58 protein-coding genes (2 of these 58 cut by a window edge) are annotated in these 55,103 nt (G+C 66.2%); 33 read left to right on the top strand and 25 right to left on the bottom strand.

Annotated features, from left to right (window positions below; all coding sequences use genetic code 11):
• From GCT19_RS14370 to GCT19_RS14390, 5 genes are all read right to left on the bottom strand, one after another.
• Positions 1–445 carry the 5' portion of a formylmethanofuran dehydrogenase subunit C gene (locus GCT19_RS14370; RefSeq protein WP_152852321.1) on the bottom strand. The gene continues 392 nt to the left of window position 1, outside the view, so only the first 445 of its 837 coding nucleotides appear in the window; it begins with the start codon at positions 443–445; its stop codon lies beyond the left edge, outside the window.
• Entirely contained in the window at positions 442–1,413 is a 972-nt protein-coding gene (gene fhcD / locus GCT19_RS14375; protein ID WP_152852322.1) for a formylmethanofuran--tetrahydromethanopterin N-formyltransferase, read from the bottom strand. Before fhcD ends, GCT19_RS14370 begins: the two co-directional genes overlap by 4 nt.
• A gap of 10 nt (positions 1,414–1,423) precedes the next feature.
• Positions 1,424–3,133, bottom strand: coding sequence for a formylmethanofuran dehydrogenase subunit A (locus GCT19_RS14380; RefSeq protein WP_152852323.1), 1,710 nt, complete (start codon positions 3,131–3,133; stop codon positions 1,424–1,426).
• Entirely contained in the window at positions 3,130–4,509 is a 1,380-nt protein-coding gene (locus tag GCT19_RS14385; protein WP_152852393.1) for a molybdopterin-binding domain-containing protein, read from the bottom strand. Before GCT19_RS14385 ends, GCT19_RS14380 begins: the two co-directional genes overlap by 4 nt.
• Positions 4,510–4,805: 296 nt before the next feature.
• The gene (locus tag GCT19_RS14390; RefSeq protein ID WP_152852324.1) at positions 4,806–5,555 is read right to left on the bottom strand and encodes a HisA/HisF-related TIM barrel protein; all 750 of its coding nucleotides are present in this window, start codon (positions 5,553–5,555) and stop codon (positions 4,806–4,808) included.
• A gap of 16 nt (positions 5,556–5,571) precedes the next feature.
• Here GCT19_RS14390 and GCT19_RS14395 point away from each other — a divergent pair, with 16 nt between their 5' ends.
• From GCT19_RS14395 to GCT19_RS14405, 3 genes are all read left to right on the top strand, one after another.
• Complete coding sequence (locus GCT19_RS14395) at positions 5,572–6,615, top strand: ATP-grasp domain-containing protein (protein WP_152852325.1); 1,044 nt, start codon at positions 5,572–5,574, stop codon at positions 6,613–6,615.
• Positions 6,612–7,721, top strand: a complete 1,110-nt coding sequence (locus GCT19_RS14400; RefSeq protein ID WP_152852326.1) for a hydantoinase/oxoprolinase family protein — start codon at positions 6,612–6,614, stop codon at positions 7,719–7,721. The genes GCT19_RS14395 and GCT19_RS14400 overlap by 4 nt, the downstream gene beginning before the upstream one ends.
• A 144-nt stretch (positions 7,722–7,865) precedes the next feature.
• Positions 7,866–8,456, top strand: coding sequence for an amino acid kinase family protein (locus tag GCT19_RS14405; RefSeq protein WP_013091052.1), 591 nt, complete (start codon positions 7,866–7,868; stop codon positions 8,454–8,456).
• Positions 8,457–8,463: 7 nt separating this feature from the next.
• Here the strand turns inward: GCT19_RS14405 and GCT19_RS14410 are convergent, their stop codons facing one another.
• The 3 genes from GCT19_RS14410 to pqqA all read right to left on the bottom strand — a co-directional run bounded on the left by GCT19_RS14410 (position 8,464) and on the right by pqqA (position 10,079).
• On the bottom strand, positions 8,464–9,207 hold the full coding sequence (locus GCT19_RS14410; RefSeq protein WP_152852327.1) for a (5-formylfuran-3-yl)methyl phosphate synthase: 744 nt from the start codon (positions 9,205–9,207) through the stop codon (positions 8,464–8,466).
• 23 nt (positions 9,208–9,230) lie between these two features.
• A complete protein-coding gene (locus GCT19_RS14415; protein ID WP_018437349.1) occupies positions 9,231–9,830 on the bottom strand; it encodes a DUF447 domain-containing protein in 600 nt (199 codons plus the stop codon).
• A gap of 105 nt (positions 9,831–9,935) precedes the next feature.
• A complete protein-coding gene (gene pqqA, locus GCT19_RS44805; RefSeq protein WP_018437348.1) occupies positions 9,936–10,079 on the bottom strand; it encodes a pyrroloquinoline quinone precursor peptide PqqA in 144 nt (47 codons plus the stop codon).
• 420 nt (positions 10,080–10,499) lie between these two features.
• Here pqqA and GCT19_RS14425 point away from each other — a divergent pair, with 420 nt between their 5' ends.
• The 8 genes from GCT19_RS14425 (at position 10,500) to rpe (ending at position 19,582) form a co-directional block, all read left to right on the top strand.
• Positions 10,500–11,999 carry a form I ribulose bisphosphate carboxylase large subunit gene (locus GCT19_RS14425; RefSeq protein ID WP_018437347.1) on the top strand — a complete coding sequence of 500 codons (1,500 nt, stop codon included), beginning with the start codon at positions 10,500–10,502 and terminating at the stop codon, positions 11,997–11,999.
• A gap of 116 nt (positions 12,000–12,115) precedes the next feature.
• Positions 12,116–12,544, top strand: a complete 429-nt coding sequence (locus GCT19_RS14430; protein ID WP_152852328.1) for a ribulose bisphosphate carboxylase small subunit — start codon at positions 12,116–12,118, stop codon at positions 12,542–12,544.
• A 62-nt stretch (positions 12,545–12,606) separates the two neighbouring features.
• Positions 12,607–13,602: a CbbX protein gene (cbbX, locus tag GCT19_RS14435; RefSeq protein WP_152852329.1), complete on the top strand. Its 996-nt coding sequence runs from the start codon at positions 12,607–12,609 to the stop codon at positions 13,600–13,602.
• Positions 13,603–13,629: 27 nt separating this feature from the next.
• Positions 13,630–14,733 (top strand): class 1 fructose-bisphosphatase, encoded by a 1,104-nt coding sequence (locus GCT19_RS14440; protein ID WP_152852330.1) that lies wholly within the window; start codon positions 13,630–13,632, stop codon positions 14,731–14,733.
• A gap of 66 nt (positions 14,734–14,799) precedes the next feature.
• Positions 14,800–15,672: a phosphoribulokinase gene (locus GCT19_RS14445; protein WP_013091059.1), complete on the top strand. Its 873-nt coding sequence runs from the start codon at positions 14,800–14,802 to the stop codon at positions 15,670–15,672.
• A gap of 46 nt (positions 15,673–15,718) precedes the next feature.
• Positions 15,719–17,770, top strand: coding sequence for a transketolase (tkt, locus tag GCT19_RS14450; protein ID WP_152852331.1), 2,052 nt, complete (start codon positions 15,719–15,721; stop codon positions 17,768–17,770).
• A 44-nt stretch (positions 17,771–17,814) separates the two neighbouring features.
• On the top strand, positions 17,815–18,852 hold the full coding sequence (fba, locus tag GCT19_RS14455) for a class II fructose-bisphosphate aldolase (RefSeq protein ID WP_152852332.1): 1,038 nt from the start codon (positions 17,815–17,817) through the stop codon (positions 18,850–18,852).
• Between the two features lie 22 nt (positions 18,853–18,874).
• Entirely contained in the window at positions 18,875–19,582 is a 708-nt protein-coding gene (rpe, locus tag GCT19_RS14460; RefSeq protein ID WP_018437342.1) for a ribulose-phosphate 3-epimerase, read from the top strand.
• Between the two features lie 13 nt (positions 19,583–19,595).
• Here the strand turns inward: rpe and GCT19_RS14465 are convergent, their stop codons facing one another.
• From GCT19_RS14465 to GCT19_RS14475, 3 genes are read right to left on the bottom strand one after another with little or no spacing between them, the layout of a single operon-like run.
• Entirely contained in the window at positions 19,596–20,978 is a 1,383-nt protein-coding gene (locus tag GCT19_RS14465) for a DUF6513 domain-containing protein (protein WP_018437341.1), read from the bottom strand.
• Complete coding sequence (locus tag GCT19_RS14470; RefSeq protein WP_018437340.1) at positions 20,957–21,577, bottom strand: flavoprotein; 621 nt, start codon at positions 21,575–21,577, stop codon at positions 20,957–20,959. The genes GCT19_RS14465 and GCT19_RS14470 overlap by 22 nt, the downstream gene beginning before the upstream one ends.
• Positions 21,574–23,637 (bottom strand): sigma-54-dependent Fis family transcriptional regulator, encoded by a 2,064-nt coding sequence (locus GCT19_RS14475; RefSeq protein WP_018437339.1) that lies wholly within the window; start codon positions 23,635–23,637, stop codon positions 21,574–21,576. Before GCT19_RS14475 ends, GCT19_RS14470 begins: the two co-directional genes overlap by 4 nt.
• A 385-nt stretch (positions 23,638–24,022) precedes the next feature.
• Here GCT19_RS14475 and GCT19_RS14480 point away from each other — a divergent pair, with 385 nt between their 5' ends.
• Positions 24,023–24,529 carry a dihydroneopterin aldolase gene (locus GCT19_RS14480; RefSeq protein WP_018437338.1) on the top strand — a complete coding sequence of 169 codons (507 nt, stop codon included), beginning with the start codon at positions 24,023–24,025 and terminating at the stop codon, positions 24,527–24,529.
• A 47-nt stretch (positions 24,530–24,576) separates the two neighbouring features.
• Here GCT19_RS14480 and GCT19_RS14485 read toward each other — a convergent pair whose 3' ends face one another.
• The 9 genes from GCT19_RS14485 to GCT19_RS14525 form a co-directional block, all read right to left on the bottom strand.
• Positions 24,577–24,954, bottom strand: a complete 378-nt coding sequence (locus tag GCT19_RS14485) for a hypothetical protein (protein WP_026229051.1) — start codon at positions 24,952–24,954, stop codon at positions 24,577–24,579.
• Positions 24,955–25,091: 137 nt separating this feature from the next.
• Positions 25,092–25,601: a formaldehyde-activating enzyme gene (gene fae / locus GCT19_RS14490; RefSeq protein WP_013091068.1), complete on the bottom strand. Its 510-nt coding sequence runs from the start codon at positions 25,599–25,601 to the stop codon at positions 25,092–25,094.
• 185 nt (positions 25,602–25,786) lie between these two features.
• Positions 25,787–26,689 carry a triphosphoribosyl-dephospho-CoA synthase gene (locus tag GCT19_RS14495; RefSeq protein WP_152852333.1) on the bottom strand — a complete coding sequence of 301 codons (903 nt, stop codon included), beginning with the start codon at positions 26,687–26,689 and terminating at the stop codon, positions 25,787–25,789.
• Between the two features lie 5 nt (positions 26,690–26,694).
• Positions 26,695–27,693, bottom strand: a complete 999-nt coding sequence (locus tag GCT19_RS14500; protein ID WP_152852334.1) for an ATP-grasp domain-containing protein — start codon at positions 27,691–27,693, stop codon at positions 26,695–26,697.
• Entirely contained in the window at positions 27,690–28,727 is a 1,038-nt protein-coding gene (mch, locus tag GCT19_RS14505) for a methenyltetrahydromethanopterin cyclohydrolase (protein ID WP_227749260.1), read from the bottom strand. The genes GCT19_RS14500 and mch overlap by 4 nt, the downstream gene beginning before the upstream one ends.
• Complete coding sequence (locus GCT19_RS14510; protein WP_152852335.1) at positions 28,693–29,913, bottom strand: ATP-grasp domain-containing protein; 1,221 nt, start codon at positions 29,911–29,913, stop codon at positions 28,693–28,695. Before GCT19_RS14510 ends, mch begins: the two co-directional genes overlap by 35 nt.
• A gap of 11 nt (positions 29,914–29,924) precedes the next feature.
• Positions 29,925–30,851, bottom strand: a complete 927-nt coding sequence (locus GCT19_RS14515; RefSeq protein ID WP_018437332.1) for an NAD(P)-dependent methylenetetrahydromethanopterin dehydrogenase — start codon at positions 30,849–30,851, stop codon at positions 29,925–29,927.
• Between the two features lie 103 nt (positions 30,852–30,954).
• Entirely contained in the window at positions 30,955–31,980 is a 1,026-nt protein-coding gene (locus GCT19_RS14520) for a beta-ribofuranosylaminobenzene 5'-phosphate synthase family protein (RefSeq protein ID WP_018437331.1), read from the bottom strand.
• Positions 31,981–32,260: 280 nt separating this feature from the next.
• Complete coding sequence (locus tag GCT19_RS14525) at positions 32,261–32,659, bottom strand: 4a-hydroxytetrahydrobiopterin dehydratase (protein WP_018437330.1); 399 nt, start codon at positions 32,657–32,659, stop codon at positions 32,261–32,263.
• A 417-nt stretch (positions 32,660–33,076) separates the two neighbouring features.
• Between GCT19_RS14525 and GCT19_RS14530 the strand changes: the two genes are divergently transcribed.
• The 13 genes from GCT19_RS14530 to GCT19_RS14590 all read left to right on the top strand — a co-directional run bounded on the left by GCT19_RS14530 (position 33,077) and on the right by GCT19_RS14590 (position 45,212).
• On the top strand, positions 33,077–34,894 hold the full coding sequence (locus GCT19_RS14530; protein WP_018437329.1) for a methanol/ethanol family PQQ-dependent dehydrogenase: 1,818 nt from the start codon (positions 33,077–33,079) through the stop codon (positions 34,892–34,894).
• A gap of 163 nt (positions 34,895–35,057) precedes the next feature.
• A complete protein-coding gene (locus tag GCT19_RS14535) occupies positions 35,058–35,477 on the top strand; it encodes a c-type cytochrome (protein ID WP_013091077.1) in 420 nt (139 codons plus the stop codon).
• Between the two features lie 31 nt (positions 35,478–35,508).
• The gene (locus GCT19_RS14540; RefSeq protein WP_013091078.1) at positions 35,509–36,420 is read left to right on the top strand and encodes a substrate-binding domain-containing protein; all 912 of its coding nucleotides are present in this window, start codon (positions 35,509–35,511) and stop codon (positions 36,418–36,420) included.
• Positions 36,417–37,193 carry a hypothetical protein gene (locus GCT19_RS14545; protein WP_152852336.1) on the top strand — a complete coding sequence of 259 codons (777 nt, stop codon included), beginning with the start codon at positions 36,417–36,419 and terminating at the stop codon, positions 37,191–37,193. Before GCT19_RS14540 ends, GCT19_RS14545 begins: the two co-directional genes overlap by 4 nt.
• 7 nt (positions 37,194–37,200) lie before the next feature.
• Complete coding sequence (locus GCT19_RS14550) at positions 37,201–38,205, top strand: LysR family transcriptional regulator (RefSeq protein WP_018437326.1); 1,005 nt, start codon at positions 37,201–37,203, stop codon at positions 38,203–38,205.
• A 4-nt stretch (positions 38,206–38,209) separates the two neighbouring features.
• Complete coding sequence (locus GCT19_RS14555) at positions 38,210–38,773, top strand: DUF3280 domain-containing protein (protein WP_152852337.1); 564 nt, start codon at positions 38,210–38,212, stop codon at positions 38,771–38,773.
• Between the two features lie 195 nt (positions 38,774–38,968).
• Positions 38,969–39,991, top strand: coding sequence for an AAA family ATPase (locus GCT19_RS14560; RefSeq protein ID WP_152852338.1), 1,023 nt, complete (start codon positions 38,969–38,971; stop codon positions 39,989–39,991).
• A 20-nt stretch (positions 39,992–40,011) separates the two neighbouring features.
• Positions 40,012–40,923, top strand: a complete 912-nt coding sequence (locus GCT19_RS14565) for a DUF58 domain-containing protein (RefSeq protein WP_152852339.1) — start codon at positions 40,012–40,014, stop codon at positions 40,921–40,923.
• Positions 40,920–41,843 carry a calcium incorporation protein MxaA gene (locus tag GCT19_RS14570; RefSeq protein ID WP_152852340.1) on the top strand — a complete coding sequence of 308 codons (924 nt, stop codon included), beginning with the start codon at positions 40,920–40,922 and terminating at the stop codon, positions 41,841–41,843. Before GCT19_RS14565 ends, GCT19_RS14570 begins: the two co-directional genes overlap by 4 nt.
• Positions 41,840–42,826 carry a vWA domain-containing protein gene (locus tag GCT19_RS14575; RefSeq protein ID WP_152852341.1) on the top strand — a complete coding sequence of 329 codons (987 nt, stop codon included), beginning with the start codon at positions 41,840–41,842 and terminating at the stop codon, positions 42,824–42,826. The genes GCT19_RS14570 and GCT19_RS14575 overlap by 4 nt, the downstream gene beginning before the upstream one ends.
• The gene (locus tag GCT19_RS14580; protein ID WP_018437320.1) at positions 42,823–43,368 is read left to right on the top strand and encodes a hypothetical protein; all 546 of its coding nucleotides are present in this window, start codon (positions 42,823–42,825) and stop codon (positions 43,366–43,368) included. Before GCT19_RS14575 ends, GCT19_RS14580 begins: the two co-directional genes overlap by 4 nt.
• Positions 43,365–44,360: a vWA domain-containing protein gene (locus GCT19_RS14585; protein ID WP_152852342.1), complete on the top strand. Its 996-nt coding sequence runs from the start codon at positions 43,365–43,367 to the stop codon at positions 44,358–44,360. The genes GCT19_RS14580 and GCT19_RS14585 overlap by 4 nt, the downstream gene beginning before the upstream one ends.
• Positions 44,361–44,681: 321 nt before the next feature.
• Entirely contained in the window at positions 44,682–45,212 is a 531-nt protein-coding gene (locus GCT19_RS14590; RefSeq protein WP_311542905.1) for a hypothetical protein, read from the top strand.
• Positions 45,213–45,244: 32 nt separating this feature from the next.
• Here the strand turns inward: GCT19_RS14590 and GCT19_RS14595 are convergent, their stop codons facing one another.
• Positions 45,245–46,219 carry a GlxA family transcriptional regulator gene (locus GCT19_RS14595; RefSeq protein WP_152852344.1) on the bottom strand — a complete coding sequence of 325 codons (975 nt, stop codon included), beginning with the start codon at positions 46,217–46,219 and terminating at the stop codon, positions 45,245–45,247.
• Positions 46,220–46,724: 505 nt separating this feature from the next.
• Here GCT19_RS14595 and GCT19_RS14600 point away from each other — a divergent pair.
• The 3 genes from GCT19_RS14600 to GCT19_RS14610 are packed head-to-tail and all read left to right on the top strand — an operon-like array spanning position 46,725 to position 48,389.
• Positions 46,725–47,159: a hypothetical protein gene (locus GCT19_RS14600; protein ID WP_152852345.1), complete on the top strand. Its 435-nt coding sequence runs from the start codon at positions 46,725–46,727 to the stop codon at positions 47,157–47,159.
• Complete coding sequence (locus GCT19_RS14605) at positions 47,144–47,914, top strand: M35 family metallo-endopeptidase (protein WP_227749261.1); 771 nt, start codon at positions 47,144–47,146, stop codon at positions 47,912–47,914. Before GCT19_RS14600 ends, GCT19_RS14605 begins: the two co-directional genes overlap by 16 nt.
• A gap of 4 nt (positions 47,915–47,918) precedes the next feature.
• Complete coding sequence (locus GCT19_RS14610; protein ID WP_018437314.1) at positions 47,919–48,389, top strand: OmpA family protein; 471 nt, start codon at positions 47,919–47,921, stop codon at positions 48,387–48,389.
• Here GCT19_RS14610 and GCT19_RS14615 read toward each other — a convergent pair.
• Positions 48,382–48,564 (bottom strand): hypothetical protein, encoded by a 183-nt coding sequence (locus GCT19_RS14615; protein WP_152852346.1) that lies wholly within the window; start codon positions 48,562–48,564, stop codon positions 48,382–48,384. The two genes, GCT19_RS14610 and GCT19_RS14615, sit on opposite strands and share 8 nt — an antisense overlap.
• Positions 48,565–48,635: 71 nt before the next feature.
• Between GCT19_RS14615 and GCT19_RS14620 the strand changes: the two genes are divergently transcribed.
• Complete coding sequence (locus tag GCT19_RS14620; RefSeq protein WP_018437313.1) at positions 48,636–49,313, top strand: DJ-1/PfpI family protein; 678 nt, start codon at positions 48,636–48,638, stop codon at positions 49,311–49,313.
• 107 nt (positions 49,314–49,420) lie between these two features.
• Positions 49,421–49,861 carry a zinc-finger-containing protein gene (locus GCT19_RS14625; protein WP_018437312.1) on the top strand — a complete coding sequence of 147 codons (441 nt, stop codon included), beginning with the start codon at positions 49,421–49,423 and terminating at the stop codon, positions 49,859–49,861.
• Positions 49,862–49,880: 19 nt separating this feature from the next.
• Here the strand turns inward: GCT19_RS14625 and GCT19_RS14630 are convergent, their stop codons facing one another.
• The 3 genes from GCT19_RS14630 to GCT19_RS14640 are packed head-to-tail and all read right to left on the bottom strand — an operon-like array spanning position 49,881 to position 52,580.
• Positions 49,881–50,618, bottom strand: a complete 738-nt coding sequence (locus GCT19_RS14630) for an ABC transporter ATP-binding protein (protein ID WP_018437311.1) — start codon at positions 50,616–50,618, stop codon at positions 49,881–49,883.
• Positions 50,615–51,481, bottom strand: a complete 867-nt coding sequence (locus GCT19_RS14635) for an ABC transporter permease (protein WP_018437310.1) — start codon at positions 51,479–51,481, stop codon at positions 50,615–50,617. Before GCT19_RS14635 ends, GCT19_RS14630 begins: the two co-directional genes overlap by 4 nt.
• A 28-nt stretch (positions 51,482–51,509) precedes the next feature.
• Positions 51,510–52,580: an aliphatic sulfonate ABC transporter substrate-binding protein gene (locus tag GCT19_RS14640; RefSeq protein ID WP_018437309.1), complete on the bottom strand. Its 1,071-nt coding sequence runs from the start codon at positions 52,578–52,580 to the stop codon at positions 51,510–51,512.
• 234 nt (positions 52,581–52,814) lie between these two features.
• Here GCT19_RS14640 and tauA point away from each other — a divergent pair, with 234 nt between their 5' ends.
• The 3 genes in view from tauA to GCT19_RS14655 are tightly spaced (each overlapping or abutting the next) and all read left to right on the top strand, a layout consistent with a single transcriptional unit that may run on beyond the window.
• Positions 52,815–53,864 (top strand): taurine ABC transporter substrate-binding protein, encoded by a 1,050-nt coding sequence (gene tauA / locus GCT19_RS14645; RefSeq protein WP_018437308.1) that lies wholly within the window; start codon positions 52,815–52,817, stop codon positions 53,862–53,864.
• A complete protein-coding gene (locus tag GCT19_RS14650; protein WP_018437307.1) occupies positions 53,861–54,640 on the top strand; it encodes a taurine ABC transporter ATP-binding protein in 780 nt (259 codons plus the stop codon). The genes tauA and GCT19_RS14650 overlap by 4 nt, the downstream gene beginning before the upstream one ends.
• Positions 54,640–55,103, top strand: partial view of an ABC transporter permease subunit gene (locus GCT19_RS14655; RefSeq protein WP_018437306.1) — the 5' portion only. It continues 421 nt past the right edge of the window; only the first 464 of its 885 coding nucleotides appear in the window; it begins with the start codon at positions 54,640–54,642; its stop codon lies off the right edge, out of view. Before GCT19_RS14650 ends, GCT19_RS14655 begins: the two co-directional genes overlap by 1 nt.

Below are 55,103 nucleotides of genomic sequence, written 5' to 3' on the forward strand. Positions count from 1 at the left end.
TGCCTTCCATGTCGCCCGTCAGTGCGCCGGCGGCGAAGTCGCCGCTGTCGCCGCGCACCGTCACGCGTCCGCCGCGCATTTCGCAACCTGTGAAGTGCCCCGCGTCGCCGTCGATTTCAAGCAAGCCGCCGCTCATCCTGAAGCCGCTGTAGTCGCCGACCGCGCCGCGCGCGACGAGCCGTCCGCCGTCCATCTGCGCGCCGAGCCGGTCCAGCCACCGCGCGGCGCCGTCGATCAGCAGCGTGGCCATGTCGTCGCCGGACGCAGGCGCGTCGTCGCGCGATACCTCGAAAACGTCGCCGACCACGCAGCGCTCGTTGCCGGCCGGCAGCACGATGCGCTCGATCTCGGCCACGCTCATGCTGGCCAGCGCCGCCGGCGACAGCGCGGCCGCATCGACGCGAAAGCCAGGCGGTGTCTTCGCGCGCAACGTGGTCGTGCTCATGCGCGTCCCCCGTTGAGTCCCGCGGCCAGTTCGTGCAGATGAAAGTGGTACGGTCCGAGCTTGCCGCCGTAGTTGCCCGCCGAAATGCGCAGCACGCCGGCCGCGCGCCCGAGTCCGGTCGCCGCGCCGATACCGGCCGTCATCGCCGCGCCGACGTCGGCGTCGGTCAGACCGTCGATGACGATCTCCAGCACGCAGCCAACGTCCGCGCTCAACTCGGTGCGCGATGCGAGGCCGATCAGGCTCGGACAGAACGCGTCGTTGGTCGATGCGGTTGCGCCCGCGTATTTCGAGCCGATCTTCGAGCCCGACCGCACGATGCCGCCGGGAAACGGCATGATCACGTTCGGTAGCCGGCGCATCGCGGCGACCGCGGCTTCCGCGGCGGCGAGCGCGGCGCCCTGGTCGCGCGCGAGCAGCAGCAGGTTGCCGCCGCCGACGGCCTTGACCGTCGCCGCCGTGTCTTCGCAGACGAACTCGCCGTCCATCACCGGCACGCGCCAGTAACGCGTGGGGCCGTTTCCTGTGTCGATCATCTTCGCGATCTGCCAGCCGTCGCCGAAAAAGCGCAGCCCGCTGCCGAGCGGCGCCGGGTCCGACAGCGGCGCGCGGCTCGTGGCCGGATCGATGCCGCTGTAGACGGCCGTGCTCGGACAGGTGAGCACGCACTGTCCGACGCGCCGCCCGATCTGCTTCGCCAGTTCCTTCGTCGACACCGCGAACAGCAGCACCGCGACGCCGGGCCGGCCGTCGGGCGTTGCCTCGGGCGCGAGCGTCCGTTCGACGCCCGCCTCGCAGCCGCAGCCGATCACCGAGGTCGCGAAGCCCGACAGCGAGTTTGCCGCGTGCATCGCCCACATCGGCGTGTGCGCGGTGATCACGAGCCGGGTCGCTTTCATCGGGAACGCTTCGGCGAAGGTCGCGTCGATCGCGGTGCCGTTGATTTCGAGCGGGGCGGGAGCGTTCATCGTGGCCGCGTCAGGTTAGACATTCGACGGGCAACAGCCGCCCGCCGCGGCAGCAGCGGCAGGCTTCGTCATCGCTGATCGCGGCGTGCGCGAAGTTGCTCGCGAGATTCGCGTCGCTATACGCGCGCAGCGTTTTCTCGATACCGCGATCGAACTCCGGCGCGACGAAATGAATGCCGCCTGTCGGCGTCGCGACCAGCGTGCCGTCGCGCGCGACCAGTTCGCCGTCCTTGAACACATAGGCGGGTGACGTGAACATCCGCTCGCGGTCCGGCTCGTCGCGATAGACGGCGATGTCCGCCGCCGCGCCCGCGCCGAGATGGCCGCGATCGCGCAGACCGAGCAGCCGCGCCGGACCGGCGCGCGTGATGATCGCGATCTCGTAAAGCGAAAATTCGCGCTTGAGTTCCGGCAGCGCGCTGGCGACCTGCGCTTCCGGATGCAGCTTCGCAAGCTGCTCATCGCGAAACGTTTTGTCCATCAGCAGGCGGATCAGATGCGGATAGCTGGTGAACGGTCCGCCGTTCGGATGATCGGTGGTCATCGCGACGCGCCACGGGTCGTCGACGAGCAGGAAGATTTCGAGGCCGATGATCCATTGCAGCGCGTTCACGTAGCTCTGTTCGCGATAGCGGAACGGCAGGACGCCGCAACCCGCGTCGCACTCGATATCGCCGACCACCCACTTGTGCGGCCGCGCGAGCGGCGCGTTGCGGAACTGCATCATCGTGTCACCGGAGGCCGTGACGGTCTGTCCGAAGATGATCTGACCGACGTCGATCGACACGTTCGGCCGCGCGTTCACGGCCTCGGCGATCTGCCGCGCGCCCGACGAAAACTTGCGCGAGCCCTCGGTACCGTAGCTGTGAAACTGGATATGCGTCAGATGGATCGGCAGGCCGTCGGCGGCGTCCATCGTCGCGATCGTCGATGCGAGGTTGCCGGGCACGCCGAGGTTGCTCGTATGCACGTGTAGCGGATGCGGCACGCGCAGCTCGGTCAGCGCGCGCGTCAGCGTGCGCAGCACGTCGCGTGGCGTGATGCCGTAGTGCGCGTGCGGTTCGTCGACGTCGAGCGAGCGCTGGTTGAACTTGAACGCCGAGATGCCGCCAGGGTTCACCACCTTGACGCCGAGCGCCTTGCTCGCGGTGATGGTCCAGCCGACGTAGTCGCGCAGTCGCTCGAAGTCATCGCGTGCGGCGAGCATTTGCAGGAACAGTTCGTCGTTGCCGAGCATCACGTACGCGCCGTGATCGATGATCGGCGTGTCGCCCATTTCGAGGTGCGTGTGGCGCGCGTTCGACGGCATCATCGCCGGTTCGAACGCGGCCGTGTAGCCCATTTCCGCGTAGCGGTAGCCGGTCGCGAGCGTGCCCGGCGTGCAGACGCCGCACGAAGGCAGACGCAGATAGCGGCCGTTGTCGTCGCGCGCGGCTTCGTAGGCGGCCTCGCGCGGCGCGACGGCGCCCGGCGCATCGGCGCGATGGTCCTCGGGCAGCAGCAGGCGCGACAGATTGGTCTTGCCGCCGCCGATATGCGAATGCAGATCGATGCCGCCCGCCATCACGATCATGCCGGTCGCGTCGTATTCGCGATCGACGGGTGTGGTGGCCGGCACGTCGACGATGCGGCCGTCGCGGAACGTCAGGTCGCGGCGCTCGCCGTTGACTTTGTTGATCGGGTCGAACAGCGTGCCGCCTTTGAGCCGGACGAGAGTCATGGCTGATCCTCGCGCGGATTCAATCGTTCACTCAGTCGTTCGTTCAACTGCGCGGCAAGCGACGCCACCGTCTCCAGCGCAGCACCACGCGCGGCGGCAAGCGGCATCACGGCCGTACCGTCGACGCGAAACAGATGCCCGCCGCTGTCGATGCCCGGTGTCGCGACCGGCACGAACACGGTGTTGGCACCGCGTGCCTTGGCGGCATCAGCGAGCGCAGGATGACCGAGCACGATCAGCGGAAGCGCGGGATCGAGCGACGCGGGCCATGCGTGCGGCGCGAAGCTTGCGATCCACAGCAGCACATCGACTTCGCGTTCGGCGAGCAGCCGCGCCGTCCGATAGCGATACGGATCGTGATCGAGCGGCGCGGCGCCGGTGACGCGCGCCGGCATCGACACGCGCGTGCGCAGCGGCAAGCCGGACAGCCACGTGACGGTCTGATTGACCGTCAAAGCGCCGTCGTCGCCGCCGAGCGCGAGACATGCCGCGCGCGTCGTGCGATTCACGGCTTTGACGATCCGGTTCAGCACTTCGATCAGCAGCGCCGCGTGCGGCGCGGGCAACGCGGCCGGTTCGTAGATGACCACCGTGTAGCGCGCGCTGGCGATGCGTGCTTGCAGCGACGCGAGGGCGGTTGCCACGTTGGCCTGACTGCCAGCGCCGTGACTTAGCGCGGCCGCGTCGCGTCCTTCCGCGAGCGCCGACCACAGCGCGAGCGTGTCATAGGGATCGGCGTCGCGCAGCAGCGAGTCGATGCGCGTTTGCGGCAAGCCGGCCGCCGCCGGGTCCGCGTCGCAGCCGACGAAGACCAGCTCGCGCGCGAGTTCGGTGCCGCCCAACGCGCGCGTGTAGAAGCGCGGGTAGCGCCGCGACGGCTGAAAGCCGAAGAACACCAGCAGGTCGGCGCGCGCGCGCACTTCGGAGAGCGTCGTGAAGAACGCGCCGCGATCCTGCAACGCGAGCGTCGCGGGTGTCAGCGCATCGCCGTGCAGATGATCGAGGATCGCGCCGCAGGCGGCGGCGAGCGGATACAGCGCGCGGGTGCCGGCGACGTCGGTCGCGAGGCCGCCGAACAGCGGACGGCGCGCGTTCGCGAGCCACTGTGCGGCGCTGGTCAGCGCGGCATCGTGGTCCGCTTCGCTGCCGTCGACCACGCATCCGCATTGCGCATCCGCCGCGCCGTACTGCGCGAGCGCGTGAGCGAGCCGCGAGCATTCGGTGTCCGGTACTTCGAGCGTGCCGTCGTCGTGGGAAGCGGCGACCAGGTCGTCGCACAGCAATGGACAGAACGGACAGATCCAGTCGCGTGTGAGCGCCGCGGCGCGCGTTGCGCTCGAGCTTGGGGTCGATGGATCGATGGCGGAGCTATGCATGGGCCAGGTTTTAGCAAGCTCCATGCCGATCTTTCGACGACGCTTCGGCGAGCAAGCGTCCCACGGAAGCACCCCGCGCTTACGGTCGTACAGCTTTGCATTCGGCGGATCGACATGCGCGACGCGCTGGCGACAAGCGTGCCCGACCGTGCGTCGGCGCGTGGGTTCAGAGACCCGCTGCGCCATACAAAATGTGTGCCGTTCTGGAGCAGAGTGTCACACGCAAACTGTCCGGCTTGTGTTGCGTTTACAGACAGCGCTGTCAGAACGCGTGGCATGGAAATTGTATGGAAGGCCTACGCTGAATCGGAAGGCGCGCAGTCGATCTGCCGATCGTGCAGCGCGGACGCCACCAACCAGGCGCTGGCGCCGGTGCCGGCCGCAGCGGCCAGATCGGCGCGATTGCGGATGCCGCCCGCGCCGATCAGCGTGGTATGCGCGGCGGCTTGCGCGTGCAGGCGCTCGAACGTCGCGAGATCGGGGCCGGCGTAGCTGCCGACCTGGTCGAGCGTCATCGCGATCACGCGCGACGGCCACCATGCCGACGAGCGATCGAGCGCGGTCGCGGTGAGCAGTTCGCCGGCGCGATGATCGAGCGACAGGATCGGCGCGAGGCCGGCGCGCTGCGCCGCGTGCAGGGCATGGATTTCGCGAAGCGTCTCCGAGCCGAAGACCGGCACGAGGGTCGCCAGGTTTGAATTGGCAGCAGGGCGGTCGAGTTGATCGACAGCAGCGTCGATGCGCTCGAACAGCGCGCGCATCGATGCGTAGTCCGCGAAGCCCGCGTCGAGCCACAGTTCGATGCCGGGCAGCGCGGCGCGCAACGCGGCGAGCGTCGAAGCATGCGCGCCGCGCTGCAGGATGGCGCCGAGATCGGCGATATAGAGCGTGCGCGCGCCGCTGGCTTCGAGTAGCGCGCGGGCGGTAGCAAGTGGGTCGCTCGTCGCGACGAGGCGGGACTGGATGGGCCGATAGGCGCTCCGCTCGCCGCGCACCGCGCGGACGACCTGGCCGTCGAGCAGATCGAGAACAGGTATTACCTGCATAGAGGGGCGCTTTCCTTTGACCAAGATCTTTGTTTATGAGTATCTCACCGGCGGCGGCATCGACCCCGAGTTCGCCGGCGCGGGCAGTCTCGCCGATTTGAGCGCGCTGATCGTCGAAGGACGCGTGATGCGCGACGCGCTGGTCGCCGCTTTGCGTGAACTGGACGGCGTGCAGGTCAGGTTCGCGACCTCGCGCTTCGAAACACCAGCGGCGGGCGACGCTCATTGTATGGCCGCGCCCGGCGAATCGATGACGGCGTTCGTCGCGCGCGCGGCGCGAGAGCATGACTACGCGTGGGTGGTCGCACCGGAATGCGACGGCCTGCTGCTGCGCTTTCACGATGCGGTCGGCACTGCCCGGTGGCTCGGCTGCGCGAAGGAAGCGATCCGCGTCGCGTCGAGCAAGAGCGCGACCGCGGCGTGTCTTGCCGCGCATGGCATTGCGACGACGCCCGCGCTCGAACCCGGCGACCCGGCCGCGCAGCACGACGGCCGCTGGGTCGTCAAACCGGACGACGGCGCGGGCGGCCTCGACACGATCGTCTACGCGCGCTTCGCAGATGCTTGCGCCGACTACGACGCGCGCGCGGCGGCCGGACGCAATCCGGTGCTGCAGGCGTGGGTCGACGGCGAGCCGTTGAGCCTGTCGCTGATCTGCCGCGGCGACGCGACCAAGCTGCTCAGCATCAACCGTCAGCAGATCGGGCTGAGCGGCGGCGACGCGTCGGGCGAGGTTGCGCGGATCGTCGAGTTCGACGGCGTGCTGGTCGATCAGATCGACCAGCACAGCGACATGGGCCGCGCGCTGGACACGCTCGCGCATCGCGTCGCGCGGGCCATCCCGGGTTTGCGCGGCTTCGTCGGCATCGATGTCGTATGGCACCCACAGCGAGGGCCGGTCGTGATCGAGGTGAATCCGCGTTTGACGGTCGCCTATGCGGGGCTGTCGGCGGTGCGCGGCAGCGGCCTGACACGCGCGCTGCTGGCCGCGCATGGCGTGCGACTCGAGCGCTGCGGCGCGGCGCGCGCCAATCCGCTCACATCCGAGGTGCGCCCTTGAGCCCCGCCCGCGCGAAGCCGGCGGTGCGGTTCGGCTGGGACGTCGGCGGCGCGCACGTGAAGGTGTCGCTCGTCGACGGCAGCGACGCCGTGCTCGACGTCGTGCAATGGCCGTGTCCGCTGTGGCAGGGCATCGACCATCTGCACCGCACGATCGACCTCGTTTTCGAGCGCTGGCCGCAGGCGCGCACGGACGTCGCGCAGCATGCGGTGACGATGACCGGCGAGATGGTCGACCTGTTCGCGGACCGCGCCGAAGGCGTGCGCGCGATCGTGGCCGCGCTCGCGCAGCGGCTCGGTTCGTCACTGCGCTTTTACGCCGGCGACGCCGGCTGGCTCGCCGCCGGCGACTGCTCGGCCGGCTGGCGCCACGTCGCGTCGGCCAACTGGCTCGCGACCGCGAGCTGGGTCGCTACCCGCATGCCGAACGCGCTGCTGATCGACATCGGCAGCACCACCACCGACATCATTCCGATCGTCGACGGCCGCGTCGTCGCGCGTGCCGCGACCGATGCGGGCCGGCTCGCGAGCGGCGAACTCGTGTATCACGGCGTCGTGCGCACGCCGTTGTGCGGCGTCGCGCATCGGATCGAATTCGGCGGCGCGATGCGGAACGTGATGAACGAATGGTTCGCGACCACCGCCGACGTCTACCGGCTGACGGGCGAACTGGACCCGCTGCACGACGTACAGCCGAGCGCCGACCAGGGGCCGAAGACGCAGGCGGCGAGTCGCGCGCGGCTCGCACGCATGATCGGGCACGACGCGCACGACGCGTCGGACCTCGAATGGCTGCACTTTGCGCGGCGCTGGCGCGCGCTGCAAGTGCGCGAAATCGGCGCAAACCTGATGCGCGTGATTGCCGCGCAGCCGGCGCTCGCGGCCGCGCCGCTGGTGGGCGCGGGTTGCGGCCGCTTCCTCGTCGCCGCATTGGCGCGCGACGAAGCGCGCGGCTATATCGACTTCGGCGCATTGGCGGGCGTGCCCGAGGCTAGCGCGGCGTGGGCGGCGACCTGCGCGCCGAGCGTGGCGGTCGCGCTGCTCGCGGCGCGCGAACCGCGAGCGCAGCGGCGAAGCGCGCGTGGCGTGGCCGCGCGCGCGGCATGAGCTGACCGGCGCGGCGCCGGCGCACGAGTAGCGCAAAGAAGGACAGTGGGGACGATTGGGCGAGCGGGACAAGTTCGGTGATGAACGAGGCTGCGAAACGACGCGACTCGGCCGGGCACTCAACTGGACGCGAGGACAACAGTCATGTGGGTGGTCAAGATCGGAGGCAGTCTCAGTCACGACCCGGCACTGCGCCACTGGCTCAGCGAGCTATGCGAAGTCGGCGGCGGACGCGTGGTGATCGTGCCCGGCGGCGGCGATTTCGCGGACAAGGTGCGCCAGTACCAGGGCGAGTGGAACTTCGACGATCTGGCCGCGCACAACATGTGTCTGCTCGCGATGACGCAATACGCGCTGCTGATGCAGGGCGTGTCGCCCGAACTGGTGATCGCGTCGAGCGAGGCGAAAATCCGGCGCACGTTGCGCGACGGCCACGTCGCCGTGTGGGTGCCGACCGCGCTGATGCGCGACACGCCCGACACGATGAGCAACTGGGACACGACCTCCGACAGCCTCGCCGCCTGGCTATCGACGATGCTCAACGCGGAGCGGCTGATCGTCGTCAAATCCTGTCCGATCGCCGCCGACGATCCGCTCGAAACCCTGGCCGCGTCGGGCGTAGTCGACCGCAAGTTCGTCGACTACGTGACGGATGCGAACTATGTGGTCGAACTGCTCGACAAGAGCAACGTCGCGCTGATGCGCGACCGTTTGCTGAATATTCCAGTGATGTGAGCGGCGGCTATAGACGCGTCGCGCCCGTCGAACCCGGCAGCGGCGCGCCGCCATCGACGCGTATTTCCCCAGTCGGCCGATGCAACGCGCTCGCCCATTGCGCGACGCGCTCGGGGTCGAGCCGCGAGCGGCGCCCGTCGGCGCACAGCGCGGTGCGAAAACCGGCCACGTCGGGCGCCAGCGCACGGATCTGCGGCAACTGCGCCCAGCCGAGCGCACCGGCGATGCCCACCATCGCGCCGCGTTGACGCGCGAGCCGCAACCAGCGCGCGAGCGAGTCGACATCGACGTGATCGAACAGCGTGCCGCCGTCCTTGCTCGCGGTATCGAACATCAGGCCGGCAAAGCCGAGCGCCGCGGTGTGGCTGACCAGTTCGTCGTCCATGCCGCCGTCGCACAGCAGCACCGGCACGACGGTGGCCGGCAGATTCGCGAGCTGCTCGATGCAGCGGCGCGCGGCCGGTCCGCGCGCGACCCCGACCTTCACGTAGTCGACGCCGGCGTCGCTGACGTCGATCACGCGCGCGGCGATCTCGTCGAACGCGTCGGCCGGCACGTCGCCGATCGCTGCGCTGATCGGCTTGACCGGATAGCGGGCGCGCAGCTGTCGCGCGATGCTCGTAATGGCGCCGATCGACAGGCCGCCGAGCGCGCCGTCGTCAGGTTCTTTCAGGTCGATCAGCTCGGCGCCGGCGCGTGCGGCGTCGAATGCTTCCTCATCCGAGCGGACGCTCGCAAGCAATGCGGTCATCAGGGTTCTCCCGGCAAACGGGTTTAGTGATGGGCGGACGTGGCGGCGTGATTGGCCGTCTCTTCCAGATTCGCGCGGTATCGCGCGACCGCGGCGACGAGCCAGCCCCAGGCGGTGCGCTCGTTGTCGCCGGCGGTTTTGTCGATCGCGATCTGCAGATAGGCCATTTCGCGATCGACCTTGTCGGCCGGCAGCATGAAGAGCCGGCTTACCAGAATCGCGCCTTCCACGACCGCCGACTGCGCGCGATTGAAGCCCGCGAACGGCGCGTGGTTTTCGCGGTGCACGCATTTCATCACCAGCACCGGGCGCTCTTTGTCGTCGCGCAGTTCGTCGAGTTCGAGCTCGGCGTGGGCCAGCGATTCGGTCAGACGCACGCTCGCGACACGGCTTGCGGCCACGGTCGGCCAATCGGTCGCGCAGTGCGTGACGCAGCCCGCGAAGATGCGTACGTCGGTGGTGAAATTCAGCACGGCAGAGCGCGTCGCGACGATATTGTCGAGCGTGACCGACGGCCGGAAAGGCGAAAGGATGATGCGCTCACCCTCGTAGCGCGCGCCCATCGGCGCGATATGAGGACGGCCATCGCACGCTGCCGTGGTGACGATCGTTTCGTGGATCATGGTTGGGAACGTTTGTCCCGACAGCGCTGGAAGGCCGGCCGTCAGCAGAGGTCAAACACACACGGGAACCGCAAAGGGGCCGCGGCGTGCGGCCCGGTTGCGGGCTTAACGCGTAGCGACATACATCACGATTTCAAAACCGAGGCGTACGTCGGTGTAGCTCGGAGTCGTCCATTGCATACGTGCTTCCTCCTTCGGTTGAAACTGCGGTTGGAACTGCGTTACGCCGCCGGCACGGCGAAATTTCATGCCCGATGTCGGCGGCAGCCGGCATCACGCAATCTCCATGCCCGTGCGTGTACCGGCCGGCCAGGCGGGCGTGCATTCGAGGGCTAATACAGCGCTCAGCGAATTGCGCCACGCCATGGCGCGCGCGCGGGTTGCCAGACGCAAGCGTCCGCGCGGTGTGGCGAAAACGAAGCAAAGTGTTCCATCGCGATTCGCTAATCCGATTGCGCTGTCACGCCGTGCCCGGGTCGCACACTAGCCAATTCTGCTCCGATTGCCGTTTCATGGCGTGAAAAAGAAACTAACGATGTGATAGCGATAATCGATCCATTAAGTCTGCCAAATAAAATCGTGAATTCCCCTTGGGCGTGTCCGTGCCTACAGTGCAACTCAAGCGCTTCGTTCTTCCGGCAGTGCGCTTGCCACTTTCGAGGACACGTCATGAACGATTTCAGTCAACCGCCGATCCAGCCCGAACATCAAGCGCGCGATCCGCACAATCCGCGCGAGCGGTACGCGGCAGGCGTGATGAAATACCGCGAGATGGGTTACTGGCAACCGGACTACGAACCGAAAGAGACCGACGTGATCGCGCTCTTTCGCATCACGCCGCAGCCCGGTGTCGAACCCGAGGAAGCCGCGGCCGCGGTGGCTGGCGAATCGTCGACCGCGACGTGGACGGTGGTGTGGACCGACCGGCTGACCGCCTGCGACATGTATCGCGCGAAGGCGTATCGCGTCGAGCCGGTGCCGGTGTCGCGCGCCGACGAGCCGCAGTACTTCGCGTACATCGCGTACGAACTCGATCTGTTCGAAGAGGGCTCGGTCGCGAACCTGACCGCGTCGATCATCGGCAACGTGTTCGGCTTCAAGCCGCTGAAGGCGTTGCGGCTCGAAGACATGCGCATTCCAGTCGCGTATCTGAAGACGTTTCAGGGACCGCCGACCGGCATCGTCGTCGAGCGCGAACGGCTCGACAAGTATGGGCGGCCGTTGCTCGGCGCCACGGTCAAGCCGAAGCTCGGCCTGTCGGGCAAGAACTATGGACGGGTGGTCTATGAGGGCCTGCGCGGCGGCCTCGATTTCCTGAAAGACGACGAGAACATCAACTCGCAGGCCTTCATGCATTGGCGCGACCGTTTCCTGTTCGCGATGGAAGCGGTGAGCCGCGCGCAGGCGGAGACCGGCGAGGTCAAAGGCCACTACATGAACGTGACGGCCGGCACGATGGAGGACATGTACGAACGCGCCGAATTCGCGAAGGAGCTCGGCTCGTGCATCGTGATGATCGATCTGGTGATCGGCTGGACCGCGATCCAGTCGATGTCGCGCTGGGCCCGCAAGCACGACATGATCCTGCACCTGCATCGCGCGGGGCATGGCACCTACACGCGGCAACGCAACCACGGCATCTCGTTTCGCGTGATCGCCAAATGGCTGCGCATGGCGGGCGTCGATCATGCGCATGCGGGCACCGCGGTCGGCAAGCTCGAAGGCGATCCGCTGTCGGTGCAGGGCTACTACAACGTGTGCCGCGACGCGCACAACGCGGTCGATCTGTCGCGCGGCCTCTTCTTCGATCAACCGTGGGCCGGCTTGCGCAAGGTGATGCCGGTCGCCTCGGGCGGGATTCACGCGGGGCAAATGCATCAACTGCTCGACCTGTTCGGCGACGACGCGATCCTGCAGTTCGGCGGCGGCACGATCGGCCATCCGGCCGGCATCCAGGCCGGCGCGACCGCGAACCGCGTCGCGCTCGAAGCAATGGTCAAGGCGCGCAACGAGGGCCGCGACATTCTGCGGGAAGGGCCCGACGTGCTCGAAGCCGCCGCGCGCTGGTGCACGCCGCTCAAGCAGGCGCTCGATACGTGGCGCGACGTGACCTTCAACTACGCGTCGACCGATACGCCCGATTTCGCCGCCACGCCGACTGCGGCTTAAGAGAGCCGACTTTACCCGCGAGCGCTTCACGAGCGCATCCGCAACGCGGTGCAACGGCACCGCGCGGGGCACCGTTGACGCCGTTCTGAACGCGACATTCATCAACGAGGTTCGTCATGCGTATTACTCAAGGAACGTTCTCTTTTCTGCCCGAGCTGACCGACGAAGAAATCGGCCTGCAAATCGACTATGCGCTGCGCCAGGGCTGGGCCTGTTCGGTCGAATTCACCGACAACCCGCATCCGCGCAACACGTACTGGGAAATGTGGGGCCTGCCAATGTTCGACCTGCACGACGCGGCAGGCGTCTTGCAAGAGGTCCGGGCCTGTCGCGAGGCGCGGCCGCAGCACTACATCAAGGTCAACGCATTCGATTCGGTGCGCACCTTCGAGACGATGCGCCTGTCGTTCATCGTCAACCGGCCGGACGTGGAGCCGGGCTTCCGGCTGCTGCGCCAGGACGCGCAGGGGCGCACGCAGCGCTACAGCATGGCGGGCTATGCGTGCGATCGGCCAGCGGGCGAGCGTTATGGCGCGACGGGCTGAGCCGCTGAGCGCGCGTGAGGGTGCAAGCCAGGCGCACGACAACCCGCAGCAAAGGAGGAGCAATGACTGACGCCGCCATCGTGGACGCACTGCCCGCGTCCACCGCGCACAGCGACGACGCCACGCCCCACATCGACCTCGCGGCGCTGTACCGCGACTCGGGCATCGGCGACGTGCTCGGCGAACTCGATCGCGATCTGGTCGGGCTCGCACCCGTGAAGACGCGTATTCGCGAGGTCGCCGCGCATCTGCTGGTCGAACGCGCGCGGGCGTCGCTGGGTCTCGCGGGCGGCGCGCCGACCTTGCACATGTGCTTCTCCGGCAATCCCGGCACCGGCAAGACGACGGTCGCGCTGCGCATGGCCGAGGTGCTGCACCGGCTCGGCTACATCCGCCGCAATCATCTGGTGTCGGTCACGCGCGACGATCTGGTCGGCCAGTACATCGGTCACACCGCGCCGAAAACGCGCGATGTGCTGAAGCGCGCGATGGGCGGCGTGCTGTTCATCGACGAAGCGTATTACCTGTATCGCCCGGAGAACGAGCGCGACTACGGGCAGGAAGCGATCGAAATCCTGCTGCAGACGATGGAGAACCAGCGCAGCGACCTGGTCGTGATTCTGGCCGGCTACGCGTCGCGGATGGAAGTGTTTTTCGAGAGCAATCCGGGTTTCCGCTCGCGCATCGCGCATCACATTACCTTTCCCGATTACGAGGAAACCGAACTGCTCGAAATCGCCGAGCGGATGCTCGACACCATGCATTACCGCTTCGATGCCGCGTCGCGCCGCGCGTTCGCCGACTATCTGGCACGCCGCATCCGTCAACCGAATTTTGCCAACGCGCGCTCGGTGCGCAATGCGCTCGACCGCGCGCGGCTGCGTCAGGCGAACCGCCTGTTCGCGAGCGCGTTGCAAGGCGGCGAGCCGATCGACGCCGCCACGCTGACGCTGATCGACGCCGCCGACGTGCGCGCGAGCCGCGTATTCGACGAGCCCATGCAGCCGTCCTCGCCACCGCCTTCCACCGCGCGCGCCGTCACGCCGCCGCCGGGCTGAATCACGACACCATCGAAGGAGAACGCCATGCAGGACGGACGCACGACACTTTCGAAGTTCCTGATCGACACGCTCGATCGCCCGCCGTGTACGGACAACACGCGGGACACGGCGGGACTCTCCGCGCTCCTGATCGACGTGGCGGCCGCCATCAAATCGATCTCCGCGATGCTGACCAAGGGCGCGCTGGGCGGCAACTACGGTTCCGCGCAAACGCTGAACACGCACGGCGAGGAGCAGAAGAAGCTCGACGTCTCGACCAACGACATCTTCGTGCAGCAATGCGAGTGGGACGGTTTGCTGGCGGCGATGGTGTCCGAGGAAATGGAGCACGTGTACCCGATTCCGCCCGAGTATCCGCGTGGCGAGTATCTGCTGGCGTTCGATCCGCTCGACGGCTCGTCGAATATCGACATCAACGGCGTGGTCGGCTCGATCTTCTCGGTGCTGCGCACCCGCGACCCGGCGGAGGATGCCAGCAGCGAAGCCGCGTTCCTGCGGCCGGGCTGCGAACAGGTCGCGGCCGGCTACGCCGTGTACGGACCGTCGACGATGCTGGTGCTGTCGGTCGGCAACGGCACGCATGGCTTCACGCTGGAGCGCGACATCGGCAACTTCGTGCTCACGCATTCGAACATCCGGATTCCGGAAGAAACCGCCGAGTTCGCGATCAACGCATCGAACGAGCGCTTCTGGGAGCCGCCCGTGCGCCGCTACGTGCAGGAATGCAAGGACGGCCGCAGCGGCTGCCGCGCGCGCGACTTCAACATGCGCTGGATCGCGTCGATGGTCGCGGAAGTGCATCGCATCCTGATGCGCGGCGGCGTGTTCATGTATCCGCGCGACTCGAAAACGCCGGCGATGGAAGGGCGGCTGCGCCTGCTCTACGAAGCGAACCCGATGAGCTTTCTGGTCGAGCAGGCGGGCGGCCTCGCGATCACCGGACGCGAACGCATTCTCGACGTCGCGCCGCGCGCGCTGCATGGCCGCGTGCCGGTGATTCTCGGCTCGAAGAACGAGGTCGAGCGCATTGCGCGCTATCACGGCGAATACGACCGCGGCGAGGACAAGCCGTTCTCGTCCCCGCTGTTCGGCACGCGCTCGCTGTTCCTGCCGGATTTCACGGCGTGATCGGCGACCGAGCGCAGGTGCGTACAGCGCACGGCACCAGAAATACAGTCATCCGGAGACAAACGCATGTCAGTCAAACATCCGATCATCGCGGTGACCGGCTCGAGCGGCGCGGGCACCACCACCGTCATGAAGAGCTTCATGCATATCTTCAGACGCGAGCACATCAATGCGCAGATCGTCGAAGGCGATGCGTTCCATCGCTACGACCGCAACGGCATGCGCGCGGCGATGCAGGAGCGCGAGCGCGACGGTGTGCCGAATTTCAGCCACTTCGGACCGGAAGCGAATCTGCTCGAAGAACTCGAAACGCTGTTCACGCGTTACGGCGAAAACGGCAGCGGGCAGTTTCGCCACTACGTGCATGACGCGGCCGAAGAGTTGCTCTACAAGCAGGACGGCGGCACCTTCACGCCGTGGGAGGACGTCGCGGCCAATACCGACCTGATGTTCTATGAAGGTCTGCATGGCGCGGCCGTGACCGACAAGGTCAACATCGCGCGGCATGCGGATCTGCTGATCGGCGTCGTGCCGATCATCAACCTCGAATGGATTCAGAAGCTGCACCGCGACCAGACGATGCGCGGCTACACGCACGAAGCGGTGGTCGACACGATCCTGCGGCGCATGCCCGACTACGTGAACTACATCTGCCCGCAGTTCTCGCGCACGCATGTGAACTTCCAGCGCGTGCCGACCGTGGACACATCGAATCCGTTCACCGCCCGCGAGATTCCGCAGCCCGACGAGAGCTTCGTGGTGATCCGCTTCGCGCGGCCGAAGGGCATCGACTTCCAGTATCTGCTGACGATGCTGCACGACTCGTTCATGTCGCGCCCGAACGTGATCGTCGTGCCGGGCGGCAAGATGGGACTCGCGATGCAGCTGATCTTCACGCCGATGATCCTGCAACTGATCGACCGACGCTCGCGCGCTTGAGCGGTACGCGGCCCCTGCAGACGTTCATTTCGCAAGGAGAGTTTCGATGAGTGCAGTCGCGCAACCGCTTGACGCACCCGCCACGCGCCCGATGGCCGACGCACTGCGCATGCTCGCGATCGACGCGGTGGAAGCCGCGAAGTCGGGACACCCCGGCATGCCGCTGGGCATGGCCGAGATCGCGGTGGCATTGTGGGACCGGCATCTGAAGCACAGCCCACGCAATCCCGCGTGGCCCGACCGCGACCGGTTCGTCTTGTCGAACGGACATGGTTCGATGCTGCTGTATGGACTGCTGCATCTGACCGGCTATGACCTGCCGATCGACGAACTGAAACGCTTTCGCCAGTTGCACAGCAAAACGCCGGGGCATCCCGAGGTGGGCGTCACACCCGGCGTCGAGACGACCACCGGGCCGCTCGGCCAAGGGCTCGCGAACGGCGTCGGTATGGCACTCGCCGAGGCGTTGCTCGCGCGCGAGTTCAACCGGCCCGGGCATCGGATCGTCGATCACCGCACCTACGTGTTCGCCGGCGACGGCTGCCTGATGGAGGGCATCTCGCACGAAGCGGCGTCGCTCGCGGGCACGCTGAAGCTCGACAAGCTGACGGTGCTGTACGACGACAACGGCATCTCGATCGACGGCCACGTCGCGCAATGGTTCGCCGACGACACGCCCGCGCGCTTCGCCGCCTACGGCTGGCATGTGGTGCGTGAGGTGGACGGCCACGACGTCGATGCGGTCGATCGCGCATTGCACGCGGCGCGCGCGACCGGCCGGCCAACGCTGATCTGCTGCCGCACGGTGATCGGCCAGGGCGCGCCGTCGAAGGCTGGCACGCACGACGTGCATGGCGCGCCGCTCGGCGCCGACGAGGTGGAACGCACACGCCGCGCGCTCGGCTGGCCGCATCCGCCATTCGAGATTCCCGACGAGATTCGCGCGAACTTCGACGCGAGCGCGCGCGGTGCCGCTGCGGAAGCCGAATGGCGCGCGCGTTTCGATGCGTATCGCCAGCACTATCCGGTGGAGGCCGCCGAATTCGAGCGACGTGTGCAGGGCCGCTTGCCCGCGCATTGGTACGACACGGTTCGCGCGCTGCTGCGCGATGCGGATTGCGCGGCTGAATCGATCGCGACACGCAAGGCTTCGCAAAAGGCGATCGGCGCGCTCGCGCGCAGCCTGCCGGAACTGCTCGGCGGCTCGGCCGACCTGACCGGTTCGAACCTGACGGACTGGCCGGGCGCGGTCGACGTGCGCAGCGACGAAAACGGCTTACGCGGCGGCAACTACGTGCACTACGGCGTGCGCGAGTTCGGCATGAGCGCGGTGATGAACGGCATCGCGCTACATCGCGGCTATCTGCCGTTCGGCGGCACGTTCCTGACCTTCTCCGACTACGCGCGCAATGCTTTGCGAATGGCCGCACTAATGAAGACGCGCTCGATCTTCGTGTTCACGCACGACTCGATCGGCCTCGGCGAAGACGGACCCACACATCAGGCGGTCGAACACGCGGCGAGCCTCCGGCTGATTCCGGGGCTCGACGTGTGGCGTCCGTGCGATACCGTCGAGACCGCGCAGGCGTGGGTCAGCGCAGTGGAGCGTGAGGGACCGTCGTGTCTGTTGCTGAGCCGGCAGAACCTGCGCTTCGTCACGCGCTCCGCCGTGCAGATCGCCGCGATTGCGCGGGGCGGATACGTGTTGCGCGACTGGCCCGATGAAGAAGGGCAACAGCAACCGGCGCGTGTCGTTCTGATCGCCACCGGCTCGGAAGTGTCGCTCGCGCTCGACGCGATCGCGCCCCTCGCGGCCGCCGGCATCGCCACGCGCGTCGTATCGATGCCATCGACCACCGCGTTCGACCGGCAACCGCGCGCCTGGCGCGACGCGGTGCTGCCGCCGGGTGTGCCGCGTGTGGCGATCGAGGCAGGCGTGCGCGCGTTCTGGCGGCAATACGTCGGACTCGACGGCGGCGTGGTCGGCATCGATACGTTCGGCGAGTCGGCCCCGGCCGCCGCATTGTTCGAGCACTTCGGACTGAACGCGCAGGCGGTGATCGACGCAGCGCGGCGCGTCGCGGACCGCGCACGTTGAGCACGCCGCTCGACAAGATTTCATTTCATATCGAGGAGCACGCAATGGCCTTTATCACCCTGCGGCAACTGCTGGATCACGCGGCCGAACACGACTACGGCGTGCCCGCGTTCAACGTCAACAACATGGAGCAGATTCACGCGATCATGCGCGCGGCCGAGGCCACCGATAGCCCGGTGATCCTGCAGGCGTCGGCCGGCGCGCGCAAGTACGCGGGCGAGCCGTATCTGCGCCATCTGGTGCTCGCCGCGCTAGAAGCGCACCCGGACATTCCGCTGGTGCTGCATCAGGATCACGGCGCGAGCCCCGCGGTGTGTCAGCAGGCGATCCGCTCGGGCTTCACGTCGGTGATGATGGACGGCTCGCTGCTGCCCGACCAGAAAACGCCCGCCGCGTACGACTACAACGTTGACGTGAGCCGGCGCGTGGTGGACGCCGCGCATGCGGTCGGCGTGTCGGTGGAGGGCGAGCTGGGCTGTCTCGGCTCGCTGGAAACCGGCACGGCGGGCGAAGAGGACGGCGTCGGCGCGGAGGGCAAGCTGACGCGCGAGCACCTGCTGACCGACCCGGACGAAGCGCGGCGCTTCGTCGAAGCGACCGGCGTCGATGCGCTCGCGATCGCGATCGGTACTTCGCACGGCGCGTACAAGTTCAGCCGCGAGCCGACCGGTGACATCCTCGCGATCGACCGGATCGCCTCCATTCATTCGCGGATTCCCGACACGCATCTGGTGATGCATGGCTCGTCGTCGGTGCCGCAGGAGTGGCTCGCGGTGATCCGGGAGTACGGCGGCGAAATTCCGACCACCTACGGCGTGCCCGTCGACGAAATCCGCCGCGGTATCGCGCACGGCGTGCGCAAGGTCAATATCGACACCGACATCCGTCTCGCGATGAGCGGCGCGATGCGTAAATCGCTCGCCAATGCGCGCTCGGAGTTCGATCCGCGCGCGGCCCTGAAGGCCGCCACCGCCGCGGCTAGCGCGATCTGCATCGAGCGTTTCGAGGCGTTCGGTTGCGCGGGGCAGGCGGCGCGCATCAAGCCGTTGCCGCTCGACACGATGGCGAGCCGCTATCACTGACGCCACTGGTACGGAGAACGCAATGCGCGAATTCCTGATTGCTCCGTCGCTGCTGTCGGCGGATTTTGCCCGGCTCGCCGACGAGATACGCGACGTGACCGTGGCCGGCGCGGACTGGATTCATCTGGACGTGATGGACAACCACTACGTGCCGAACCTGACCGTAGGGCCACTCGTGTGCTCGGCGATCCGGCCGTACACGTCGCTGCCTTTCGACGTGCATCTGATGACCACGCCGGTCGATCCGCTGGTGTCGGCGTTTGCCGAGGCCGGCGCGAACCTGATCAGTTTTCATCCGGAGGCGACGCTGCATGTGCATCGGACCATCGAGCTGATCCGCTCGCATGGCGCACGCGCTGGGCTCGCGCTGAATCCGGCGACGCCGCTCACGGTCCTCGATCATGTGCTGGAGATGCTCGACGTCGTGCTGGTGATGTCGGTGAATCCGGGCTTCGGCGGCCAGGCGTTCATTACCGAAACGCTCGATAAGCTGCGGCTGCTGCGCGAGCGCGTCGATACGACGATGCAGCGCACCGGGCGGCCGTTGCTGATCGAGGTGGACGGCGGCGTGAAGGCGTCGAACATCGCGCGTGTCGCCACGGCGGGCGCGGATGTGTTCGTCGCGGGATCGGCCGTGTTCGGCGCGAGCGATCGCGCGCAGGCGATTCGCGGCATGCGCGGCGAACTGGCTACCGTCGACGAACATGCGGGTGTGGCCGCCATGCAGTGACGGCGCGGCGGGTTCAGCGCTTCTTCATCGTCTCGCCGGGTCCGCACCAGACGCTGAGATCTTCTTCAGGCCGGTCGACCGCGCAGCCCCAGTCGAGCGGCTGATCCTGATCGAAGCGCTTGCCGAGCCGCCACGCGATTTCCGCGCGGGCAAGTTGCACGCCCATATAGAACGCGTGGCCGCCGTCGGTTTCGAGGTTCAGCTGTGGGTACAGCGCGAACGGATCGTCGCCGCGTCGATGGCCGTCGCGGTTGTACACGTGAATGCCGTCGGCGCTGATCTGCACGCGGAAATTCGGATCACGCACGGCGCGCGCGAATTCGTCGATTTCTTCGGCGCTGTACGGAAACGGCCTTTTCGCATGGACCGTTGCAAGCTCGGTGCTGATGCCCTTGGGCAGCACTTGCGCATCGCGTGCGGCATGCATCACGCGGCGCGCGACATCGGCTTCGCGCAGCGCGCGCCGCGCGTGCAGGCTCACCGACGTCGTCAGCACCGCGCCAACGCGCAATTCCGCCGCCATGCCGAGCAGCACCGCATTGATGCCGCTCGTGTCGGCCTCGGTCAACTCGGTCACGTTGCCGATGCCCATCATGATCGCGATGTCGGGATAGCGCTCGCGCAAACGCACATAGCGCGCAATCGACGTGGCCAGCCCGAACGGAATCGGATCGAGAATCGGATCGGCGAAAAACGCGCGGCCGCGCGCGGAGAGCGCGTCGATCGCGACGTCGAGCGAGGCTGTGTCAGCGGGTTCACGCGCGACGAGGATCGGCGTCGACGGCACTTCGTCGGCGATCCATAGCGTGTCGACGTTCAGGCTCATCAGATAGTCGGCGCCGGCGCGGCCGCCGCGCAGCAGTTCGTCGTTACGCATCGAATCGACGCTGACGCGATAGCCTTCGGCCTTTAGCCGGCGCACCGCGTCTTCGAGATGCGGAAACGGCGTATCCGGCAGACAGCCGATGTCGATCACGTCCGCGCCCTGGGCCGCATACTCGCGCGCCCTTGCCGCGATGCCGTCGAGGTCGAGCCGCGGCGCATCGACGATCTCCGCGAAAATCTCCGTGTCGTAACGGCTCAGGTCGAACGGCTTCGCCTTGTGGCCGAAAAACTGCGGCAAATCCTTGACCTCCTCGGGACCGCGTTCGAACGGCACGCCGAAGTGCGCGCTCAGCGCGTCGAGATCGCCGCGGCAGCGGCCCGGCACGATCACGCGCTGCGCGGCGAGCGGCGTAGGCAAGCGGCGCTGGATCATGTCGGCGGTCATCAACGCGGCGACCTGCAGGCCGATTTCGCGCACCTCCCAACTGAACGGCGCCGGCGCCATGCCGTCGAGCACCCGCCGCAGGCTCGGTTCGGCAAGCCGGCCGGTCAGGAAGAGGATGTGGTCCATGCGAGATCGAGGGTCGCGAGGCGATGGGCGAGCGCCGCTTCGAGTTCGTCGAGCGAGCGCGCGAGCGTCGTGTATTCGAAGCGTGCCAGACGCTCGACGTTGTCGAGTTCGATCGCCCGTGGCCGCAGTTCGACCCATTCGTCCGGGCTATGCGTGATCACGCTCGGTTCGGTGTCGCACGCAAAGACGATGCCGGGGATGCATTGCTTGCCGGCCTGCGCGTACATGTTGGTCGGCAAGGTATCGGAGATGCCGTACGCGCATTTGGCGACCGTGTTGCTGGTGGCGGGCGCGATCACGACCGTGTGATAGACGCCGTGATACAGCATGCCCACCGGCACGCCGCTCGCGCTGTTGTCACGCAGCACGCGGAACTGTTCGCGCAGCTTGTCGAGCGACCAGCCGTACAGCGGCAGCACTTCCTCGGCCGCCGCCGACAGAAACAGATCGACGCGCGGCAAGCGCCGCGCGAGCGCGATCGACTCTTCGAGCATGTGACCGGAGCCGGTCACGCACCACGCGAAGCGCGCATCCGGCTTGAAGTCGGCGAGATCGCGGGCGGCCTTGGGCGCTGACTCGTTGGCTGACGACTGGGTCATGCGTCGAGATCGAGCGGCATGCCGTCCGGCGGCGAGCCTTCGTGCGACAGCCGGATATGCAGCCGGCGCATCTTGCGGTACAGCGTGTTGCGGCTGATGCCGAGCGCCTTCGCGACGTTGCTGACGTTCCAGCGATGCTCGTCGAGCAGCGACAACACCGTTTCGCGCTCGTTCAGCTGGATCGCGTTCAGCGAAGAAATGTCCGCTTCGTCGGCGAGCTGCCCGTCCATGTCCGCGTTCGCGAGGCGCAGCGCGGTCGGCAGGTCGACCGCCGACGTGCGTTGCGTGACCTCGGGCGGCAGATGCTCGCAGCGGATCGGCTCGCCGTCGGACAGCGCGATGGCCATCTGCAACACATGACGCAGCTGACGGATATTGCCGGGCCACGCGTAGGTCAGTAACGCGCGTTCGGCTTCCGGCGTCAGCTCGGGCGGATCGTCGGTTTCGTTGGCGAGCAGATGATGGATCAGCGGCAGTTTGTCGACGCGCTCGCGCAGCGCCGGCAGATTCAGCTCGACGCCCTTGAGCCGGTAGTACAGGTCCTCGCGGAACTGACCGCTCTGCACGAGTTCGAGCAGATTGCGGTGGCTCGCGCTGATCAGCTGGAAATTGACCTTGACGGTGGTCTCGGCGCCGAGCGGCGTGACCTCGTGTTCCTCGATCACGCGCAGCAGACGCGCCTGCAGCACGAGCGGCATGTCGCCGATCTCGTCGAGGAACAGCGTGCCGCCGTTGGCCTGCACGATCTTGCCGCGCCGTCCTTCGCGCTGCGCGCCGGTAAACGCGCCCGCGCGATAGCCGAACAGCTCGCTCTCGATCAGGTTCTCCGGCAGCGACGCGCAGTTCACCGGCACAAATGGACCGTCGGCGTGCGGGCTGATGCTGTGCAGCGCCTGCGCGAAGACTTCCTTGCCGGTGCCGGTCTGGCCGCGCAGCACGATCGGAATCTTGCGCTGGATCACGCGCGCGGCCAGCTGGATCTGCGAGGCCATGCGCGGGTCGCCGAATTCGAGGTGCGCGATTTCGTCGAGCTTCGGCACCGGTGCGTGTTTGTCGTGTTTATCGTGTTTTTCGGCGGTGCTGCTGCGGATCGCGGAGTCGGTGACGATCACGCGCGTCACGCGCCCGGTGCCGTTCTGCGGCGTCTGCGCGACGAGGAAAAAGCGGTTCGTCGCATTTGCGCTGTAGACGGTGACCGGATGGAACGAGCCGCGAATGCTGCGCGCGATCATGTCTTCGAGCGACGCGTTGAACGCTTCCTCGATGCGCCGGCCGCGCAGCTCGCTCAGCGAGCGGAAGCCGAGCTGGAACAGCGCGCTGCGGTTCGCGGCGAGCACGGTGCTGTCGTCGCCGACCGCCAGCTTGCCGCCGTGCAGCGTACCGACGAATTCCGGGCGGCTGTGGAAATGGATCATGTTGGCGTGCCGGTAGCGCGCATCGAGCAGACGGTTTTCGATCATCTGCCGCGACATGCCGACCAGCACCAGCGAATGCTGCTGCAGCAGCTTCGAGCGGCTCGTGACGTCGAGCACACCGGCGATTTCGCCGCCGTCGTCGAAGATCGGCGCGGCCGAGCAGGTCAGCGACGTATAGCGCGGATAGAAATGCTCGTGCTGACAGACGGCGATGCAGTCGCGCTCCGCGAGGCAGGTGCCCATGCCGTTGGTGCCGGCTTCGCGTTCGCTCCACAGCGCGCCGACGCGAAAGCCGTCGACGGCGACCGCCTCGGCGAACGGCACGGACGACACCTGATGCACGATCACGCCGCCCGAATCGACGAGCACGACCGCGAGCTCGGGATCGGCCAGTTGCTGATAGAGCGTCGTCATCTCGAGCTTCGAACACGCGATCAGATCGCCGAGCGCCTCACGGCGCGCGCTGAGTTCGTATTCGGTGAGCACCGGCGGCGGCACGAAACGCGCGGGGTCCAGCTGGAATTCGTTGATGCAGCGCGTCCACGACTGAGCTACGGGTTCGCTTGTCGGGCGCGTGGTCAACTGATGGTTGACCACGTTCAGAACTTCCCGGACGTGCGTACTGCTGTCAGCGAGCAACGACATGGGATTCGTCTCCGTTGCGTCATTTCGGAAGCGTGACTGCTTTGCACGCTGCGAATGGCGCTTTATCAAGCCTGTCTGCCCTTGGTGCGGCGGATTCTTGGTCCGTCTGCTCCCTCGCGACCGGCCCTGCTACGAGGCGGGTATTTAAAACTGTACGCCCGATGCAAGATTGGTTCAACAGAAAGTGACTGTGGGTTTACCTCACCGTGCCCGGAACTTGCTTTTCTCGATGCGCGATGCGTTGTACGTTTTGCAGATTGCATGCCTGTCGCAGCTTCGGAACAGAGTGTGCCGCGCGTCGCTCAGTTCTGCTGCTCAACTGTTGCACCGTTTGCTCTTCATCAAAGCTTGTTCAATCTTGGGCCGCGCCGCGGCGGAGACCATCATGGATCGTATCGATACTGTTCGCCTTGCCGCATTTTCCAGCCTCGGCGGCAATCCCGGCTCGCAAGCCGGCGCGTTGCCCGAGCGCCTCGACATCGTGTTCATCGAGAACTTCATCGGCCAGACGGTCATCGGTATCGACAGCAGCGAGTTGCATGTTGCGCAACCGGTGCGCGTGAATCTGGCGATCGGCGTGCCCGCGATCCGCGCGTGCGCGACGGACCGGATCGAAGATACGGTCAACTATGCGGCCGTGCGCGAGGCGCTGCTCGAGCTATTCGCGTCGCATCGCGTGCGGCTGCTGGAGGCGCTTGCCGAGACGATCGCGCAACTGCTGATCGCCGACTTCGGCGCGCACTGGGTGCGCGTGTCGCTTGCAAAGCCGGCCAAGTTCGCCGACCTCGCGGCCGTCGGCGTGCAGATCGAGCGGCGTCGCGGCGATGGCCCAACGGCCGCCATGGGTCTCGCGAGTTACGCGTCGCTGGGCAAGGGGCTGGTGCCGAATTGAGGGGGAGAGCCGAGCGGGCCGGACGGCCGGCCCGTCTCAAACCGTAGTTATTTCGCCACGGTCGATGTTTTCTGCGGACCGAGGCCACACGCCTGATACGCGCTCGTTTGCAGCGCGCGGAATTTTTTGGTTTGAGCCTTGGCGTGATCGACGCGGAATTCCGCGCCGCCTTCGCCGCCGAGCGTCGCGTACTTCGAGAAGGTCGACTGGTCGACGAATTCGTCGTACGGCAACGACGCGGCCATCTTGTCGATCACGCACGAGCACTTGTAGACGTTCGCGAAATCGTGGCCGTTATCGTCCATGCAGCTAAGCACGTATTCGACGCGGCCCTCGGTCGGATAGTTATAGCCGCCCGCCCACGCGAGCGGCGCGGCGAGCATCAGCGTGGTAAAGGCGAGAAGCGCGCGACATCTAGTAGTCATTGAATGCCTCTGCGAGAGCATTGAACCCGCTTCGCGAACCGCTGCGCGAGGTGCATGCCTTGCGGCCGCGAGTCGACGGGACGCGCGAGGAGGCGGGGCCGCCGACAGCGCCGCGTCTCCTGCGCTGGCATGCGCCGTCAGTTCGGCGCGAACGGATGCGCGACGCTGCCCTTCTTCGCCACCACCTCGGACGCGGTCGGCTCGCCGCTGACCGCGCGCTTGATGGCCTCGCGCGTCGCCTGATAGTTGAACTGCTGGATCTTCTTGTCGTCCTCCGCCTGCCAGTGGATGAAGACGCCGACGCAAAGGAACAGATCGTCGGCTTCTTCCTGCGGGATCGTGCCGTCCTCGACACTGTCGGCCACCGCGAGCGCGACCGCGTGCTGCGCCGGGCCGAACATCTGCACGGCCTGCTTGGCGCCTTTGATCGTCACCTTGTTGAACAGGATCGTATTGGGCTTCGTGATGAGATTCGGCGCGACGACGGCGAGCAGCGACGTGAAGCCGTCCTTGTTGTTGGTGAGGGCGTTGCAGAACGCGGTTTCCGCAGCCGAACCTCGCGGTCCGATCAGCAAGTCGATATGCGCGACCTCGTTGCCGTCGCCGACTAGCGACTCCCCGATCATGACGCGGTTGATCTTGGCCATTCTGTTCCTCCAATGAGTAGGTATGGACCTGCTGACGAGGCGCCGCCCGCGATCGTGTCCAGATCAGCATCGCGAGAGCGGTGCGGGATTGCACGGCGGTACTAACTAACAGGTTCCGTGCCAGTTGTGGCACCCGGCATGCTGACGCGCCTCCTCGGGTCGTGGACAGTCCAGACGATTCAGGGTTAACCGCGACCTTCGACGCAGCGCGCAACAAATAGCGTGGCCACCGCGAGGTCCGCGCTGGTGCCGGGATTGATCGCGCGGGCCTTCAATTCGAGATCCCAGGCATCGAGTTGCGGATCGCTTGCCGAGCGGCGCGCGGCGGGTCGCGTTTCGCGCCAGCGCGCGTGCTGTTCGCGTGCCACGAGCGTGACACTCTGCGCCAGTGCGAGGCCGTGCTTGCGCACAATGTGAGAGTCGGGCCAGCCGCCGAGGAACGCCAGAAACACGTTGAGCATCGCGATTTCGCCTCGATTGACGGGCGCGGGTTCGGGCGCTGGGGTCGAGGCTTCGAAGCAGGCCGCGAGGCCGGTGTCGAACAGGTCCGCGAAACCGTTCGCGTACTGCCGCGCGATGCTGTCGCGCCCGCTGGCGAGCCGCATCGCGTCGCGCAGGCCGATCGTCGGCGGCGCGTGGACCGATTGTTCGGGCGCGTCGCCGAGGCCGCCGGGATTGGCGAGCGCGATCGCGCGATAGGCGAGCCGCGCGTCTTCGACGTCGAGCCGGCTCAGCACGTCGCCGACGGCCGCGCGCCACGCTTGCGCCGACAGCGGCGGGTCGCCGGTTTCGTCGAGGGCTGCGGCGAGCGGCGCGACCAGCAGCACGATGCCGAGATTCGTATTGCAGCCGACCGCCGCGCGCGTGCGCGTGACCGCGTCGAGAATGCGCTGTCCGACACGGGCGCCGCGTGCGAACAGCGCGTCGAGCGACGCGTCCGCGCTGGCGAGGAACTGCGCCGCGTGCATGCCGTGGCCGGGGCTTTGGGTGCTGACGTTGCCGGGTTTCGGCGTGGTGACGTCGAGCGCGCAGGCTTCGAGGAAGGCCGCGCGCGCCCGCTCGACGGAGATTGGATGAGTGCCGGGCATCGCGCTCAAGCCCGGCGCTGCGGAGACGGCTCAGGCAACCCGGCGCTGGCGGCTTGCTCGTCTTGTTGGTTCGCGCGCCGTTGCGCCGCGAGCTTGCGATCGAGCAGATCGTCGACCAGCGCCGCGGCGACATCGAGCGGCACGACCGACTGCAAACCGCGCCACGCGGCCACGCCGTTGACTTCGAGCACGAGCGGCAGCGCGGCGTCGTCGGGATTCGGGATCAGGTCCACGCCCGCGTAGTCGAGGCCGAGCGCGGCGGTGGCGCGCACGGCCGTCTGCGCGAGCGGGACCGTCAGCTCGGCGGCCTCGCAGCGCGCGCCTTGCGCGACGTTGTGAATCCAGCCCTTGCCGCCGCTGCGCCGCATCGCCGCGACCGCCTTGCCGCCGATCACGAGCACGCGCCAATCGAAACCGGGCCCGCTGCTCGCGACGAAGCGCTGCAGATACGCAACCTGCCGATAACGCGCGAGCGACGGCAGCGGCGCGAGCAGCCCGCCGCGCGCGCCGAGCCGTTTGAGCCCGTGGCCTTGCGAGCCGAACAGCGGCTTGAGCACGACCTGGCGGCCGGCGGCCGCTTCGCGCATCAGTACGCGTTGCGCGAATGCGGCGGACTCGACGGCCCACGTGGCCGGTGTCGGCACGCCCGCGCGATGCAGCAGGAAGCTCGTCATCGATTTGTCGACGCTGCGCTCGATCGCGCGGGCGTCGTTGTAGACCGGCACGCCTGATTCACGCAGCGCGTGCAGGATGCCGAGCCGCAGCGTCACCTGCTCGAAGGTGCCGCCGGCGATGCCGCGCACGAACACCGCATCCGGCAGCGTGCGGCCGAAGCCCGGGATCACGAGGCCGTGCGGCAGCCACGTGGTGTCGATGCGGCAATCCGCGAGATCGACGCAACGCGCTTCGGCGCCGCGCGCGCGGAACGCTTTTTTCAGCCGGCCGGTGTGCCAGCCGGTTTCGTCGCTCATGATCGCGATGCGCAGACCCGATGTGATCATCATCGCGCGACCGGCTCGCCGCCCCACTGTTTGCGCAGCAGGCCGCCGTCGAGTCTGCCGCCGTGATAGGTCGCGCCGCTTTCGAGGCTGCTGACCCACACCTCGGCGGGCGCGAACAGCGCCGGGTCGATCTGGTAGAAGTCGAAGTTGACGGCCGTGAAGACGTCCGCGAACGGCCGGCCGTAGTCGCGCGAATTGGCGGAGGGCAGGGTGTCGGCGAGACGTCGCGCGATCTCGTCGTGCTGGACGGTCAGATGCACGCGGCCGCCGTACAGGATCGCGTCGTTGGTCCGGCCCATCGCCTGAATGCCGTCGGGCGCGGGCGGCGGCAGCGGCGCCGAGCCCGTGCCCGCGACGATCTCATCGAGCGGCACGCCGAGCACGTGCACCTTGTGCAGCGCCACTTCGACGACGCGGGCCACGACCTGTACCGTTCCCGCGACAGAGTGTGTCGGCGTGACGATCAGCGTCAGGTGTTCGGGCGCGAGGCCGCAATCGTGCAGCACCTTGTCGATCACGACCTGTGGCGGCAGCCGGTCCACTTCGAGCACCAGCGCGCCGCGCTCGTGGCGGTCGCGATAGCCGAGCTCGTCGAATAACGGCTCCTTGACCGCGAGCGCACGCGCGGGCCCCGAGCCGAGCGAAAAGAACTTCTTGCCGCCGGTCTGCTCCTTGGTCGCCGACAGGCTCCAGCCCGCGTACTGGCTGCCGAGGCAGGCCAGCACCGGCGCCGAGGTGCTGACTTCGAGCATCGTCGGCCACAGCGGCGCGGCGTCGAAGTTCGCGCGTACCGCGACGCGGCCGAGACCACCCATGCAGATGCGCGCGATCAGCACGCCGGCGTCCAGGCTGCCGCGTGCGTCGACGCCCGCGTCGGCAATCACGGTGCCGGCGGGCGTGCGCGTGAGCGCGACGCCGAGCTGTGCCGCCTGATCGACGAGCCGTGTGACGAGGCGCTCTGACAGCGCATTCACGCTCGGCGGCGCGGCGGGCGGGGAGGTCTCAGTGGGCGTGGAGGGAGGCATGGTCGGGTTCATCGCAGGTTTCGATTCGTTGGACGACGCGTTCGTGCTGCGCGTCGAGCGCGGTGCGCACCGCGTCCACCGACGCCGCTCGCACGAGCAGCGTGCAGACCGGCTGCCCGACGTCGATACGGGTGCCCGGCATCGGCACGTCGCGGCATTGCGGATCGCGCAGGCAGGCGTCGGAGAACGCCGCGGAGACGTTGAACGGCTGCTGCGCGAACAGCACCCGCTGGCCGGCGCGCCAGCGCGGCGCGCGGGCCAGCGCGAGGCTCGCGGCCGACGGCGCGCGGCCGTGGCGGCACGCGTCGAGGTGGCAGGCGAGCAGGCCGGCTGGCCACGCATCGGGCGACGCGGTTTCGTAGAGCGCCATCGTCGACGAAGGGCGCGGGTTGATTTCGAGCACGTCGAACGAGGTGCCATCCGACAGGAAATCGCAGCTGTTGATGCCGACGAGGCCGGTGTTTGCGCAAAGCGCATCGAGCGCTTGCTGCACGTGCGCGACGAACGCCGGCGGCAGGTCGATCGGCCCGATCGAGCCCGCATGCACGAAGCGCAGATCGCCGATCGCGCAGGTGAGTTGCTCGGCGAAACCGATCAGATGCGCGCCGCCGTGCGCGCCGATGAACAGCGCCGACAGCGAGCGGCCTTGGCCAAGGCGCTGGAAGTAGCCGTGCGCGGGGGCGCTCGTCAAGCCGAACGAGTCGGCCGCCTGGATATGCGTACCGCCGCAACCATCCGCCTGCTTGAACAGCCAGCCCCCGGCCGTCGCGGGCCGTTCGAACGACACAGCCGGATGCCCGATCCGCAACGCGTCGAGCAACGCGAAGAAACGCCGCGGCTCGCGTACGGCCGCGATCACGTCGGCATCGTTGCCGAGAAAGCGCGGCAAGCCGGGCTCCCGGCACAAGTCAGGCATCAAAGCTTCGAGCCCGCTGCCGCCGATCCAGCCAAGCAGACGAGGTAAGCGCGCGACCCGCGCAAGCGCATCGACGAGCCGCGCCCGGTCGATCCCGAGCGCGCCATCACTGCGGCCGATGTCGAACCATAGCTCGGCGGCCTCGCGCGTGTCGCAGTCGCCGAAGATATCGAGCGCGGCGACATGCAGGCCGGCGCGCGCCGCGGACTGCGCGAGCAGGCGCGCGGACTGCCCGACGACCGCGACGATGGGCGCATGCATGAGCGGCCGGTGCGGCTTCATGACGGCCGCTCTCAGCCGAGACCGGCCGCGACCGCGCGGGCCTCGTCGTAGGCTTCCGGGAAGCCCAGGTAGACCGGCTTGCCGCCCGTGCGCATGCGCATGAACAGGCGATGCTCGACCTGATACTTGACGTTGCCGATCGCCAGCGCGCCGATGCCGACCGCGCCCGCGTTCGGCACGCCGTCGATCGGCTTGCCGTCGTTCATCACGTTCACGCCGGCGATGCCTTCCGGCGGCACCGCGTTGACGTCGGCGGCGACGAGTAGGCGCTTTGCATGCTCGAGGTCGTCGCGGCCGACCACCTGCACGCCCGCGACCGCGGTGGCGAGCACGATTTCCGCGTCGGCAAGCGCGCCGCGCAGTTCCTCGGGCGTCGTGGTGCCGATGCCGCTGGTGACGATGCCGAAGCGCTCGTTCAGTTCGGCCGACGCGCCGAGCGCGCGACTGCGGTCGGTGTGGCTCGCGATCGTCACGTCGGCGCCGCGCGACGCGGCGATCGCCGCCGCGATGCGTCCGACCGCGCCGGCTCCGCCGAGAATCAGCACGCGCTTGCCGCCCAGCTCCACGCCATGCTGCTTGCCCAGATGCCGCTCGACCAGCGCGACCAGCGCGGCCGCGGTCGTGTACGAACCGCTCGGATCGGCGAATACGGAGACCTCGAATGGCGGGACCATCGCCTTGCGCGCGGTGTCGAGCATGTCGACGGCCTGCATCACGTCGCGCCCGCCGATGAAGATGCCGGTGCGCGACACCCCTTTCGGGCCGCGCGAGAAGATCGCGTCCTGCGTGAGGTTCGCGACCATGCCGGCCTCGACGTTGCAATACGGCACGATGACCTGGTAGCCGGCATCGGCGGCCATGTTGACGTCGAACGGACTCATCTGCGGCGTGGCCGTGAACATGTGCAGGACGTAGGGCCTTTCAATGGTTTCTGACATGGCAGGGGCTCGTTTTAGTGGCAATCTCGGGGACGGCGCAGGGTAAGGCCGCGCCGTGCGTGGCAGCGCCTGAGGTAAGCGGCGGCCTTGGCGGGGCCGCGCATCATGCGGCGTCGATGTGCGGCGCGCGCGCCTCGGCGCCGCTGATCGCCGCGCCGCTATTGCGGCCCGCGACGACGCTGCATTCGATATGCGGCAGCGCGCTCGCGACGGCGCGCGCGGTCGCGAGTGCGCGCTCGGCCTCGCGCGCACTCGCGAGCACCGCGAAGCCCGTCGGGCCCCATGAGGTCTGGCCGATGCCGGCGGTGCGTTCGGCGGCGACCGCGCGCAGCACGCGCTCGACGTCGGGACTCGCGAACACGCCGCCTTGCGCGCTCGCGAAGTATTCGCCGATGGTCTGCTGCAGTTCGGTGAGGCCGTGCGCGAACGGCGCGAAGTTATGTTCGGCGGCGCCGGGCAGGATCTGCATCAGCACCAGATGGCACAGATGCGCGGCGAGCCGCTGCGGAAACGGCGCGAGCGATGCGAGCGCGCTGCGTTCCTCGGCGCCGTGCAAGCCCTCGCGGCTGTTGTCGCTGACGAGCAGCACGCGCCACGGCTGCGGAAACGGCTGGCGCGACAGCAGCGGTGGCATGCTCTGGCGCAGATCGCCGGGCGGGCCGCCATCGAGCAGCAGGCCGCCGCACTCGAAGCCGAGTATGCCGATGCCGGAGCGCGCGCCGCGCCCGAGCAGGCTGGCGATCTCGGCGCTCGTCGCCGGCTGGCCGATGAGGCGCGTGAACGCGGTGCCGACCGCGAGCGCCAGCTGTGTGCCTGAGCCGAGGCCGGTATGCGCGCGTGGCGCCTCCAGCACGTCGATCGCGAGGCTCGCCGGTCCGTAGGCAGCCTGCAGCCGCGCGAGACTCAGCGCGATCCGCTCGCGCTCAGCCTCGCTCACCAGGCCGCCGATCTGCTCGCGCTCGGCGAGCCGCGCCTGAATCCGCGTGCCATGCGTATCGATGACGAGCCCCAGGCTGCCGAACGCGCGCCCGAGCGACGCGTTCGGATCGAGAAAGCCCAGATGCAGCCGCGCGGGCGCATCGATCGTGATGGGGGAGCGGGGCGGCAGGCGGCGGAGCTGAAGCGGCATCTCGAGTGTCCTCAGGTGTCCTTGCGGGTGCGCGAAAGGTTCGGCCACGGGGTGTGCGCAACGCGTCGAGTCGCGTCGCGGGTTCCGGCGACAGTGCGCCCGGCGACCTCAAGCGAAAGCCGTACCAGGCACGCGCAACGGCCGCCGCAGCGGATTCGGCCCATTGCAAGCTCTGAACGGGCGCGCCGCGCGCCACCCGGTTTCGCCGCTGCATGGACGCTGTGTGACGCCGAAGGCGCACTGTGTCACGCGCTGTTTCATCCGGCGGCAGGCGCGCGCGTCAACTGCCTTGCGCGGGTTTCGGCGCGTCGTACTTGATATAGCGGAAGCGCTGGTCGTCGGCCGGCGTGCCTTCCAGCGGGCCCTCCTCGAGGCCGGGCTGCCAGTGGACCACCGATTCGATCTTCGTCGCGAGCGCAAAGTCCTTGTCGGTGATGCCCTTGGCGGTGTGCGTTTTCAGCTTCACGATCACGAACGCGTACGAGACCGTCAGGTCGGGGTGGTGCCACGCGGCTTCCGCGAGGTGCCCGACGGCGTTGACCACCATCAGCGTTCCCTTCCAGCCCTCGGTGCGGTATTTGCGCCGCAGCCAGCCATCTTCCAGATACCAGTGCTGCAGCGGACCGACGAGGCGCTGCTGGATCTCTTCGTCGGTATAGACATGCTCGGTGTTTGCCATGGCGGTTAGCTCCTGGAATGCGCGAATCGTTCGCCGAACGAAGCTTCGTTGCAGTGACAGGCCCGTGCTGCGGCGCGTGATTCGCAAAGGACACGATTCGTATCACGCAAGTGACACAGTATGTGCCGCATCGCGTGACGCAACCCCTTCAGCTTACCGCCGCGCAAGCATCGGCGTGCAACGCCCGAGTGCCGCGACAGGTCGCGCGTGCCGGGTCGGCGGGCCGCCGCACGCAACAGCGGCAGCGCTGCCGCTATTCCGGCATGGAATATGCGTTGGCCGTTCATGCGTCGCGAAGCCCGACATCGAATCGGGATAGCGCGTTAATCGTTACCTGCAATCGAGAAGGCGCGCACGATGCGATGAGGTAGCGTGGGTCATTCGTGAGTTGAACAGCAGGACAATTCTGGAGGAGACATGAACTTACGCACTGTAGTTCTTGGGCTCGCGATCCTCGCATCCGCAGCCTTTAGCTCTCTGGCTGCGCAGGCCGATTCGCAGCTCGACGGACTGATGAAAAACCCAGCCAATTGGGCGGCCCAGGCGGGCGATTATGCGAATCACCGCTACAGCCCGCTCAAGCAGATCAACGAGAACAACGTCGGCAAACTGCAGGTCGCATGGACCATGTCGACCGGCGTGCTACGCGGCCATGAAGGCGCGCCGCTCGTGATCGGCGACACGATGTACATCCACTCCCCGTTTCCGAACAAAGTTATTGCAGTCAACCTGAAGGATCAGACGTTCCTCTGGCAGTATCAGCCGAAGCAGGATGACCAGGTCGTCTCCGTGATGTGCTGCGACACCGTCAACCGCGGTCTCGCCTACGGCGACGGCAAGATCTTCCTGCAGCAGGCCGACACCAAGCTGGTCGCGCTGAACGCGAAGACGGGCGAGGTGGTGTGGACCGCGCAGAACGGCAATCCGAAAGCCGGTGAAACCAACACCAACGCGCCGCACGTATTCGGCGACAAGGTGCTGACCGGTATCTCGGGCGGCGAGTTCGGCGTGCGCGGGCGTCTGATCGCGTACGACATCAAGACCGGCAAACCGGTCTGGACTGCGTACAGCACGGGCCCCGACAACGAAATGCTGCTCGACCCGCAAAAGACGATGACGTACTCCAATGGCCAGATGGTGCCGGTGGGCGCGGATTCGTCGGTGAAGTCCTGGAAGGGCGATCAGTGGAAGCTCGGCGGCGGCACCACGTGGGGCTGGTATGCGTGGGACCCGAAACTCAACCTTGTTTACTACGGTACTGGCAATCCGGGCACATGGAACCCGACGCAACGTCCGGGCGACAACAAATGGTCGATGTCGATCTTCGCGCGCGACCTGAATACAGGCACGGCCAAATGGGTCTACCAGATGACGCCCCACGACGAATGGGACTATGACGGCGTCAACGAAATGATCCTGTCCGACCTGACGATCAACGGCAAGAAGGTGCCCGCGATCGTGCACTTCGATCGTAACGGCTTCGGCTACACGCTGAACCGCGAAACCGGACAGCTGCTGGTCGCGCAGAAGTACGACCCGGCGGTGAACTGGGCCGATCGTGTCGATCTGCAAAGCGGCCTGCCGATTCGCAACGCGGCGTACTCGACGCAGGCGGCCGGGTCCGACCACAACGTGAAGGGCATCTGCCCGGCGGCACTCGGTTCGAAGGACCAGCAACCGGCGGCGTTCGATCCGAAGACGAGTCTGTTCCTCGTGCCGACCAACCACGTCTGTATGGACTATGAGCCGTTCGATGTCGACTACGTGTCGGGACAGCCGTATGTCGGCGCCACGCTGTCGATGTATCCGGGCCCGAACGAGGGCAACGCGATGGGCAACTTCATCGCATGGGATGCGAGCAAGGGCAAGATCGTCTACTCGAAGCCGGAGAAGTTCTCGGTGTGGTCGGGTGTGCTGGCGACCGGCGGCGGCATCGCGTTCTACGGCACGCTGGAAGGCTACCTGAAGGCGGTTCGCATCTCGGACGGCAAGGAACTGTGGCGCTTCAAGACGCCGTCGGGGATCATCGGCAACGTCTTCACGTACGAGTATCAGGGCAAGCAGTACGTCGGCGTGTACTCAGGCATCGGCGGCTGGGCCGGCATCGGCATGGCGGCGGGTCTCGAGAAGCCGACCGAAGGTCTGGGCGCGGTCGGCGGCTATAAAGATCTCGCGAAGTACACCGCGCTCGGCGGCACGCTGTTCGTGTTCGCGATTCCCAACGAAAAGAGCTGAACGAACGGCTGAAATGAAAGGCTGAACGAGCGGGGCGGCTTGAACAGGCACAGCCGCCCCGTCAGCCTCGCGCAAGCATTGAATTACCCCCAAATCGCGCCGTTGGTAGATGCGTCGATGAAACGCATCGGGGCGCGGCTTTTTCACAGATGGAGACATGTGCATGAAAGGCCGATCTATCCTGTTGCTCACCGCGTTGCCCGTAGCGCTCGTCATGCTGCCCGTCGGATACGCGCAGAACAATCCTTCGATTGCGCAGGTCGCGTACAAGGTAGTCGACGGTAACAAGGTCGACAGTAATACGTTGCAGGGCTGGAAGACGTGGCGCGCGCTCGCTTGCGAACGCTGCCACGGCGCGCAGCAGCAGGGCATGGTCGGGCCGTCGCTGATCGACGCGTTCAAGACGCTGGACAAGAACGAGTTTCATCGCACGGTGTTCGGCGGCCGGGTGGATAAGGGTATGCCCGATTTCAGCGCGAGCCAGATGATGCAGAAGAACTGGGAAAATCTCTATGCGTATCTGAAAGGACGCTCCGATGGACAGATCAAGCCGGGCGATCTGCATGCCATCGACTCGAATTAACGCCGCGCCGTCATTCTTCCGGAGGCTCACGATGCGTGATAAGAGAAGCATGTCCGTGCATGTCAGCGTGATCGCGGCCGCATTGTGTGGCGCGGCGCTCGCGAGCGCCGCGGTCCGGGCGGATGGCCCCGCGCTGCCGAACAACGACGGCGCGGACGGCGTGCTCAGGGTATGCGCGGACCCGAACAACATGCCGTTGTCGAACGACAAGGGCGAGGGCTATGAGAACCGCATCGCGGCCCAGATGGCGAGCGACTTCGGCTACAAACTCGAATACACGTACTTTCCGCAGCGCATGGGCTTCGTGCGCCACACGTTGCGTGAGAAGGCGGAGGGCAGCGAGCGCTATCGCTGCGACCTGATCATCGGCGTGCCGAAGGGCTACGACATGACGTCGACGACGCAGCCGTATCTGCGCTCGACCTACGCGATGGTGCTGCCGAACCGCCCCGAGTTCGCGAGCATCAAGACGCCCGACGACCTGCTGAAACTGCCGCCCGATCAGCTGCACAAGCTGCGTTTCGGGATCTTTTCGCAAACCCCGGCGGTGGACTGGCTGCTCGGTCACAACCTGATCGACCAGGCGGTGTCGTACCAGGTGCAAAGCGGCGATCCGGGCGTATACCCCGGCCAGATGATCGAACACGACCTGGCCGCGGGCAACGTCGACGTGGTGTTCCTGTGGGGGCCGATCGCCGGCTACTTCGCCAAGCGCGCCGGTGATTCGGTCAGGCTCGTGCCGTTCCCGCCGCAGCCCGGCATCCGCTTCGACTATACGATTTCGATGGGCGTGCGCTACGGCGAGAAGGACTGGAAGGACAAGGTGGATCAATGGATCGGCGCGAATCACGACAAGATCGACAGCATCCTCGCGACCTACCAGGTGCCGATGCTCAAACCGGTCGACGCGCCGGCGGGCAAGCCTGGCGACGCATCCCAATGACGCGCGCCCGCGGCGCGTGGCTGCGCGCGGCACGCGCCGCGCTGATGGGGACGCTGTGCGTGCTGTGCCTCGCGCCGGCCGCGACCCGTGCGGCGAGCCCGGCGAGCGCGGCGTCGGCGCCGGGCGGCGACGACATCACGGCGGCGGAGCGGCTGATCTTTCTGACCGATCATCTGCACGGCGTCGCCGCGCAGACCGAGCTCGACTACGCGCTGATCGATTCCGGGCAGCCGTCGCGCAGCGCCGATGTCGTCAAGGTACTGGTGCAGAGCGAGAACAACGCGAAGGGCGACGCGCAGGTGTCCGACCACAGCGGCAGCGTGAACCTGCCGATCGCCGGATTGCAGTGCAATCCGGCGATCATTTATTTCCTCGAACGCGATATCGCCGAGATGCAGGGTCTCACCGGCGGCCAGCGTCGCTATTTCCAGCAGCGTCTGCGTCTCGCGCTCGCCGCGGGGCCGCAGATCGAGAGCGTGCCGAGCGAGGTCGGCGGCAAGCCGGTCAACGCGCGGCGCATCGTCGTGCAGCCTTATCTGAACGATCCGAACGCGGCGCGCTTCGCGCAATACACGGGCAAGCGCTACACCTTCCTGCTCGCCGACGGCGTGCCGGGCCAGGTCCTGCAGATTCGCACCGACGTGCCGGGCCCCAACAACGACTTCGCGCATCCGGCGCATTCGGAGTCGTTGAGCTTTCAATCCGCACTGAACAAGTTGCCCTCGGGCAAGGTGCCGGCGAAGCCGTCGAATGCGCCCCGGGCGAGCCGTTGAGTCTTCGATGCAGAACGCGAGTTTCGCGACGAACCGGGTCAAGCTGAACTTCGTTCGCACGCTGACCCTGCGGCAGTTGCAGATCTTCGTCGTCGCGAGCCGCTATACGAGTTTCGCGCGCGCGGCCGAGGAGCTGCATCTGACGCAGCCGGCGGTGTCGATGCAGATTCATCAGCTCGAAGAGGCGGTCGGCCTGCGGCTATTCGAGCGCGTCGCGCGCAAGCTCACGCTGACCGAAGCGGGCGAGGTGCTGACCCATCACGCGAGCCGCATTCTCGGCGAAATCAAGGACACCGAAGACGCGATGATGTCGCTGAAGCAGGCCGACAGCGGCTCGATCAACGTCGGCATCGTCAGTTCGGCGACCTACTTCGCGCCGAAACTGCTGGCGATGTACTCGCATCTGTACCCGAAGGTCGACGTGCATTTCTCTGTCGGCAATCGCGACGCGTTGCTGCGCATGTTGCAGGACAACGCGATCGATCTCGCGATCATGGGCCGTCCGCCGCCTGAACTCGATACGACGGCCGAGCCGCTCGCGAGTCATCCCCAGGTGGTGATCGCGCCAGTGCATCATCCGTTGTGCGGCGCGCGCCGCTTCGATTTGCAGGAGTTGAGCAACGACACCTTTCTGCTGCGCGAGCCGGGCTCAGGGACGCGCATGGCCGCCGAGGCGATGTTCCGTCAGCATCTGTTCACTCCCGCGAAAACCGTCACGCTCGGCAGCAACGAAACGATCAAGCAGGCGGTGATGGCCGGCATGGGCGTGAGCCTGATCTCGCTGCATACGCTGCAGCTGGAGTTGCGCACCGGCGAGATCGCGCTGCTCGACGTGAACGGCACGCCGATCGTACGAACGTGGCAGATCGTGCATCTGCGCACCAAGCAGCTTTCGCCGACCAGCGTGATGTTCCGGCAGTTCCTGCTCGAACATGCGGCGGTGCATCTGGAGCAGGAATATGCGCAGTTTGCGGGGGTGTTTGCGAAACGGCCGGTCAGGGCGGAACGGTAGCGCGATGCGTGCGTTGCGTGCATCGTTTTCGTTTCGTCTGGCCGCGTTCGTGCGCAGCGCGGCCGTGCTGTGCGCGGGCTTTGCCGGCTTCTTCGTGATCGGCGTCGTGCCGGCGCGCGCCGAGCCGGTGACGATCGCGGTGCTGAACTGCGGCCTGATCGACGACAACGCCGCCTACAACGACGCCGACACCAACCGCGCGCAAGCGGCGCGCATCGAGATGGTCAGCAATACGGTGCGCGCGCAGCTCGATGCGAGCCAGCGCTACCGCGTCGCCGACAACGGCCGCGCGTCCGAGCTGATCGCGCGGCTCGGTGCGGCGCAAGACCTGATGACCTGCGACGGTTGCGCCCGCCAGGTCGGGCGTGCGCTAGGCGTCGAGCAGGTGGGCGTCTGCTGGGTCCAGAAAGTCAGCAACCTGATTCTCAATCTGAACCTGCGGGTCGAAGACGTGGCGAGCGGCAAGACGCTGTTTCAGCGCTCGGTCGACATACGCGGCAACACGGATCTGTCGTGGCGGCGCGGCGCGAGCGCGCTCGTCGGCTTGCTGATGAACGGCGCGTCATAGGCGGCATCGATGGCACAGTCTGTACCCGACTGTCGTGACAGGCTGCCAACTTTTCGCATTCGATTTAACTCTTGCGTCCCGCGCGCGCGATCGGCATAGACCGTGCTTGAACGGAAGGCTGGCGAGTCTTGAAGCGCGTCGACGTTCGGGCGTCGCGCAAAAAAACGCCAGCCACCACGGAAGGGGATCGCAGCGATGGTTTCTGGCGAGCAGCTTCAGGACTGGCGTTCTCACGCCCAGCAGATCGAAAACGAAGTGGCGAGGGTCGTCGTCGGTCAGCAGCAAACGCTGAGGCTCATCAACGTCGCGCTGTTCGCACGCGGCCACGTGCTGCTGGAAGGCGGCGTCGGGGTCGGCAAGACCACCGTGTTGCGGGCGTTCGCGCGCGTGGTCGGCGGCGACTTCGAGCGCGTAGAAGGCACGATCGATCTGATGCCGGGCGACCTCGTCTATCACACCTACGTCGATGCCGACGGCAAGCCGCGCATCGAGCCCGGCCCGCTGCTGCGCCACGGCGAACAGCTGACCACCTTCTTCTTCAACGAGATCAATCGCGCGCGCCCGCAGGTGCAATCGCTGTTGTTGCGCGCGATGGCCGAGCGTTCGGTGTGGGCGTTCGGCCGCGAGCATCGCTTTCCGCATATGACCGTGTATGCCGACCGCAACAAGGTCGAGAAGGAAGAGACCTTCGAGCTCGCGTCGGCGGCGCGCGACCGCTTCCTGTTCGAGCTGAACATGCCGACGCCGACCGACGAGGAGGCGCGGCGCAGCCTCGTGTTCGACACGAGGTTCCATGACGTCGACGGCCTGCTCGCGCAACTGACACCGTCGATCGTGCCGTGGGAACAATTGAACCGGATCGGCGCGGCGATCCAGCAGGGCGTGCAGGCCAGCGAGACGATCGAGCGCTACGTGCACGACATCTGGCAGGCGACGGAAACGCCGGCGCGCTTCGGCATCGCGCTCGACGGCGTCGACATGGAGCAGCTAATTCTCGCCGGCGCGAGTCCGCGCGGCATGAGCGCGCTGTTGCGGGCCGCGCGCGTGGTCGCGTGGCTCGCGGGACGCACGCATCTGCTGCCGGAGGACATCCACGAAGTGCTGCTGCCGGCGCTCGGTCATCGCGTGTTCTTCACGCCGATCTACGAGCTGCGCCGCCAGGAGCTCGCCGAGGCGCTGATCGCGCGGATCGTCGCGAACGTCGCGGTGCCTCGCTGAACGCCGGCGCGCGCACCACAATGAACGGCACCGCGGAATTCCACTATCGTCTGCCGATGCGCGCGGCCGGTGCGCGGCCCGGCTCGCATCCGGGCTCCAGCTTCGGCTCGGGCCAGCAGTTCGCGATGCACGGCCGGCTGTTCGACTATCCGGACCCGCGCCGGCTCGATCTGCGTGCGAGCTTGCGCGCGGCGCGCGACGAGTGGCTCGTGCGCGTGCATTTGCAGCGCGTCGCGGTGTCCGTGTTCGTGATCGTCGACGTGTCGGCGTCGATGCAGTTCGGTACGCATAAAACGAAGCTGCAGGTCGTCGCTGATTTCGTCGAAGCGCTCGGCCATAGCGCGTTCCGGGTCGGCGACCGGCTCGGCATGCTCGCTTTCGATAGCGGCGAACGCGACGATCTGTTCATGCCGGCGCGCACGGGACGGGGCACCGGCTCGCTGCTCGCGAGCATGCTGCGCGAAAGCGTCAGTGATATCGCTGATCATCAGGCGAATGGTCAGGCCGGTCGTCACGCCGACCGTCAGGCTGAGCGCGGGTCCGTCGAAGGATTGCGGCGTTGTGCGATCCGTATCGCCGGACGCCAGGCGCTCGTGTTCGTCGTGTCCGATTTCCACTGGCCGCTCGCGCGATTGTCGCCGGTGCTCGACATGCTGGTGCATGCGTGCGTGGTGCCGATGGTCGTATGGGATGCGGCCGAGACCACGCCGCCGCAGCACGCGTCGCTGCTGGCCGTCAACGATGCGGAGTCCGGCGAGGAGCGTCGCGTGTGGCTCTCGCGCGGCGCGCGCGAGCGCTGGCGCGAAGGCGTCGCGCGCCGTCGCGACGAACTCGCCGCGGTGTTCGGCGCGCGCGGCATCCAGCCGTTCTATGTCGAAGGCGCGTTCGATCCGGAAGCGATGTCGCGCTATTTTCTGGAGCTGACGGTATGAGCACGCGCGAGGTGCGCGGTGTCTGCGCGTGTCGGGCGGCGCTGTGCGTGCTGATCGCGTCGCTAGGCGGCGCCGCGTGCGCGATGGCCAGCGCCGCCGAAGTGGCCGCGCTCGTTCAGGAGCCGCGCGCGTTCGGCTATGTGCTCGGCGATGTGCTGACGCAGCGCGTGCTGCTGGAGGCCGACGGTCGCGACATCGGCGCGGTGACGCCGCCTTCGGTCGGACGCACGGGCGTGTGGCTCGAACGCCGGCCCGTGACGCTCGAAACCGATGCCAACGGCCGCAAGTGGATGGTGATCGGCTATCAGGTCGTCAATGCGCCGCAGACACTCACGCAGATCACGTTGCCGGCGTTGACGCTGACGTCGGCGGCGGGCACGCAGTTGCAGGTCCCCGAATGGCCGGCGAGCATCGGACCGTTGACGCCGCAAACCGCGTTCGCCGCAGGCGACTTGCAGCCGCTGCGGCCCGACCGACAGGCGCCGATGCTGGCCACGTCCGGCTGGCGCCGGCAGATCGCGTGGGCGCTCGGCCTGTTGCTCGCGACGCTGCTCGTGTGGGCGAGCTGGTGGTGGGCGCGCAACCGGCGCGAGGCGGCGCGGCTGCCGTTCGCGCGGGCGTGGCGGCAGATGCAACGGCTGCCCGAGGCGCCCGGCGCTTCGTCGAACGATGCGTGGGTCTGCCTGCATCGCGCGCTGAACGAAACCGCCGGCGAGGTCGTGCATGCGGCTTCGCTATCCGCGTTGCTGGCGCGTGTGCCGTATTTGCAACCGCTGCGCGCGCAGCTCGAACGTTTCTATCTGGCGTCGGCCGAGCGCTTTTTCGCGCCGGCGCCGCACGCCGCCGAGAATCCCGGCGAGCTTTCGTTGCACGCGCTGTGCCGTGCGTTGTATCGAGCGGAGAGGCGCCATCAGCGATGACCATGAACCTCGATTTCGCCCTTCCGTGGATGCTGGTGCTGCTGCCGCTCGCCGCGCTGCCGCTGCTGCGGCGGCGCAGCGACACGCTGGTGTTTTCGAGCGTCGCGTGGCTACCCGCGGACGACCTGGGGCGCGTGGCGGGCTGGCTCGTCCGCGGCGGCGCGGCGCTGGCGATCGCCGCAATCGTCGTCGGGCTGGCGGGGCCGGGACGCTCACAATTGCAGGTGCTGCGCACCGGCAGCGGCGCACAGATCCTGATCCTGATGGACCGCAGCCAGAGCATGGATGAGCCGATGGGCAGCAAGGGCGTCGAGTCGCCGCGCGGCGACTCCAAGAACCACGTGGCGCGCGAGGCGCTGACGCGTTTCGTCGAGCAGCGGCCGAACGACCAGCTCGCGTTCATGATGTTCGGCACCAACCCCGTGCTGGCGATGCCGTTCACCTACAACCATCGCGTGATCGAGGCTGCGGTCGCGGCCACGGCGATTGGCCGCGGCATGCCGGACACCGAGCTCGATCGCGGCATGCTGGCGGCGATCGCGCAGTTCGACGGGCGCTTGTCGTCGGGCCGCCGCGCGATCGTGCTGGTCTCCGACGGCGGCGCGTTGCTCGACGAAACGATGCAACGGCGCATGGAGGAGGGACTGGGACGCAACCGGATCGCGCTGTACTTCATCTACCTGCGCAGCAGCGTCTTCAGTCCCGATCTGAACGCGACGCAGCCGGCCAGCGGAAGCTCGGCCGAAGCGCAGCTGCATCGCTTCTTTCTGACGCTGAAGACGCCTTACAGGCTGTTTCAGGCGGAAGACCCGAAGGCGATGATGGCGGCAATCGCGGAGATCAACCGGCAGCAGAACGCGACGACGACGTTCTTCGAGCATCTGCCTCGCCAGGACCTGAGTCCGTACTGTTTCGCGCTCGCGCTGTTCTGTGCGGCGCTGCTGGTGCTATTGCACCAGTTGCAGGTCAGGAGCTGGGCATGAAGCGCACGCTGATCCACTCGCTGTTCGGCACCGTGGCGATCTGTTGCGCCACGTGGGCGGCGTATGGCTTCGTTCGTCTGCAGCACGCGGAGCGCGTCAATCAGGCCATTGTCGCGACCAACGCCGCCGCGCGTGAGCAGCAAGCCGGCGGCGACGCGCGCGAGGTTCAGCTGGCCCGCGCGATAGCGCTGTCGAAAGCGGGCGCCTACGACGCGGCGGCGCGGCTCTATAACGGTCTGCTCCCCGAGGGCAGCCCGCCTGATGAAGTCGGCCGCGCGGCGCTGTTCGATCTCGGCAACCTGTACCTGCGCGAAGGCAGCGGCGACAACGCGCAGACAGTCAGGTCTCTCGCGATGATCGGCGAGGCCAAGGCGCGCTACCGGCTCGCGCTGCGCGCGGCGCCCGACGATTGGGACGCGCGCTACAACCTCGAGCGCGCGCTGTGGCTCGCACCGGAAACGCCGTCCGCGCTCGCCGGACCCGATGTGAAAGAGCAGCACAACGTCACAGTGCGCGACGCGCGCAGCCAGGACCTGCCATGAGCGGCGTTCAGCGCGAGCGTGGCTTCGCAAAGTGGCGTCACGCGTTGACGCCGCTCGCGCTCGTCGCGTTGATCGCGGCGGTCGCGATGCCGGACGTCACTTTGCCGCGCAACACGTTTAACTACATCGTCACGTTCGACATCACGCAAAGCATGGACGTCGAGGACATGGTGCTCGACGGCGCGCCGGTCAGCCGCCTCAAATTCTCGCAGGCCGCGATGCGCGACGCGCTCGGGCGTTTGCCGTGCGGCTCGAAGGTCGGCTGGAGCGTCTTTACCGGGCAGCGGGTGTTGCTGCTGATGGCGCCGGTCGAAGTCTGCGGCAACTACGACGCGCTGCTGGTGTCGCTCGACGGCATCGACGGGCGCATGCGCTGGACCAACTGGAGCCGCATTGCGGAAGGCGGTGTGTATTCGGCCGTGCGCGTCGCGCAGGACGTCGGCGGCGGCGCGGCCATCGCGTTCGTCACCGATGGACAGGAGGCGCCGCCGTTGTCGGCGTCGCGCCCGCTGATGGAGGGCATCAATGCGGCGCGGATCAGCGGCTGGCTGATCGGCGTCGGCGGCGACCAGCCCGCGGCCATTCCGAAGACCGATGCCAACGGCAACCGGATCGGCGTCTGGCAGGCCGACGACGTGATCCAGGTGCCGCCTACACCAGGCTCCGGTGTGGCGGCGCAAACGCACGAGGAGTTGTCCGAATTGCGCGGTGAGTACCTGGCGTCGGTGGCTCGGCAGACTGGCCTCGACTACCGGCGTCTGCTGAACGTGACGTCGTTCGGCGATGCGCTGCTCGAAGCGCGCTTCGCCCGCCGCGAACCGGTGCCGACCGATCTGCGCTGGTGCCCCGCGTTGCTCGCTTTGCTGCTGCTCGTCGCGCGCTTCATGCCCGACGCCGTTCTCGCATGGCCGCGCGCCTGGCGAAAGCGCATTCAATCGATCGTTTTGCACATCGCGCCGGCATTCAATGGCCGGCCGACTCGCGCCGACTGACTACCGCGAGCGCGACCGTTGACGCTGCAACGGTTGAAGATGCAGGTATCCGATCCGACCACGCAGCTGCTCGCGAAACCTCGCAAGAGTTGCCGGGATTGTTCGACTCAGGACTTTTGCGCCAGAAGCTTTTGCCGGTCTTCGCCACACGCGCGAGATAGCTCACACATTGACCTACCGGTACGCAAATCACTGACTACAATGTCTGAATGCAAGCGACGCTGCCAGGCGCGCGGTTCGAATGACGCGCCGTGTCATGTGACGTTTCAGTTCCTTCACGGAGGCATGCCGATGACGTGCCAAAACGAGAGGATTGTCGGAGTGGTACTCGTCTTGATGAGCGGCTACGCGTTTGCGGGAGGCCCCTTCGGCGATGTGCCGCAAGCGATGATGGTCGCTAACATCGTCGCGTCACCCGTTGAAGTCGTGCCGCCCATTCCCGAGCCTAGGCGCTACTTCGAGCAGCAGCGCTATGCGATGGAGTATCAGGGGGATCGGGACAAGCCGTTCTACGCGCAAATGGAGAACTACTACAGCGTGGACCTTGCGCGCGATGTCCAGCTCGGCACCGCGAAGGCCCTGGTGTCGTCCGGACCGGCATTCGCACCGGTGTCCGAACCGGCTGCAAATGCTGCCGCGCAGAGTGCTTCGAATTCTCTGCGTCTAGGGCCATCTACTGCGCCGCAATTGTCCATCGTTCAGATGAACGGTTCGGTGCTGTCGATTGGCCAGTCACCGCAGCGACGCTTGTCCTTGACGGTCGACAACTGGGTGTTCTCGGGCACCGCGCGCGTCGCGATACTGCATTCTCACGATACGGGCGCGACGCTGATCGTCAAACGCCGCTACTGAGTGATGTGGATTGGGTGCGCCGGCCGCGCATGTCACGTCGACGAAAAGCGCTCGCGATACACCTGCGGCGGCACGCGCATCTGACGCACGAAGCTGCAGCGCATCGTTTCCTCGCTGCCGAATCCACATCGCAGCGCGATCCGTTTGATCGACCAGGATGTTTCGCTCAGCAAGCGTTGTGCCGCTTCGATGCGTAGCTGCTCGACCGCGCGCGCGGGCGTGCGGCCCGTTTGCGCCTTGTAGTGGCGCATGAAGCTGCGCTCGCTCATATGCAGCCGTTGCGCGAGCGCGGACACTGACAGGTCGGCTGCGAGATGCGACGTCATCCATGCATGCAATTCGCCGAAACGGTCGTCGGCATGTTGCAGCGACAGCGCCGCGCTGAATTGCGACTGACCACCCGGGCGCTTCAGAAACACGACGAGTTCGCGCGCGACGTCGAGCGCCAACGCGCGCCCGTGATCTTCTTCGAGCATCGCTAGCGCGAGGTCGATGCCGGCGGTGACGCCCGCCGATGTCCAGATATCGCCGTCGCGAATGAAGATCGGATCGGCTTCGACTTGTAGTTGCGGATAGGCCTGCGCGAGTTCGTCGCAACGCGCCCAATGCGTGGCGACGCGCCGGCCGTCGAGCAAGCCCGCCTCGGCGAGCAGGAACGCGCCCGAGCAGGCCGACGCGACGCGTCTGCAGTGCGGCGCGTGGCGTTGCGTCCAGCGGATCAGGCGTTGATCGGCCGATGCCTGACGAACGCCCCGGCCACCCGGAACGATCAGCGTATCGAGCGGTGTCTTCACCGAGCGCAGTGAGGCGGCCAGCACCGCGAGTCCCGACGACGATGTGACGGGCCCGGCTTCGGCTGCTACGACGCGGGGTGCGTAGAGCTTGCCGAGCCCGCGCTGCCCGACGAGTTCATTGGCGGACGCAAATACCTGCAGCGGACCGCTGATGTCGAGCAGTTGCATGTTCGGGAAGGCGAGCAGCACGATGAAGCGGGGAGCGCTGGACATGTGAGCAAATCGGTGGCAGAAATCAAGGGGACAATGGAAGTCTTGCCAAACACTACGCGCATAGAATCAATCCGTCTAGCTGGCCTGCGTCTGATCGCAATAGACAACGACCCACGGGGCGGGAGTCGCAAGGTTTAGTAACCGCTGCGATCAGGAACTGTTCACGGTGCTTGCGCTCGACGCAAGGGGCGACGCCAGCGCCAACTGAGACCGGAGGACGCGGCAGCGATTCTCGCTGACACCACGGAAGGCGCGAACGCGAAACTGGCGGCGATGGATGCTTCATGGACGCAACACTAACCACTTTCGATCCCTGACGATAAAGGCGGCGCAATGCCGCCATTTTTTGGTCCTGCGCCAGCAGGAATATGCAATAGAAATCGAGATAACCGACACCATCGTAAATAGTTGTCAAAACGGGCTTATCCCGAATTAATGCGGTTGACCGTGGTCCGTTTCGATGATTTATTCGCGAGGTATCACCTGAAAACTCTTGAGGAGTGTAATGGAGCAACTGAAACAGCAAAGCAGTGGGACGGATTGCACAGTCGACGAAGAATGCGACCTTTGCCGGATCACCTATTCGATCTACTCAAAGTTCCCGCCGATGCCGCACGCACAGGCCCTGAACGCCGAAACCGGCGAGTTCTTTCCGTTTGACAGGGTTCGTAAGATGAAATCCGGTTACGCCATGGCCGAAGCGCTGGGTTACGCATGGGCGTGCAATTGTCGCGGACGCTCCCCCAAACGGTTCAATGAGCAGTTCGAGCTAAGAGAATCCACCGGCAAGCGACTGGCTGGGGTGCGTTACAGGATTCGCGTCGGTTCGAGGGTCATCGCGAAAGGTGTCACCGATTCCCAAGGGCGAACCCAGCGTGTTTCGACAGATAACGCGAACCAGATTTCCATCGAAGTTGCCGGGCAATGGCAGTGGATCTAGGTAAGTCTTCTATCTCTGGTGAACGCATGACAAATGAATTTTTGGACAAGAATAGCCATTATTTCAAGACCGACGAGAATGAAGAATGGACCGAGGTCGGCACAGCCCTTACCAATACCACTCCCGGGTCGATATCCAATGTCGTAATCAATACGACGCCTATCTGTCCAAATATGAGCAATAAAGAATTTAGAGGGTTAATAATGCGTTTGCGAGATGCAGCGTTAACTCTCATAAAGGAGCGCATTGCAGATGTTGCACGTTGGGATATGTCAGCACAGGATCGTGCCAAATTCTGGTTTGGTCGGAGCGATCAATATATCCGTGATAAATTGAATATCGGTCTGCCAAGGCTTGCAGCCGCGATGCGAGAACTGCAACCTGAGAAAATAATTCGTTGGGACGAACAGAAAATTGTACAGCTTTCCTGTGCGATAGTTCCCGATAGGGGCTCGAACGATGCTGCTGTATGCAAGCCAGATTCGAAAAGGCGATATATTGCAATTTATCCCCATTTTTGCATGCTGCCACCCGTTGCAGTCTCAACAAATTGCCAATTGAAGGTAATCATCCACGAGTGCACGCACTATGTCGACACGTTCAATTCAGACGATGTGATGTATGGTTTTGGTCCGGGCGTCGGTTACTGGGCTCAGAACGATTCTGAGGGGGCTTGCAGGAACGCAGATAGCATCGCGTGTTACATCGCGCACTTCGATACCCAAATCGAATTCAATCAAAAGAAGATCTGGTGATCCCATGAAGAAATTCGCCTTCGCCGTTCTTTCGGCTTTTTGGTTCGCCGCTTCTCAGCAGGCGGCTGCATGTACTATTTCGGAAGATTTGACAGAAAGTGTTCCGCTTAACTTTCAGGGAATTCCTAATTCCTATCGTCTTAAAATGGTGGACCTAGTATCAAATGCGCGGCGATGGCCCGATGTTGAAATTCAAGCTCAAATCGTCACAAACGCTTACGTTGGCGAAAAGAACGCAGAAGAATTAGCAAAGTCGAGGGGGCAACAGTTGAAAGAATTCCTAATTCAACTTGGAGTGAAGTCGCAATATATATATGTCGACACCCATCTGGAAGAGTCGCCCTATCCGCAAGACAACAGCGGATTCAATGGATACCTACAGCTAAGCGTTGGTCTCATGCCGCTTTGCAAGGGCGGCTGCGAACGACTATGCGACGATCCGCGCATAACGCCGACGAGCAAGGCCGTCAAATAGAAATTCGCCCCGCTTCGGCGGGGCTTTTTACCTTCGGCGCGTCGGCGCAGCAGATCGTGCGCAGTTGTTTTTTGTTCAAGACGGACAGCACGACGGAGTGGCAAGCGCTGGACAGGTGAGAACGGGTGGCAGAAATCAAGGGAACAATGGCAGTCTTGCCAAACACTACGCGCATAGAATCGATCCGTCCAGCTGGAAGAAATGACAGATGGCGTACTTCGATTTCTCCTTCGACAAGGTATCCCTATGAGCCTCCAAATCGGTTTTCTGGTGTTCCCGAAAGTACAGCAACTCGATCTGACTGGCCCGCATGACGTGCTCGCATCGGTGCCGGGCGCCAGGATGCATCTGGTCTGGAAGACGCGGGAGCCCGTGGTGTCGAGTAACGGCCTCGTGCTGACGCCGAGCGCGACCTACGAAAGCTGCCCACCGCTCGACGTGATCTGTGTGCCAGGCGGAAGCGGCGTGACCGCGCTGTTGCAAGACGAGCAAACGATCGACTTCGTTCGCCGCCAGGCGGCGAGCGCGCGCTACGTGACGTCGGTCTGCACCGGCGCGTTGCTGCTGGGCGCGGCCGGCTTGCTGCGCGGGCGGCGCGCGACGACTCACTGGGCGTTTCACTCGTTGCTGGAACCGCTCGGCGCGATTCCGACGCATGCGCGTGTGGTTCGCGACGGCAATCTGATTACCGGCGGCGGCGTGACGGCGGGCATCGATTTCGGGCTGACCGTGGCTGCCGAACTGGCGGGCGTCGAAGAGGCGCAGGCGATCCAGCTCGAACTCGAATATGCGCCAGCGCCGCCGTTCGACGCGGGCGATCCGGCGATGGCGCCGCAAGCGGTGGTGGAGTTGGTCCGGCAGAGGTCGGCGGAAACTTTGGCGTCGCGGCGTCGCGTCGTGATGGAGCTCGCGGAGAGAAGCTAAGTCTTGCTTGCGGGTGCGAGCATTCAATTAAACTGTGAGGCTCCACCCGTTTCCGCCAGTCGGACTGATGCGATGAAGTACCGCGAAATTTCCCGGGGGCACTCCCCATGCGCGTAGGCAAGCCCGTCAAGGCACTGCCGCAGCCGTCATGCGACTACTGCGGCAACCGCGCGTTGCTCGCGCGTTACGGCGACGAGTCCTACCCGTATCGCAGCGATCAAGGCCCGCTGTGGATCTGCACCGCCTGTCAGGCGTGGATCGGTGTGTATTCGCGCAGCAAACACAACCTGCCGCTAGGCCGCCTCGCCGACGCGACGTTGCGCGAGTCGAAGAGCAAGCTGCACGACGCGCTCGAACCGCTCGTCGCCGCGAAGGTGCGCCGCGATGGCGTCAACGCGTTCGAAGCCCGCGCGAAAGCAATCCGGTGGGTCGCGACCGAGCTTGGCTTCGATCCGGTTCCGGCGAGCATTCACGCGTTCACGCCCGAGCAGTGCGAACAGGCGCTGCGTTATGTCGAGGCTTTTGTCGAAGCCCGGCGTATGAGATAGCGTGATTTTCCGCAGCCCGCTACATCTCCAGAAGTACCTCGCGCAAAGCATCCAACGACGCATCGCGCGGATTCCTCGGCCGTTGTAGTGCAATCGGCAGTTCACGCGCGATGCGGCTCGGGCTACCAACGCCCGCCGGAGACAACAACAGCACGCGATCGGACAGACTCAATGCTTCGTCGAGATCGTGCGTGACGAGCAGCACCGTCGTGCCGCGCGCATGCTTCAACGCGAGCAGCAACTGCTGCAGTCGCGCCCGCGTGATCGCATCGACGGCGCTGAACGGTTCGTCGAGCAGCAGCAGTTCCGGCTCGTTGAACAGCCCGCGCGCGAGCGCGACGCGCTGCGCCATACCGCCGGACAGTTGCTTCGGCAGCGCGTCGCGCACGCCAGCGAGACCCACCTCGGCGAGCAGCGCATCGACGCGCGGATCGTCTCCCGCGTGCGGCCCCGCGGCAAAGGCGATGTTGTCGGCCACGCTGAGCCACGGCAGCAGGCGCGGTTCCTGAAAGATCATGCCGACGCGTGGCGACGGCGCGAGCAAGGGCACGCCGTCGATCAGCACGGTACCCGTCGCTGTGCGATCGAGTCCCGCCACCGCGCGCAGCAGTGTGCTTTTACCGCAGCCGCTAGGACCGACCAGACTGACGATCTCGCCGCGCGACAGCGCGAACGATACCTTGTCGAACACGTTGCGCTCGCCAAAGCGCCGCGTCAGTCCACGTACTTCGAGTAACGGAGCAAGTTCCCGATTCATCGCGCGGCCTCCGACACCTGATGCGCATCGCGCCACGACAGCGCGCGTACCTCGATTGCTTTCAGCATGCCGTCGCTCAGTTTGCCGAGCAGCGCGAGCAACAGGATCGCGCCGAACACCAGATCGGGGCGGCCGGTTTCGCGTCCATCGCTGAGCAGATAGCCGAGCCCGCGCGTCGCCGCGATCAGCTCGGCGGCCACCATGAACATCCACGCGAGGCTCAGTCCGGTGCGCAGTCCGGTGAAAATCTGCGGCATCGACGCGGGCAGCAGTATGCGCGTGAACAGCGCCCGCCGACTCAGCCGGTTCAACTCGCCAAATTCGATCAGCTTGCGGTCGACGCCGCGAATGCCCGCCACCACGCTCAACTGCACTGGAAAAAACGCGCCGATCGCGATCAACGTGATCTTCGGCGCTTCGTCGATGCCCATCCATAGCAGCAGGATCGGCACCCACGCGAGCGACGGAATCGCGCGCAAGGCCTGAAACGCGGGGTCGAGCAAGGCATCGACGCGCCGGCTGAGGCCCATCGCCGCGCCGATCAGCAGCGCGAGCGCCGCGCCGATCGCAAAGCCGCCGTACACGCGGATCACGCTCGCGCCAACATGACGCGCGAGCCGCGCCGCGCCGAGATCCCATAGCGTCTGCGCGATCGCGCTCGGCGCGGGGACCAGATGCATCGGCAGAATCGACGCGCGCACCAGCAACTCGATGACAGCCAGAAACGCTACCGGCAGCGCGAGACCGGCATAGCGCCACAGTCGTAACGGGTCGATCGCGCGCGGCGGTTGCGCGAGTTCGCTACACGACGGACAGGACGAATCCCTCCGTGCGAGCGTGAAAAAGTTCTTCGCGGTGCTCATTGGCAGGCTCGGGTCTGATGCGTGTGTTTCATTTCGTGCCGTTGCTCGCCGTCGCAATCACCGGCTGCGCGACTTTGGCGTCGACCAGCGCATCGATGATCGCGTTCAGATCGGTGCCACTCTTCACGAGCTGCTCGTCGACCAGGATCGGCGCAGCGGCTTTGAGCGCGGCAATCTGCCGGGCGCCCGGCTGAGGCTGGCTGAAATCGTTGCGGCTCAATTGCAGTTTCGCGACCGGCAGCGATACCTTGGATTCTTCCGCGACGATCCTGGCGGTGTCGTCAGGGTGAGCGGCGATCCAGACGCGGGCTTTTTCATAGACCATCAGCACGCGCGCGAGCGCGTCCTGATGGTCGCGGATGAAGTCCTCGCGCGCATTCAGGAAGCCCCAGGTGTTGAAGTCGACGTTGCGATACAACAGCCGCGCGCCATCGTCGATCTGCGCGGCCGCCATGTGCGGATCGAGCCCGGCCCACGCGTCCACCTGGCCGTTGGCGAGCGCGGTGCGGCCGTCGGGATGCTGCAGGTTGACGATCTCGACGTCGTCGCGCGACAGGCCCGCCGTATGCAGTGCGCGCAACGTGAACAGGAACGGATCGGTGCCCTTGGTGGCCGCGATCTTTTTGCCCTTCAGATCGGCGACGGTTTTGATCGGCGAGTCCTTGCGCACGACGAGCGCGGTCCACTCGGGCCGCGAATAGATATACACGGCGCGAATCGGATTGCCGTTCGCTTTGCCGAGCACGGCGGCGAGGCCCGCCGTCGAGCCGATGTCGATCGCGCCGCTGTTCAGGTATTCGAGCGCGCGGTTGCTGCCGAGGCTCAGTACCCACTTCACCTGCGTGTGGTCGGCGGCGAACTCCTGTTCGAGCCAGCCGTTGCGCTTGATCACGAGGCTTTCCGGCGAATAGTACGCATAGTCGAGTTTCAGCTCGTCGAGCGGCGCGGCGTGGGCGGTGTGGGCTGCGCCGAAGATCCCGAGTGCGAGCGCGGCCGCGGCGGTCTTCAGCCAACCGCGTCGGCTGCGGTTGCGCTCGCCGACGGTGGCGATTGCGTCGCGCGCTGTCGTGAAGAATGAAAAGCCCCGGATCGGTTTCATCGATTGTCCTTATGGTCGCGTGTGGTGGTCGTTCAATGTAACCAGGACGGTGGTGCGAGCGAACCAACAAATGCTCAGAATCAAAGCAGTTTTGGCGCTATGGCGGATAGTCGCGACGCAAAAGCAATGCTGCGTTCCAGTGATTAGCTATGCATGATTCGTTGGAACCGCGCTGGTCGAAAGTGCCTATAGTCGGAACCTTCTTCGCATCCAAAACCAACCCGAAGGCTTCCGATGAATCACTCTCTCCGTCTGGTGCGACGTGCGTTGCGCGCCGCTGCCTTCGTCGCGGCGTCGGCCGGCATTGCCGCGTTTTCGCCGTTCGCTTCATCCGCGCACGCGCAAAGCCGAGAAGTCGTGATCGGCTATCAGGACATGGTCGTGCCGTGGCGTTACGCGCAAGCCACCGGCGCCGTCGAAAAAGCGACCGGCTACAAGGTCACCTATCGCAAGCTCGGCAGCGGCGCGGATGTGGTGCGCGCGCTGGCGTCGGGCTCGATCCAGCTGGGCGAGGCGGGTTCGAGCCCGATCGCGGCGGGCCTGTCGCAAGGCGTCGACCTGTCGCTATTCTGGATTCTCGACAACATCAACGACGCGGAAGCGCTGGTCGCGCGCGACGGTTCGGGTGTCACGAAGATCACCGACCTGAAGGGCAAGACGATCGGCGTACCGTATGTGTCGACGTCGCATTTTCATGCGCTAGTCGCATTGCAGCAGGCGGGCGTCGATCCGTCGTCGGTGAAGATCCTGAACCTGCGTCCGCCTGAGGTCGCCGCCGCCTGGCAGCGCGGCAATATCGATGCGACCTACATCTGGGACCCCGTGCTCGCGAAGGTCAAGCAGAACGGCAAGGTGCTGATCACGTCGGGCGAAGTCGCGAAGGGAAGCGGCAAGGCAACCTTCGACGGCTTTGTCGCGACGCGGCAGTTCGAGCGCGACAACGCGGCCTTCATCGCGGGTCTCGTCAAGGTGCTCGCCGATACTGACGCGCTGTATCGCGATCACAAGGCCGACTGGACCGCAACCTCGCAGCAGGTGCAGGCGGTTGCGCAGGAGTCGGGCGCGGCACCGGCCGACGTGCCCGCGAGCCTCGCGCTGTACGCGTTCCCGAGCGCCGCGGAGCAGGCGTCGCCGACCTGGCTCGGCGGCGGCAAGCAGTCGGGTGCGGCGCAATCGCTCGCAGCCACGGCGGCGTTCCTGAAGACGCAGGGCACGATCCAGAACGTGTTGCCCGATTACTCGGCGGCCGTGAATCCGCGCTTCGTGCAGCAGGTCTCGCGATGAGCATGCTCGACATCCGCGGACTGCGCGTGAGCTACGCCGGTGCGAGCGAGCCGGCGCTCGCGGGTGTCGATCTGTGCATCGAGCGCGGTGAGTTCGTGGTCGCGCTCGGGGCGTCGGGTTGTGGCAAAACCACGTTGCTGAACTGCATCGCCGGCTTCGTCGATCCGAGCGAGGGCGAGGTGCGGCTCAACGGCACGCCCATCGACGGACCCGGTGCCGAGCGCGGCGTCGTGTTCCAGAAGCATGCGCTGATGCCGTGGCTCGACGTGCTCGACAACGTCGCGCTCGGCTTGCGGTTTCGCGGCATCGCGCGTGCGCAGCGACACGAGATCGCGCGGCGCACGCTGGCGCTGGTCGGGCTCGAACGGCATGCGAACGCGAAGATCCATGCGCTGTCGGGCGGCATGCAGCAGCGCGTGGGTATTGCGCGCGCGTTGGCGAGCGATCCGCAGATCTTGCTGATGGACGAGCCGATGGGCGCGCTCGATGCGCTGACGCGCGAGACGGTGCAGGAACTCGTGCTCGACGTGTGGGCGCGCACGCACAAGACGGTGTTCTTCATCACGCACAGCGTCGAAGAAGCGCTGTTTCTCGCGACGCGTCTGGTGCTGATGACACCGGGCCCTGGTCGCATCGCCGAAGTCCATGAACTGCCGTTCGCGCGCGAATATCTGGCGACTCGCGATGCGCGCGCGGTCAAGTCGTCGCCGGCTTTCATCGAGTGGCGCGAGCGCCTGACGCGGCGACTGCACGATACATTGCGGGAGGCCGCCTGATGAGCGTGATCGAATCGTCGCAACAACACGCGCCGACACGTCCGGACACCGCACGTAACTCGACCCGGGCGCGCAGCGCGGCGCACGGCCGCAGACCTTATCGCGGTATGCCGGGCGAAGGCCCGACCGCGTGGCTCAGTGTGATCTGCGTTGCGGCGTTTGCGCTGCTGTGGTGGGTTGCGACTCATCTGCACTGGATACCACCGCTGTTCCTACCCGCACCGGACGCGGTCTGGCATGCGTTCGTCGATGCATGGCACGGCCGCATCCAGGGCGGCTTGCCATTGTCCGAGCATCTGCTGTGGAGCGCGATCCGCGTGTTCGGCGCGTTCGCGCTCGCGAGCATCACCGCGATACCGGTCGGCATTCTGATGGGCGTGAGCCGCGTCGCGCGCGGACTGCTCGATCCGCCGCTGGAGTTCTACCGCCCGCTGCCGCCGCTCGCGTACCTGCCGCTCGTCGT

Origin of the sequence: Paraburkholderia atlantica, assembly GCF_009362785.1 — a bacterium.
Taxonomy (GTDB): Bacteria; Pseudomonadota; Gammaproteobacteria; order Burkholderiales; family Burkholderiaceae; genus Paraburkholderia; species Paraburkholderia atlantica.

Coding starts and splice junctions, on each gene's coding strand:
- fhcD (WP_152852322.1), bottom strand. CDS start 1,413: ATGAACGCTCCCGCCCCGCTCGAAATCAACGGCACCGCGATCGACGCG.
- GCT19_RS14380 (WP_152852323.1), bottom strand. CDS start 3,133: ATGACTCTCGTCCGGCTCAAAGGCGGCACGCTGTTCGACCCGATCAAC.
- GCT19_RS14385 (WP_152852393.1), bottom strand. CDS start 4,509: ATGCATAGCTCCGCCATCGATCCATCGACCCCAAGCTCGAGCGCAACG.
- GCT19_RS14390 (WP_152852324.1), bottom strand. CDS start 5,555: ATGCAGGTAATACCTGTTCTCGATCTGCTCGACGGCCAGGTCGTCCGC.
- GCT19_RS14405 (WP_013091052.1), top strand. CDS start 7,866: ATGTGGGTGGTCAAGATCGGAGGCAGTCTCAGTCACGACCCGGCACTG.
- GCT19_RS14410 (WP_152852327.1), bottom strand. CDS start 9,207: ATGACCGCATTGCTTGCGAGCGTCCGCTCGGATGAGGAAGCATTCGAC.
- GCT19_RS14415 (WP_018437349.1), bottom strand. CDS start 9,830: ATGATCCACGAAACGATCGTCACCACGGCAGCGTGCGATGGCCGTCCT.
- pqqA (WP_018437348.1), bottom strand. CDS start 10,079: ATGAAATTTCGCCGTGCCGGCGGCGTAACGCAGTTCCAACCGCAGTTT.
- GCT19_RS14425 (WP_018437347.1), top strand. CDS start 10,500: ATGAACGATTTCAGTCAACCGCCGATCCAGCCCGAACATCAAGCGCGC.
- GCT19_RS14430 (WP_152852328.1), top strand. CDS start 12,116: ATGCGTATTACTCAAGGAACGTTCTCTTTTCTGCCCGAGCTGACCGAC.
- cbbX (WP_152852329.1), top strand. CDS start 12,607: ATGACTGACGCCGCCATCGTGGACGCACTGCCCGCGTCCACCGCGCAC.
- GCT19_RS14440 (WP_152852330.1), top strand. CDS start 13,630: ATGCAGGACGGACGCACGACACTTTCGAAGTTCCTGATCGACACGCTC.
- GCT19_RS14445 (WP_013091059.1), top strand. CDS start 14,800: ATGTCAGTCAAACATCCGATCATCGCGGTGACCGGCTCGAGCGGCGCG.
- tkt (WP_152852331.1), top strand. CDS start 15,719: ATGAGTGCAGTCGCGCAACCGCTTGACGCACCCGCCACGCGCCCGATG.
- fba (WP_152852332.1), top strand. CDS start 17,815: ATGGCCTTTATCACCCTGCGGCAACTGCTGGATCACGCGGCCGAACAC.
- rpe (WP_018437342.1), top strand. CDS start 18,875: ATGCGCGAATTCCTGATTGCTCCGTCGCTGCTGTCGGCGGATTTTGCC.
- GCT19_RS14465 (WP_018437341.1), bottom strand. CDS start 20,978: ATGGACCACATCCTCTTCCTGACCGGCCGGCTTGCCGAACCGAGCCTG.
- GCT19_RS14470 (WP_018437340.1), bottom strand. CDS start 21,577: ATGACCCAGTCGTCAGCCAACGAGTCAGCGCCCAAGGCCGCCCGCGAT.
- GCT19_RS14475 (WP_018437339.1), bottom strand. CDS start 23,637: ATGTCGTTGCTCGCTGACAGCAGTACGCACGTCCGGGAAGTTCTGAAC.
- GCT19_RS14480 (WP_018437338.1), top strand. CDS start 24,023: ATGGATCGTATCGATACTGTTCGCCTTGCCGCATTTTCCAGCCTCGGC.
- GCT19_RS14485 (WP_026229051.1), bottom strand. CDS start 24,954: ATGACTACTAGATGTCGCGCGCTTCTCGCCTTTACCACGCTGATGCTC.
- fae (WP_013091068.1), bottom strand. CDS start 25,601: ATGGCCAAGATCAACCGCGTCATGATCGGGGAGTCGCTAGTCGGCGAC.
- GCT19_RS14495 (WP_152852333.1), bottom strand. CDS start 26,689: ATGCCCGGCACTCATCCAATCTCCGTCGAGCGGGCGCGCGCGGCCTTC.
- GCT19_RS14500 (WP_152852334.1), bottom strand. CDS start 27,693: ATGATGATCACATCGGGTCTGCGCATCGCGATCATGAGCGACGAAACC.
- mch (WP_227749260.1), bottom strand. CDS start 28,727: ATGAACCCGACCATGCCTCCCTCCACGCCCACTGAGACCTCCCCGCCC.
- GCT19_RS14510 (WP_152852335.1), bottom strand. CDS start 29,913: ATGAAGCCGCACCGGCCGCTCATGCATGCGCCCATCGTCGCGGTCGTC.
- GCT19_RS14515 (WP_018437332.1), bottom strand. CDS start 30,851: ATGTCAGAAACCATTGAAAGGCCCTACGTCCTGCACATGTTCACGGCC.
- GCT19_RS14520 (WP_018437331.1), bottom strand. CDS start 31,980: ATGCCGCTTCAGCTCCGCCGCCTGCCGCCCCGCTCCCCCATCACGATC.
- GCT19_RS14525 (WP_018437330.1), bottom strand. CDS start 32,659: ATGGCAAACACCGAGCATGTCTATACCGACGAAGAGATCCAGCAGCGC.
- GCT19_RS14530 (WP_018437329.1), top strand. CDS start 33,077: ATGAACTTACGCACTGTAGTTCTTGGGCTCGCGATCCTCGCATCCGCA.
- GCT19_RS14535 (WP_013091077.1), top strand. CDS start 35,058: ATGAAAGGCCGATCTATCCTGTTGCTCACCGCGTTGCCCGTAGCGCTC.
- GCT19_RS14540 (WP_013091078.1), top strand. CDS start 35,509: ATGCGTGATAAGAGAAGCATGTCCGTGCATGTCAGCGTGATCGCGGCC.
- GCT19_RS14545 (WP_152852336.1), top strand. CDS start 36,417: ATGACGCGCGCCCGCGGCGCGTGGCTGCGCGCGGCACGCGCCGCGCTG.
- GCT19_RS14550 (WP_018437326.1), top strand. CDS start 37,201: ATGCAGAACGCGAGTTTCGCGACGAACCGGGTCAAGCTGAACTTCGTT.
- GCT19_RS14555 (WP_152852337.1), top strand. CDS start 38,210: ATGCGTGCGTTGCGTGCATCGTTTTCGTTTCGTCTGGCCGCGTTCGTG.
- GCT19_RS14560 (WP_152852338.1), top strand. CDS start 38,969: ATGGTTTCTGGCGAGCAGCTTCAGGACTGGCGTTCTCACGCCCAGCAG.
- GCT19_RS14565 (WP_152852339.1), top strand. CDS start 40,012: ATGAACGGCACCGCGGAATTCCACTATCGTCTGCCGATGCGCGCGGCC.
- GCT19_RS14570 (WP_152852340.1), top strand. CDS start 40,920: ATGAGCACGCGCGAGGTGCGCGGTGTCTGCGCGTGTCGGGCGGCGCTG.
- GCT19_RS14575 (WP_152852341.1), top strand. CDS start 41,840: ATGACCATGAACCTCGATTTCGCCCTTCCGTGGATGCTGGTGCTGCTG.
- GCT19_RS14580 (WP_018437320.1), top strand. CDS start 42,823: ATGAAGCGCACGCTGATCCACTCGCTGTTCGGCACCGTGGCGATCTGT.
- GCT19_RS14585 (WP_152852342.1), top strand. CDS start 43,365: ATGAGCGGCGTTCAGCGCGAGCGTGGCTTCGCAAAGTGGCGTCACGCG.
- GCT19_RS14595 (WP_152852344.1), bottom strand. CDS start 46,219: ATGTCCAGCGCTCCCCGCTTCATCGTGCTGCTCGCCTTCCCGAACATG.
- GCT19_RS14600 (WP_152852345.1), top strand. CDS start 46,725: ATGGAGCAACTGAAACAGCAAAGCAGTGGGACGGATTGCACAGTCGAC.
- GCT19_RS14605 (WP_227749261.1), top strand. CDS start 47,144: ATGGCAGTGGATCTAGGTAAGTCTTCTATCTCTGGTGAACGCATGACA.
- GCT19_RS14610 (WP_018437314.1), top strand. CDS start 47,919: ATGAAGAAATTCGCCTTCGCCGTTCTTTCGGCTTTTTGGTTCGCCGCT.
- GCT19_RS14615 (WP_152852346.1), bottom strand. CDS start 48,564: ATGCGCGTAGTGTTTGGCAAGACTGCCATTGTTCCCTTGATTTCTGCC.
- GCT19_RS14620 (WP_018437313.1), top strand. CDS start 48,636: ATGAGCCTCCAAATCGGTTTTCTGGTGTTCCCGAAAGTACAGCAACTC.
- GCT19_RS14625 (WP_018437312.1), top strand. CDS start 49,421: ATGCGCGTAGGCAAGCCCGTCAAGGCACTGCCGCAGCCGTCATGCGAC.
- GCT19_RS14630 (WP_018437311.1), bottom strand. CDS start 50,618: ATGAATCGGGAACTTGCTCCGTTACTCGAAGTACGTGGACTGACGCGG.
- GCT19_RS14635 (WP_018437310.1), bottom strand. CDS start 51,481: ATGAGCACCGCGAAGAACTTTTTCACGCTCGCACGGAGGGATTCGTCC.
- GCT19_RS14640 (WP_018437309.1), bottom strand. CDS start 52,580: ATGAAACCGATCCGGGGCTTTTCATTCTTCACGACAGCGCGCGACGCA.
- tauA (WP_018437308.1), top strand. CDS start 52,815: ATGAATCACTCTCTCCGTCTGGTGCGACGTGCGTTGCGCGCCGCTGCC.
- GCT19_RS14650 (WP_018437307.1), top strand. CDS start 53,861: ATGAGCATGCTCGACATCCGCGGACTGCGCGTGAGCTACGCCGGTGCG.